Annotated in this window: 45 protein-coding genes (2 of these 45 cut by a window edge); 20 read left to right on the forward strand and 25 right to left on the reverse strand. The window is 43.1% G+C overall.

The annotated features are described in order from the left end of the window. From gspG to OS173_RS01820, 13 genes are all read right to left on the reverse strand, one after another. Window positions 1-226, reverse strand: the 5' portion of a protein-coding gene (gene gspG / locus OS173_RS01760) for a type II secretion system major pseudopilin GspG (protein WP_267182555.1). Its footprint begins 185 nt before the window's first position; 226 of the gene's 411 nt are visible here — the first part of the coding sequence; its start codon is at window positions 224-226; the stop codon falls past the left edge of the window. A 13-nt stretch (window positions 227-239) separates the two neighbouring features. Beyond that, window positions 240-1,451, reverse strand: a complete 1,212-nt coding sequence (locus tag OS173_RS01765) for a type II secretion system F family protein (protein ID WP_267182556.1) — start codon at window positions 1,449-1,451, stop codon at window positions 240-242. Continuing rightward, complete coding sequence (gene gspE / locus OS173_RS01770) at window positions 1,451-3,184, reverse strand: type II secretion system ATPase GspE (protein WP_267182557.1); 1,734 nt, start codon at window positions 3,182-3,184, stop codon at window positions 1,451-1,453. Before gspE ends, OS173_RS01765 begins: the two co-directional genes overlap by 1 nt. Before the next feature lie 193 nt (window positions 3,185-3,377). After that, complete coding sequence (locus tag OS173_RS01775) at window positions 3,378-3,983, reverse strand: exosortase H-associated membrane protein (protein WP_267182558.1); 606 nt, start codon at window positions 3,981-3,983, stop codon at window positions 3,378-3,380. 15 nt (window positions 3,984-3,998) lie between these two features. After that, window positions 3,999-7,838, reverse strand: coding sequence for a phosphoribosylformylglycinamidine synthase (gene purL, locus OS173_RS01780; RefSeq protein ID WP_267182559.1), 3,840 nt, complete (start codon window positions 7,836-7,838; stop codon window positions 3,999-4,001). 112 nt (window positions 7,839-7,950) lie between these two features. Beyond that, window positions 7,951-8,685, reverse strand: coding sequence for a thioredoxin fold domain-containing protein (locus tag OS173_RS01785; protein ID WP_267182560.1), 735 nt, complete (start codon window positions 8,683-8,685; stop codon window positions 7,951-7,953). A gap of 273 nt (window positions 8,686-8,958) precedes the next feature. Then, window positions 8,959-9,849, reverse strand: a complete 891-nt coding sequence (xerD, locus tag OS173_RS01790; protein ID WP_267182561.1) for a site-specific tyrosine recombinase XerD — start codon at window positions 9,847-9,849, stop codon at window positions 8,959-8,961. A 3-nt stretch (window positions 9,850-9,852) separates the two neighbouring features. After that, the gene (locus OS173_RS01795; protein WP_267182562.1) at window positions 9,853-11,121 is read right to left on the reverse strand and encodes a tetratricopeptide repeat protein; all 1,269 of its coding nucleotides are present in this window, start codon (window positions 11,119-11,121) and stop codon (window positions 9,853-9,855) included. A gap of 15 nt (window positions 11,122-11,136) precedes the next feature. Beyond that, window positions 11,137-11,766, reverse strand: a complete 630-nt coding sequence (locus OS173_RS01800; protein ID WP_267182563.1) for an energy transducer TonB — start codon at window positions 11,764-11,766, stop codon at window positions 11,137-11,139. A gap of 7 nt (window positions 11,767-11,773) precedes the next feature. Next, a complete protein-coding gene (locus OS173_RS01805) occupies window positions 11,774-12,178 on the reverse strand; it encodes an ExbD/TolR family protein (protein ID WP_267182564.1) in 405 nt (134 codons plus the stop codon). A 60-nt stretch (window positions 12,179-12,238) separates the two neighbouring features. Beyond that, complete coding sequence (locus tag OS173_RS01810; RefSeq protein ID WP_267182565.1) at window positions 12,239-12,763, reverse strand: MotA/TolQ/ExbB proton channel family protein; 525 nt, start codon at window positions 12,761-12,763, stop codon at window positions 12,239-12,241. A 2-nt stretch (window positions 12,764-12,765) separates the two neighbouring features. After that, window positions 12,766-14,130, reverse strand: a complete 1,365-nt coding sequence (locus OS173_RS01815) for a MotA/TolQ/ExbB proton channel family protein (protein ID WP_267182566.1) — start codon at window positions 14,128-14,130, stop codon at window positions 12,766-12,768. A gap of 3 nt (window positions 14,131-14,133) precedes the next feature. Next, on the reverse strand, window positions 14,134-14,907 hold the full coding sequence (locus tag OS173_RS01820; RefSeq protein WP_267182567.1) for a DUF3450 domain-containing protein: 774 nt from the start codon (window positions 14,905-14,907) through the stop codon (window positions 14,134-14,136). 251 nt (window positions 14,908-15,158) lie between these two features. Here OS173_RS01820 and OS173_RS01825 point away from each other — a divergent pair, with 251 nt between their 5' ends. After that, the gene (locus tag OS173_RS01825) at window positions 15,159-15,581 is read left to right on the forward strand and encodes an RDD family protein (RefSeq protein ID WP_267182568.1); all 423 of its coding nucleotides are present in this window, start codon (window positions 15,159-15,161) and stop codon (window positions 15,579-15,581) included. Between the two features lie 13 nt (window positions 15,582-15,594). Here OS173_RS01825 and lptG read toward each other — a convergent pair whose 3' ends face one another. Continuing rightward, window positions 15,595-16,677, reverse strand: coding sequence for an LPS export ABC transporter permease LptG (gene lptG, locus OS173_RS01830; RefSeq protein ID WP_267182569.1), 1,083 nt, complete (start codon window positions 16,675-16,677; stop codon window positions 15,595-15,597). Beyond that, complete coding sequence (gene lptF / locus OS173_RS01835; protein ID WP_267182570.1) at window positions 16,677-17,768, reverse strand: LPS export ABC transporter permease LptF; 1,092 nt, start codon at window positions 17,766-17,768, stop codon at window positions 16,677-16,679. Before lptF ends, lptG begins: the two co-directional genes overlap by 1 nt. A 278-nt stretch (window positions 17,769-18,046) precedes the next feature. On the opposite strand from lptF, the gene OS173_RS01840 reads away from it, so the two are divergent. From OS173_RS01840 to OS173_RS01880, 9 genes are all read left to right on the forward strand, one after another. After that, window positions 18,047-19,513, forward strand: a complete 1,467-nt coding sequence (locus OS173_RS01840; protein ID WP_267182571.1) for a leucyl aminopeptidase — start codon at window positions 18,047-18,049, stop codon at window positions 19,511-19,513. A gap of 5 nt (window positions 19,514-19,518) precedes the next feature. Further along, on the forward strand, window positions 19,519-22,290 hold the full coding sequence (locus OS173_RS01845) for a valine--tRNA ligase (protein ID WP_267182572.1): 2,772 nt from the start codon (window positions 19,519-19,521) through the stop codon (window positions 22,288-22,290). A gap of 134 nt (window positions 22,291-22,424) precedes the next feature. Beyond that, the gene (locus tag OS173_RS01850) at window positions 22,425-23,009 is read left to right on the forward strand and encodes a peptidylprolyl isomerase (RefSeq protein ID WP_267182573.1); all 585 of its coding nucleotides are present in this window, start codon (window positions 22,425-22,427) and stop codon (window positions 23,007-23,009) included. Beyond that, the gene (locus OS173_RS01855; RefSeq protein WP_267182574.1) at window positions 23,009-23,320 is read left to right on the forward strand and encodes an STAS domain-containing protein; all 312 of its coding nucleotides are present in this window, start codon (window positions 23,009-23,011) and stop codon (window positions 23,318-23,320) included. Before OS173_RS01850 ends, OS173_RS01855 begins: the two co-directional genes overlap by 1 nt. After that, window positions 23,313-24,110, forward strand: coding sequence for an MlaE family ABC transporter permease (locus OS173_RS01860; protein WP_267182575.1), 798 nt, complete (start codon window positions 23,313-23,315; stop codon window positions 24,108-24,110). Before OS173_RS01855 ends, OS173_RS01860 begins: the two co-directional genes overlap by 8 nt. Further along, window positions 24,107-24,931: an ABC transporter ATP-binding protein gene (locus tag OS173_RS01865; RefSeq protein WP_267182576.1), complete on the forward strand. Its 825-nt coding sequence runs from the start codon at window positions 24,107-24,109 to the stop codon at window positions 24,929-24,931. Before OS173_RS01860 ends, OS173_RS01865 begins: the two co-directional genes overlap by 4 nt. Next, a complete protein-coding gene (locus OS173_RS01870; RefSeq protein WP_267182577.1) occupies window positions 24,928-25,872 on the forward strand; it encodes an MlaD family protein in 945 nt (314 codons plus the stop codon). The genes OS173_RS01865 and OS173_RS01870 overlap by 4 nt, the downstream gene beginning before the upstream one ends. Next, a complete protein-coding gene (locus tag OS173_RS01875) occupies window positions 25,869-26,432 on the forward strand; it encodes an ABC-type transport auxiliary lipoprotein family protein (RefSeq protein ID WP_267182578.1) in 564 nt (187 codons plus the stop codon). Before OS173_RS01870 ends, OS173_RS01875 begins: the two co-directional genes overlap by 4 nt. Further along, window positions 26,429-26,812, forward strand: a complete 384-nt coding sequence (locus OS173_RS01880) for a hypothetical protein (RefSeq protein ID WP_267182579.1) — start codon at window positions 26,429-26,431, stop codon at window positions 26,810-26,812. Before OS173_RS01875 ends, OS173_RS01880 begins: the two co-directional genes overlap by 4 nt. Before the next feature lie 509 nt (window positions 26,813-27,321). Here the strand turns inward: OS173_RS01880 and OS173_RS01885 are convergent. Beyond that, window positions 27,322-31,032 (reverse strand): S8 family serine peptidase, encoded by a 3,711-nt coding sequence (locus tag OS173_RS01885; RefSeq protein ID WP_323373164.1) that lies wholly within the window; start codon window positions 31,030-31,032, stop codon window positions 27,322-27,324. A gap of 406 nt (window positions 31,033-31,438) precedes the next feature. On the opposite strand from OS173_RS01885, the gene OS173_RS01895 reads away from it, so the two are divergent. Next, complete coding sequence (locus tag OS173_RS01895; RefSeq protein ID WP_267182580.1) at window positions 31,439-32,014, forward strand: outer membrane beta-barrel protein; 576 nt, start codon at window positions 31,439-31,441, stop codon at window positions 32,012-32,014. Window positions 32,015-32,086: 72 nt separating this feature from the next. Next, window positions 32,087-32,959: a YicC/YloC family endoribonuclease gene (locus OS173_RS01900; protein WP_267182581.1), complete on the forward strand. Its 873-nt coding sequence runs from the start codon at window positions 32,087-32,089 to the stop codon at window positions 32,957-32,959. 15 nt (window positions 32,960-32,974) lie between these two features. On the opposite strand, the gene OS173_RS01905 is transcribed toward OS173_RS01900, so the two are convergent. Next, window positions 32,975-33,883 carry a LysR family transcriptional regulator gene (locus OS173_RS01905; RefSeq protein ID WP_267182582.1) on the reverse strand — a complete coding sequence of 303 codons (909 nt, stop codon included), beginning with the start codon at window positions 33,881-33,883 and terminating at the stop codon, window positions 32,975-32,977. Between the two features lie 109 nt (window positions 33,884-33,992). Between OS173_RS01905 and OS173_RS01910 the strand changes: the two genes are divergently transcribed. The 3 genes from OS173_RS01910 (at window position 33,993) to gmk (ending at window position 35,368) form a co-directional block, all read left to right on the forward strand. After that, the gene (locus tag OS173_RS01910) at window positions 33,993-34,331 is read left to right on the forward strand and encodes a DMT family transporter (RefSeq protein WP_267182583.1); all 339 of its coding nucleotides are present in this window, start codon (window positions 33,993-33,995) and stop codon (window positions 34,329-34,331) included. Beyond that, window positions 34,328-34,654 carry an SMR family transporter gene (locus tag OS173_RS01915; RefSeq protein ID WP_267182584.1) on the forward strand — a complete coding sequence of 109 codons (327 nt, stop codon included), beginning with the start codon at window positions 34,328-34,330 and terminating at the stop codon, window positions 34,652-34,654. The genes OS173_RS01910 and OS173_RS01915 overlap by 4 nt, the downstream gene beginning before the upstream one ends. A gap of 87 nt (window positions 34,655-34,741) precedes the next feature. Further along, window positions 34,742-35,368: a guanylate kinase gene (gene gmk / locus OS173_RS01920; protein WP_267182585.1), complete on the forward strand. Its 627-nt coding sequence runs from the start codon at window positions 34,742-34,744 to the stop codon at window positions 35,366-35,368. A 103-nt stretch (window positions 35,369-35,471) separates the two neighbouring features. Here the strand turns inward: gmk and OS173_RS01925 are convergent, their stop codons facing one another. From OS173_RS01925 to OS173_RS01935, 3 genes are all read right to left on the reverse strand, one after another. Beyond that, a complete protein-coding gene (locus OS173_RS01925; RefSeq protein WP_267182586.1) occupies window positions 35,472-36,392 on the reverse strand; it encodes a class I SAM-dependent methyltransferase in 921 nt (306 codons plus the stop codon). A gap of 24 nt (window positions 36,393-36,416) precedes the next feature. Then, entirely contained in the window at window positions 36,417-38,954 is a 2,538-nt protein-coding gene (locus OS173_RS01930) for a B12-binding domain-containing radical SAM protein (protein WP_267182587.1), read from the reverse strand. Window positions 38,955-39,089: 135 nt separating this feature from the next. Continuing rightward, window positions 39,090-41,708, reverse strand: a complete 2,619-nt coding sequence (locus OS173_RS01935; protein WP_267182588.1) for a TonB-dependent receptor plug domain-containing protein — start codon at window positions 41,706-41,708, stop codon at window positions 39,090-39,092. A 485-nt stretch (window positions 41,709-42,193) separates the two neighbouring features. On the opposite strand from OS173_RS01935, the gene rarD reads away from it, so the two are divergent. Continuing rightward, window positions 42,194-43,102, forward strand: a complete 909-nt coding sequence (rarD, locus tag OS173_RS01940; protein ID WP_267182589.1) for an EamA family transporter RarD — start codon at window positions 42,194-42,196, stop codon at window positions 43,100-43,102. A gap of 41 nt (window positions 43,103-43,143) precedes the next feature. Further along, a complete protein-coding gene (locus OS173_RS01945) occupies window positions 43,144-44,379 on the forward strand; it encodes a bifunctional alpha/beta hydrolase/OsmC family protein (RefSeq protein ID WP_267182590.1) in 1,236 nt (411 codons plus the stop codon). Between the two features lie 193 nt (window positions 44,380-44,572). Here OS173_RS01945 and dtd read toward each other — a convergent pair whose 3' ends face one another. Genes dtd through mutL form a run of 3 tightly spaced genes read right to left on the reverse strand, consistent with a single transcriptional unit; the run spans window position 44,573 to window position 47,776 of the window. Beyond that, window positions 44,573-45,010 carry a D-aminoacyl-tRNA deacylase gene (gene dtd, locus OS173_RS01950; RefSeq protein ID WP_267182591.1) on the reverse strand — a complete coding sequence of 146 codons (438 nt, stop codon included), beginning with the start codon at window positions 45,008-45,010 and terminating at the stop codon, window positions 44,573-44,575. Next, entirely contained in the window at window positions 45,007-45,948 is a 942-nt protein-coding gene (gene miaA / locus OS173_RS01955) for a tRNA (adenosine(37)-N6)-dimethylallyltransferase MiaA (protein WP_267182592.1), read from the reverse strand. The genes dtd and miaA overlap by 4 nt, the downstream gene beginning before the upstream one ends. Window positions 45,949-45,952: 4 nt before the next feature. Then, window positions 45,953-47,776, reverse strand: coding sequence for a DNA mismatch repair endonuclease MutL (gene mutL, locus OS173_RS01960; RefSeq protein WP_267182593.1), 1,824 nt, complete (start codon window positions 47,774-47,776; stop codon window positions 45,953-45,955). A 332-nt stretch (window positions 47,777-48,108) separates the two neighbouring features. Between mutL and argS the strand changes: the two genes are divergently transcribed. Genes argS through OS173_RS01975 form a run of 3 tightly spaced genes read left to right on the forward strand, consistent with a single transcriptional unit; the run spans window position 48,109 to window position 53,859 of the window. After that, window positions 48,109-49,893 carry an arginine--tRNA ligase gene (argS, locus tag OS173_RS01965; protein ID WP_267182594.1) on the forward strand — a complete coding sequence of 595 codons (1,785 nt, stop codon included), beginning with the start codon at window positions 48,109-48,111 and terminating at the stop codon, window positions 49,891-49,893. Next, on the forward strand, window positions 49,886-50,458 hold the full coding sequence (locus OS173_RS01970; RefSeq protein ID WP_267182595.1) for an SPOR domain-containing protein: 573 nt from the start codon (window positions 49,886-49,888) through the stop codon (window positions 50,456-50,458). Before argS ends, OS173_RS01970 begins: the two co-directional genes overlap by 8 nt. A 2-nt stretch (window positions 50,459-50,460) precedes the next feature. After that, window positions 50,461-53,859, forward strand: a complete 3,399-nt coding sequence (locus OS173_RS01975; RefSeq protein WP_267182596.1) for a PKD domain-containing protein — start codon at window positions 50,461-50,463, stop codon at window positions 53,857-53,859. Window positions 53,860-54,053: 194 nt separating this feature from the next. Here the strand turns inward: OS173_RS01975 and OS173_RS01980 are convergent, their stop codons facing one another. Both OS173_RS01980 and clpB read right to left on the reverse strand, forming a co-directional pair. Next, window positions 54,054-54,932 carry a lysophospholipid acyltransferase family protein gene (locus OS173_RS01980; RefSeq protein WP_267182597.1) on the reverse strand — a complete coding sequence of 293 codons (879 nt, stop codon included), beginning with the start codon at window positions 54,930-54,932 and terminating at the stop codon, window positions 54,054-54,056. A gap of 455 nt (window positions 54,933-55,387) precedes the next feature. Then, window positions 55,388-57,671: the 3' portion of an ATP-dependent chaperone ClpB gene (clpB, locus tag OS173_RS01985; RefSeq protein WP_267182598.1), read on the reverse strand. It continues 287 nt past the right edge of the window; only the last 2,284 of its 2,571 coding nucleotides appear in the window; the start codon falls outside the window, past its right edge; its stop codon occupies window positions 55,388-55,390.

Genomic DNA, 57,671 nt, shown 5'->3' on the forward strand with positions numbered 1-57,671 from the left:
CGTTGACCAATTGCTCTAAGCTGTTAGGTAAATTTCCGGTGTCTAAATAAAACTCTTGTACCGCAGCAGTGAGTTTCTGTACTTCTAATTGGGCCTGTTTATATTTGGCTTTATCTTGACCGCCGGTAACATTGCGCACCACCAAACCAAAAATAACCGCTAAGATGGTCATCACCACCAGAACCTCAATTAAACTAAAACCTTGTTGTCTTCTTTTACTGTTCATATTTATTCCTCGTTTATCCAACTAATTCACTCATGTTCATCATCGGCATTAAGATGGCAAACACAATGGTAAAAATCATCGCCGCCAATACCAGCACCAAAGCTGGCACCAATACGGACAACATTCGGTCGATGGTGTTTTTTACTTCACCATCATAGGCATCGGAAGTGCGTACCAGCATGGCGTCTAAATGGCCGGTTTCTTCTCCCACACCTAATAGCTGTTGCGCCAGTTTCGGAAAAGACGCTTCTTTGGCCAATGCCTCTGCCAAAGGTGAACCATGCTTTACTTTTTCTGTGGCATTGGCTATGGCTTGGGCAATCACCGTATTGGCCACCACTTTTTTTGCCACCATTAAACCCGATAACAGCGGCACACCGCTGTCCACCAAAGTACCCAGAGTTCGCGTAAATTTAGCGGTTTCAACACGGGTAATCAATTCCCCGAATAACGGCAGTTTCAACTTTCGCTGATCCCAGCGGTAACGAAAATCAGGTTCTTTTAGTTTTTGTCGCAATAACAACACAACCACCACGACCACCAATACAATCAACCACCAAAAACTCTGCACCAAAGCAGCACCGGCAAAAACCACTTGCGTCAACATCGGCAATTCCACATTGGCATCGGCAAACAGCGGTTCAAATTTTGGCACCACTTTTGCCAGTAATATAAATAAAGAACCCACCGACAGCACCAATAATATGGCCGGATAAATCATGGCAGAAACCACAGAATCCCGTAATTCCTTGGCGCTTTGCAAATATGTGTTTAAGCGTTCTAATGACGTTTCCAGGGTGCCACCCATTTCTCCGGCACGAACCATGTTGGTGTACATATTTGAGAACACACCATGTTGATCTTCCAGGGCGTCAGACAGAGTACCACCGCCACGCACTTTATCACGCACTTGTTCAATCATCGGGCGTAAGCGTTCATCATCATTGAGATCAATCATGACTGAAAGTGAGCGATCCAACGGCATCCCGGAAGACAGCAAAGTGGCCAATTGTTCGGTAAAATGGTTCACTTGTTTGGCGCTCACTTTACTGCGTCTGGCGAGAAGGTTTTCCAATGAAAAACCGGGTTTGAGCTCTTTGGCCGAAATGGGCATATTACCCGCATCTTGAATTTTAGCAATCACTTCGGCTTTTGACAGTGCTTCAATCTGACCTTCCAAAGGCTCACCGGCAGGGGTGATGGCTTTATAAATAAACTGCGCCATTATGCGTGCGACACCCGGATGACTTCTTCAAAACTGGTGTCACCATCCAAACATTTCAGCAGGCCGTCCTCGTACATGGTAAGCATGCCTTCACGCTGTGCCTGAACCTGTATCTCACCGGCAGTGGCGCCTTTCATCACCATTCTTTTGAGTTCTTCGGTCATCACCAAGCATTCCAAAATAGACATTCGGCCGGCATAACCTGTGGGATTTTCTTTGGATGGTTGCGGCCGATAAAAATGATAGTCATCTTGTTCTTTAAGCTGTCTTAAACCCAGTTCTTCCACCATTTCCGGCATGACTTGATAGCGTTCCATACTGGATTTGTCTAATCGCCGCACCAAACGTTGTGCCAATAAGCCATTAACCGTCGAAGTTAATAAATAATCCTCAACCCCCATATCAATCATTCGCGTGATACCACCGGCAGCTGAATTGGTGTGAATGGTGGATAATACTAAGTGACCGGTTAAAGCCGATTGAATGGCTATTTTAGCGGTCTCTAAATCCCGCATCTCACCAATCATAATAATGTCAGGGTCTTGACGAACAATGGCTCTTAAAGCACTGGAAAAGTCCAACCCAATGGATGATTTGGCCTGAATCTGATTAATGCCGGTGAGCTGATACTCCACCGGATCTTCCACTGTGATAATTTTACGGTCTTCCGTGTTTAAACGCTGTAATGCGGTATAAAGGGTGGTGGTTTTACCACTACCTGTGGGGCCGGTGACCAACAAAATCCCATGGGGCATGCCCAACACTTTTAAAAAAGGTTTTAGGGTGTGATCGCGAAAACCCAATTTATTAAAATCAAAAACAATGCTTTCTCGATCCAAAATACGCATCACCACCGATTCACCATAGGACGTTGGCACCGTGGATACCCGTAAATCCAATTCTTTACCCTGCACCCGCAGCATAATACGACCATCTTGTGGCAATCGCCGTTCAGCGATATTCAATTTGGCCATAATTTTAATCCGAGAAATCACTGCCGCCGTGGAGCGTGCCGGTGGCGATTCCACTTCATGTAAAACGCCATCCAAACGATAACGGACCTTGAGACGGTTCTCAAAAGGTTCGATATGGATGTCCGATGCCCGAGATTCTACCGCCCGTTGCATGATCATATTGACCAAGCGAATAACCGGCGCCTCCGAGGCCAAGTCTTTTAAATGCTCAACATCCTCTTCTTCACCACTGTCATCACCCAAACCTTCGACGATTTGCCCCATCGCTGACTTCCCGCCACCGTAAAGTTTTTCAATGGTATTCTCTACTTCAGATGGCATACCTATTTTAATGATAATGTCTTTATCAGCCACCATCTGAATCGACTTTAACAGATAATCCAGATAAGGATAAACCATGACCACGGTAATGGATTTCTCATCTTCGGCAATCGGCACAAATTGAGATTCTCGCATAAAGCGAATAGGAAACTCCGCATTAACATTGGTGGTATCGGGAATATCATCTTCATTAATCAGCGGCAAATCCATCATTTCATGCAAACTCAATGCCACATCGCGCTCTGAAGCCAAGCCCAGCCGCACCAAAAGGGGTACCAATGAAACACTGAAGCTTTCTTTGTTTAAGCGAATACCGCGTTGCAGATCATCTTCTTTTAATCGACCTTTTTCCACCAAATATCCACTGAGACGGGTTTCAAAATCCGGCTCCGGTAATTTAATTTCGGCTTGTTCTTTTGTTAATACGTTTTCTGACATAATATTTTCTTACTTCATCCACCCTGTAGGTGGTTTAAGACAGCTGTTAACAGTCAAAGTTCTTTTGGCCTGTTCTGTGAAAACCCAACAGCCGTTTAAAATTGATAATTACGGGCTGTATCATATTGTCTTAGAAGGTTAAACCTCATAAAGACCCCATTAAAAGTCGTTAAAGCTTCAAACCTAATATTTTCTATGAATGCTCAGCTTGACGCCACTCGATTAATTTTTCAATGAATTTATGATTTAACACAATCCATAAAATAATCGGCACCACCGGCGTTAAAATCAAATACGACAATTGATACATGGCAGCCACTAAATTATGACTCACGCCGGTGGCATTGATGGCCTGAAAAGCGGCACCACCGGAAAACAATAAGGTTTTACAAGTCTCCCATATAACACCATTGGTCTGCACCAAACAAACCACCAGATAAGCCACCAAAACATGAAGAATTTTTTTCTTATACGTTAAATCAGGAACAGATATGGTTAAACCAGTAAACACCGCCAAACCATAACCATAAATCATTGGGTTAACGGTTACATCTAATACCGCCAGATTTTCTTCTTGACCGGCAAATTGTTGTTCAGGAAATATCAAAGTTTCCACTGTTAATAAGTACTGATTCTGGCTAATACCATTAAATAAATCCGGTTGCCAAAATGTCAGTATCCATTCTGCTAAATAGTGAACCGGCAAAACCAATAAGGTGGCCGCTGTGAACCATATAAAAAAGCACAGCGGCAAATAAAGCACCGAACTGATTAATAATTCTTTAATGGGTGATTTCATTTAGCAGTTCATTCATTAATTCAGAAACATACGTGCATTATAAAACATACGTTGCCACGGTGATGAATCCTGCCAGTCTGATGGAGACCAAGACATTTGTACACCTCGAAAAACCCGCTCGGGATGCGGCATCATAGCCAAAACCCGACCGTCATCATTACTGACAGCAGCCACCGAAGACTCAGAGCCATTGGGATTAAACGGATAGCGCATGGTCTTTTTGCCCTGATTATCGGCATAATGAGCAGCGCTTATACTGTTGTTAACATCACCATCAAAAACAGCCCGGCCTTCACCGTGGGCGATGGCCACAGGAATAACAGCACCGGCCATATCTTTAAAGAACATATTATGACTATCAGCAATGCGTAAAGAAGAAAAACGGGCTTCAAATTGGCCACTGTGATTGGCCACAAAATCAGGCCAGTCCGAGGTTCCCGGAATAATCTCTCGCAACCCTGAAAACATTTGGCAACCATTGCAAACACCTAAGGCAAATCGATTGTTGTCTTGAAAAAAATCACTGAACATTGTTCGTAGTGCCTGGTTAAACAAAATACTTTTGGCCCAACCTTGCCCGGCACCCAAAACATCACCGTAAGAAAAGCCACCACAGGCCACAATGCCCTGATAGCCTGACAAGTGTTTAGTGCCACTAATTAACAATGACATGGGCACATCATCACAATCAAAACCCGCGCGCATAAAAGCAGCAGCCATTTCATTTTGACCATTGACACCTTGTTCTCTCAAAATGGCAACCTTTGGCCTTGTGGAGTTGATATAGGGCGCCATTATTTTTTCACTAAAATCAAAATCCACTTGTGGTGATATGCCGGGGTTAATTTCACTGATCAGCGCAAATTCGCTTTCACAATCAGACGAGTGATCTCGGCGAGTTGCCATTTCATGGCTGGTTTGTGACCATATCTTTTGTAACTCGCCACGAGATTGTCTGTACTCTCCCTGATCATGTTTAATAAGCAATTCGTCGCGGTCATTAGGTTGTCCCAGTTGAACGGTGAATTGTGATAAATTGTGGGTATCCAGCAATGACTCAACATCCGCCAAGGCCTCTGCCTTGACTTCAACCACCACACCGGGCTCTTCATTAAACAAGCTCGCCCAGACATCACCTGAGATATTAATGTCCATACCACAATGACCGGCAAAACACATTTCTGCCAAAGTCGTTATCAAGCCGCCATCTGAGCGATCATGACAGGCTGATAGCAACGAACCCTCAATGGCATCTGCCATAAAAGCAAATAACTGTTTTAATAATTCCGGCTGATCTAAATCAGGGCTGTTCTCTCCGAGTTGGTTCTGAATTTGATATAAAACAGAACCACCCAAGCGCTGCTGTCCAGCAGCCAAGTCAATCAAAAGTATCGTCGATTTTTTATCACCGCTGAGTTGCGGTGTGAGGTGGTGTCGCACATCATTGAGAGGCGCAAAAGCCGATATCACTAATGACAAAGGCGAGGTAACGGCACAATCTTGTCCAAAATCGTTACGCCAGCTGGTGTGCATTGACATGGAATCCTTGCCCACCGGAATACCGATGTCCAACTGTGGGCATAAGGCCATCCCAATGGCCTCAACTGCTTCATAGAGTGCCTGGAACTCACCATCCTCACTGCTGGCAACCATCCAATTGGCTGATAATTTAACCTGACTTAAATCACGTAAACCGGTTCCGGCTAGATTGGTCAGTGCCTCAGTGACGGCCATACGCGCTGATGCCGCCGGGTTTAACAGTGCCAGTGGTGTCCGTTCACCAATCGCCATCGCCTCACCGGCAAAACCATCATAATCCCGTAACGTTATGCCACAATTGGCCACCGGAATTTGCCAAGGACCAACCATTTGGTCACGGTGCACCAAACCAGTGACGGTGCGATCACCGATGGTGATTAAATATTGTTTGCTGGCTACTGTTGGAAATGACAACACCTGGTTAATGGCCTCCCACAAATCAGTAATTTGGGTTTTAAATGGCTCTACCAATGGCTTTCGGGTGGTAATATTGATATCAGTTTGCGGGGTGTTGCCAAACAACAAGTCCATCGGAATATTCACCGCATCTTGTTTTAATAACGCATCACTCACTCGCAAAGTTTGTTCAGCCGTGGCTTGTCCCATGACTGCCACCGGGCAACGTTCTTGTTCACAGAGCGCTTTAAAGTCATGCAACAGTTCAGGTTTGATTGACAAGACATAACGTTCCTGCGACTCATTACACCAAATCTCCATGGGTGACATGGAAACATGATCAATCTGCAAACGTCTGAGCTCAATATCGCCGCCCAACTGAGCATCATCCAAAATTTCAGGAATGGCATTTGATAAACCACCGGCACCGACATCATGTATGGAACGAATCGGACTGTTATCACCTCGATACCAACAACGGTTGATGACCTCTTGGCAACGCCGCTGCATTTCCGGATTACCGCGTTGTACTGAAGCAAAATCTAATTCCTCTTGGCCATCTGCACTACTAACGGAACTAGCTGCACCACCACCTAAGCCAATCAGCATAGCTGGTCCACCCAAAACGATTATGTAATCACCGGCTTGGGTGTCTTGTTTGCGGGTATGAATGTCATTAATACTACCCATACCACCTGCTAACATAATCGGTTTATGGTAACCGCGCCAACGGTCATCGGCAGGATTTTTAATTTCAAAACTTCGAAAGTAACCAACGATATTCGGACGGCCAAACTCATTGTTAAAGGCCGCGGCACCGATGGGGCCTTTTTGCATGATATCAAAGGCTGATGCCATGCGATTTGGTTTACCCGGTAATTGTTGTTCCCAAGGTTGAGCGTTGCCCGGAATATTCAAATGGCTCACCGAAAAACCTGTTAACCCGGCTTTCGTCATGGCACCTTGGCCGGTGGCAGCCTCATCCCTGATTTCCCCACCTGAACCGGTGGCGGCTCCGGCAAACGGTTCAATGGCTGTGGGGTGATTGTGGGTTTCAACTTTAATTAGAACATTAATGAGCTGCTCTTGTTTTTGATACTGTCCTTGTTTATCTATAATCAAACGCTGTCCATGACCACCGGAAAACACTGCGGCATTGTCTTTATAGGCGGATAAAGCCGGTTCAGAAGTACGGGCTTCTGTGTTCTTAATCATCTTAAACAATGACATGGCTTGCGCTTCACTGTCAATGGTCCAGTCGGCATTGAATATTTTATGTCGACAATGCTCGGAATTGGCTTGCGCAAACATCATTAACTCAACATCTGTTGGGTTTTTTCCCAAGGCTTGATAATGCTGACTTAAATAACTAATTTCCTCGTTACTTAACGCCAAGCCCAAAGACTTGTTTAAATCATGGAGTGCTGAATCACCGTCACGATCCAATGGCACTTCAGTTAATTCTTTGGGTGATTGATGATCAAACATTTGATGCAAGGCAGAATGGCTCTGATATAGTGCCTCTGTCATGCGGTCATAAAAGATTTTAGAATTGTGCTGCTTATTTGGATTTTCTGCGAACGTAATCAATCGACCGGCTTCAACTCGGCGTACCTGATGCAAACCACAATGATGAAAAATGTCGGTGGCTTTACTTGACCAAGGAGAGATGGTGCCAGGTCTAGGGAACACTGTCAGTGTATTTTGTGAAAACGGCAATGACGCTGTTTGGGCATTCAATAAACGTACGATTTTGTCACGATCTGCAGGCACCAGCGTTTGACTAACTTCTAATACATAAACTGATTTTATATCGACAATTTCAGGCCAATTATTCTCCTGAGCAATTTCGTTCAACTTGGCTTTTTTGAAGGTTGAAAAAGCATCACCGCCCAGTAATGTAACCCATGTTAGCGACATAATAATTCCACAAAAACGACAAAGCCGATATTTTAACGCAAAACAGCTTTAGTTTTCCCACAAAAAAGCCCACCATTGAGGCAGGCTTCATTTAAAACTAATCTGAAATATTTTATTGGGATGCTTTTAACGCATCCAACTGTTGTTTTAACCGTTGCGGCGGGACATAGCCCGGCATCATGGTGCCATCTTTTAATACCAAAGCAGGGGTTCCGGTTACACCGGTGGCAATGCCGGCTTTATACTGTTCAGCTACCGGATTATCACATTGCTTTTGCGCCACTTGTGATCCGGCCTTGGCTTCATCCATGGCTTTGTGTTGATCAGCCGCGCACCATACACTAACCGCTTTATCGTAAGACGCTGTTTTTAAACCAGAACGTGGGAAAAATAAATATGAAATTCCGATACCTAAATCATTATACGCCTGCATTTCACTGTGTAATTGTCGGCAATAGCCACAGTCAATGTCCGTAAAAACAGTCACTTCGTAGTCCATTTGTTCCGGAAAATAGTTAATTCGAGAGGCTTCACCAAATTCAGACAAGGTCTCAATTCTAAGTTTAGCTTTCTTTTGGTCGGTAATATCAACTCGTCGGTTAATGTCAAAAATTGAACCTTGAATTAAGTAATCACCATCTGTTGACATATAGACAATATCAGTGCCATTGCCGGTACTTACCATCAGCTCTTTAATGTCACTAATGGGGGTATCAAACACAGCGGTCACTTTTACATTCGGCGCTGTAATTTTTGCCAGTGCTTGTTGATAATGCGCAACATCATTAGTGGCCGAAGCTGAGAACACGGCAAATAAACCGGCAATACATATTGATTTAATTTTCATAAACTTTCCAATTGTGGGTTAATGTCACCAGCCCAATTTAAGATTAATGCAATGATTAAAACTCAATAACTGGTTTTTTAATTAGTCTGAAGACTTTTAAGTATGCTTATTCAATATAAAATGATAACACAAAAAAGCATTATAAAACTTCACACGCAAAAATGTCACAGGCTATTTATGACATTGTTATTACTTTCTCACTTTAAGCACAGAGAAACCATGGTTTAAAATTTAGACCAGAGGTTTTGCTGTTTGTTCATAGCATTACAAAAACTATCCACGAGGGTGATGTTTGGCATGAATGGTTTTCAGTTTTTCTTTAGCAACCAATGTATATATCTGCGTGGTCGATAAATCGCTGTGGCCTAATAGTAGCTGAATAACACGTAGATCAGCGTCATGATTGAGTAAATGAGTCGCAAAAGAATGTCGTAACACATGTGGCGACGGTGCTGAAGTAATGCCGGCAGTTTCTGCGTATTTTTTTATCCGGTACCAGCAGGCTTGACGACTGAGAACCGAACCTTTTTGGTTTTTAAATACAAAACGTTCAGGGTTGTTTTTAATAAATAAGGGATTGCTACTGACATGTTTATCAAGCCAAAATAACGCTTCTTCACCCAAAGGCACCAATCGCTCTTTGTTACCTTTTCCAATAATTCGCACAACACCTTGGTTAATGTTAATTTGGTTGGCCTGTAGATTGACCGCCTCACTGACCCGCACACCGGTGGCATACATGAGCTCTAACAAACATTTATCTCGTAAACCAATATCTGTTAACACGTCAGGTTGATCCAATAACCTTTCAATATCATCTTCGGATAAAGGTTTAGGAACTGCAACCGCTTGTTTCGGCATCACGATTTGTTTGAAAGGATTTACGGATAGGTGCTGATTAATTTGCAAAAAACGAAAAAAATGTCGCAAGGCAGAAATTTTCCGAGCCTTACTGGTGGCGCTTAATTGTCTTTCATTTAGATGGCTTATATATTGACCGGCTTGCTCTTCATTCAGTGAGGAGATAGATTGTGATGTTTTTTGCAGATAACGTAACAACTGACTGATGTCAGTTTGGTAGGCTTGAATGGAATGCTTGGAAAGTCCTTTTTCCAAGTGTAGATAACTTAAAAACTGCTGAACAAATTCAACATCTGCCGACATGAATTAGGCATTATCAGCCGCTTCACGCTCAGCTCTTTGTTCTAAAGTTTTCAGATGATTCAGCCATTGCTGCGCATTATTTCTGGCCTTTTTATAATCACTGGCTTTATTAAAGGCATTACGGGCTTGTGAGTAGTTTTTCATACTCGCCTGTGACATGCCAAGCATCAGCCATGCATTGCCGGTTTTATCATCGTCTAAGCCACCTTTTTGTAAGGCACTTTGAATTGATTCTATGGCTTTTGGCCATTTTTCCATATCCACATAAAGATAAGCGCGGGTGATATCAATGTCACCATCTTTAGCGTATTCACTGGCTTTATCATAGGCAGCTAAGGCCTTATCGAGTTCCCGGGCATTGTACCAAGTTTGACCCAATTGCTTCCAATTATCAAAGCTGGGTTCAACTTTGCCATTATCCAATGCATCCTGTAAGACTTTGCCGGCTTTATAAGGAATGTCGTTAAAGGAATACATTTTAAATAACTGCATATAATCAGTTTCTTTATCCAGCAAGTTATTTTCATAAGCCAACACCAAAGCCGCTAATGCATTTTTGTCTTCTTTTAATGTGAAATACACAGAAGACAGCTGCATGTAGTAAGTTTTCTTACCGGGGCTCATTGTTATTAATGTTTTCAATACGTCTGCCATTTCACGGTATTCTGACAATTCTGAATGCGCGGCTAATAATAACTGATACCAACTTTCTTGCGGCTTATCTGATAAAGAAATGGCTTGTTTAATGGCCTTTTTCACTTCTCTAAACTCTTCAAGATTAGCGTGGGCATGAGCTTTTAATTTGAATGCCGTGTCAGGAATCTCATCGACAACATTAAAATAATCATCCAAAGCCCTTAAACCTTCACGGTTTTTACCTTCAATCATGAGTAGCTGAGCCCGTTGCAACATCATATTAAAATGTGTTGAATTCGGCATGGCATCGGTATCAATGGACTTTTTAAAATAATCTGCCGCTTTCAGATAGTTGCCGGCGGTAGATTCCAAATGTCCTAACAATTGGTAAACAATGGCTAGCACGTAGGCATCGCGTTGATTGAGTTTAGCCAACATATTGGTTAAGCCACTGCGCGCTTCACTGTACTTTTCATCAGCAATAAACTCACTGTAACGCTCAATTTGTTTACCTTGTGATTCGGTCATAACCCCGACTGAACCGGAAGGCTCACGAACGGGGTTATCAGTTTTTAATGTACCCGCCGAAACAGAACCAACACATAAAAAACCCAATAAAATGATAATTTTTTTCATGGTTTAACTCCTGCTTTATTCTTTAGGTAATTCAAATTCAATAACCTGAGTTGCCACTTGTTCGACGCCTTGGCCATTGACAATTTTAGGTTTAAATTTGAATTTAAGAATGGCGCGAATCGCTTCACGGTCGAATATACGTCGTGGCTTAGCATCCACCACTTCAGGATTAGTAACGGTTCCTGATGGAGATATGGTGAACTTAACCTTCACCCAACCTTCAATTTTCGCCATTAAAGCCTTACGAGGATACTGGGGGGCAATTCGAACAATCGGAATCACTCCGCCTTCTTCAGACATATTAACCTGACCGACAGCGCCTAAAAACGGACCATCACCACCCACACCCAAATCAAGATTAGGTACATTCAACGTGGGCATATTATTAACCACTTGCTGATTTTGCTGTACGTTCATCTTTGGTGGTGGTGGCGGCTCTTTGGGTGGTGGTGGCTTCTTAGGCACAACACGCTTACGTTGCTGCACGTCATCAGGCACCTTGACCTTGGTAAAATCAATTGTAATGTTGTCGCTATCGGTGTTGACATTGGAACTTTGACTGATCATTAAATGCATCAGCAAGTACAGCACAACCGTGATAAATGCGGCAACAAAAGCAACCGCGAGGAAACGTGGAAGACTCATTGCTTTATCACCTCTCGCCTTTTTCAGCAGCGATCGATATACCCGGTACGCCGGCGGATTTAATTTGGTCCATAACTTCAACCAAATCACCGGTACGCGAACCACGGTCAGCAATAATCACAGCATTAGCCTCTGGATTTTCTGCGTGCATCTTCTCAACACGAGAACGTACAGCACGTAAATCGACCTGTTGCTTGTTAATCCAAATAGCGCCATCTTCTTTAATGGCGACCAAAATATTACCTTTTTTCACTTCTTTGGCTTGGGAACTGGAAGGACGGGAAATTTCCACGCCGGTTTCTTTGACAAAGGAAGTGGTCACAATGAAGAAAATAAGCATAATAAAAACCACGTCCAACATGGGCGTAATGTTAATTTCTGCTTCGTCTTCGTGGTGATGTCTTTTTTTCATATCAATTCTCGTTCATCAGTAAATTGGACTGGTATTTATTCAAAATAGTTCCAATTATCATTAATGGGACTGCATACGGTCTTCCAGTTTTTCTCTTTCTACCACAGCTTTTCGTTTGAAGTAAGTGGTAAAGAAAACACCGGATAAAGCGGCAACCATACCGGCCATTGTCGGAATGGTGGCTTTGGAGACACCACCCGCCATGGCGCGTGCATTAGAGGTGCCAGCTATGGCCATAATATCAAATACATTTAACATGCCGTAAACGGTACCAAACAACCCAAACAATGGGCTAATGGCCACCAAAGATTCTAAAAAACCTAATCCGGAACGTAATTTGATTGCTGCTTCAGACACTTTGGCTGCTTTAACTTGCTTGGCATACCAACTGGTGGTATCGTCACGTTTATCCCAATCTGCAATGATTTGTTTACGTACGCCTGGATACGTTATGGAGTAATACCACATGCGTTCCAGAATCATTAGCCACATCACAAAAAGTAGGATAAAGATGGCCCAGAGTACCGGGCCACCCATGTCGATAAATGCCAATATGTCATACCATTTATCTCTAAGCCAAAACATGCTTATTTCTCCGCCATATTAGCAACGATGCCCGCACTCTGCTCTTCGAGAATGTGGGTTTGTTTTCTGGCCATAGAGTGCAGAATTGAATGCAATACAGTTAATGGTATAGCAACCACCAGACCTAATACCGTGGTCACCAATGCCATGGAAATACCACCGGCCATAGATTTAGGATCACCGGTACCCATTAAGGTAATCATCTGGAAGGTTTGAATCATACCAACAACAGTACCCAACAGACCCAATAAAGGCGCAATAACGTACAAGACCTTAATAAACGACAGACCTGATTCTAATGGTCCGGTTTCACGAATAATGGCCTCGTCCAACTTCAGCTCCATGGTTTCAACATCAACATCAGGATTATCAGTATAAACTGTCATGATGCGTCCCAAAGCGTTATTTTGGTTGGGTTGTTTTTTCTTCAATTGTGATTTTATTTTGCTACCCGAAGACAACAACATAAAGAATTTAATCAACGCCAATATCAAGCCCAAAGCACCGAGTGCTAAAATGACATAACCAACTACGCCACCCTGCTTAACTTTCTCTTTGACACTGGGCGTTTGTACCACTAATTGCAAAATGGTACCGCGGGTGTAATCAACCGGAGTTTGTACCAATTCGCCTTCGCCAGCATTCACAAAGTTTTTAGCCATTGACGAGAATTTACTGCTGGGTTGTTTCAGCAAGCGCTGCAACTCACCTTCACCGGTACCGGTTTCATCTGCAGATCGCCATACCAAGAAGTTTCCTTGGTCATCAAAGGCATTGAAAACACCGACCCGGGTAACCGGAACATTGGTTTCAATTTCACCGGATTCGTTACGAACTCTGGCATTGAATTTTGAAATTTTACCTTCTTCAACAATTTCATGTTGCAAGGCATACCACAATTCACGCAAATCTTTAATGTTAGGCATTTTGCTTTGTGAAGCCAAGGTGTTTAAGAACTCCAAGCGGGCACTGTCAAGTTCTGCCGATGTTAACGACTCTAAAATAGCACTTCGTAAATCACTGGCCAATACTTTAACAGTACCTTGCATTTCACCTAAGTTACCTGAACGTTCAGCTAAAGTGGTTTCCAAGTCCGCCAACATAATTTCATTTTCATCAAATTCTGTTTTTAACTCTTCTGTACGGGCTTCTAAAGCCTGTAACTGAGCGCGTGCTTGAGACAACAACTGACTCTGTTGGTTACGTTGCTGCTTAAATTCATTAATACGCTGTTGATTTTCTTTTGAGCTTTCAGAAGCTGCCTGGCGAACTTCTTTTAACAGCTGATCCAACGAGGCGGTATTTTGCGCCTGTGCACCGGTCGCCATAAGACCAAGTGTCAATAAACTAAAAATTAATTTTTTCATGGTTTACTCTCCTGATACCTGGTGCAAAATTGGCAAGCCCACTAAATCAGGTGCAGCTTGCTTAGCAGCAATGCGGATACCTTCTTTAATGGCGGTATTGAAACGATTGTCCAATACTTCAAAATTGTCCGATTTCGGGTTATACCAGCCAGACTGTTTTTCATCCAGGGTTTGGTATAACAACGCAGTGCGGCCAATCTGTAAGAAACTGACTTTAACGCCACTTTCTAACTCGCCTTCGTAGGTAGAAACCGAACGACCATGATCTAATTCGATTTGGTACGCTTCAGTAATTTTACGGTATTTTTCCGAGGTGGTGACATTAGAATCATTCAGAATGTTTTCTAACTCAACAACACGATTGGTACGTTCTTTAATCTTAAAGGGAATATCCGCTTCAATCATACGTCCCAACATATCAACCATCTCAATCACCAATGGCACGATGGCTCGGTTAGTTGATTCCAACTCGGCCATTTGATCATTCATAGATTGAATGGATAAGTTTTGATCATTAACAACGGCTTCTAACTGTTGATTGTAAACCGTTAAACTTTCAATTTCAGACAATACCGTGCGGTATTGAACGACCAGTTCTTCAGTTTGATCATTCAGGCGATTGACCTGATCCTGTGCTTGTTGTGCTTGTGCATTGGTTTCATTAACCACTTGTACAGCAGTTTGTAGCTGTGCTGCGCCAACCACTGAGGTCAGCAACAAAGCCAGCATAACCACGGATTTGGTTAAACCAACTTTAGAAATTTGAGATATCAACATACCTTCCCTTCCAGTTCAAAGATTTAAGAAATAATGTGTGGAATATTGGCGTTAAATTTGTAATGACCTGAAAAAGCATCATCATAAATCGGACAAACCAATCCACACTCGACTTAGTGGTGACCAAGAATAACTTTCTTTTTTGGAAAATTAAAGAACTAATTAAATAATTTACAAAATATTTATCTGTTTTTAACCCTTAAATTATTTAAAATCGGAACCCATTCAAATTATTTCAATGTGTGGTACTTATGCCCATCAGCACAACCTGGCGCCACTTGGCTGCTTTTATCTATGACCTGTTTCCCATCATTGGTCTTTGGCTCATCACCTCAGTGGTGATTGTTTTAATCCGCGGTGGTGATGAAGTCCCGCCCGGTACTTTATGGTTTCAATTATTACTGACTGCAGAATTGGTGTTTTATTTTGTTTTTTCTTGGCTTAAAGGCGGTCAAACACTGGGTATGCGCGCTTGGAAAATAGGTATTGAAGATTTTCAGACCATGACTTTGTGGCAATCTTTGGCACGTTTTCTCGTGGGTCTGGTGTCTACTGCTTTATTGGGTGCCGGATTATGGTATAAAAAAATTAATGCCGCCGGACTGAGCTGGATGGACATGATCAGCGGTCATCGTACAGTGAATGTCAGCCATCTTTCAAAAACCAATCCATGATGCCACTGTATGGTTAAAAACGCTTGATGCCACCGCGTAAAGCCAATAATGCGATACCGCAAATAATGGCCGGTGGCACAATCGTCATTAAAGGTGGTGACAAATGATACACTTCGCCGACATTGAGCAGTGTTTTATTCATTAGATAAATAACAATGCCAATGACCATGCCAATCACTAAGCGCTGTGAAAAGCCGGCATTTCTGACGTTACCAAACAACACCACCATACCACACAATGCTGTGGTCATTACCAATAACGGAAAAGCCAGCTTAGCCCACCAGGCCATTTGATAAGCGCTTTGCAAACCACCCGACTGGGTATTAAATTGTTGTAACTGCTTTAAGTCGCGCAGGCTTAAATATTTGGCGCGGGTGGTGGATAAGTTGAGGATTTTTGGCTCAATACGTGATTGCCATCGTTGAGATTCAAGGTGCTTAAACTCAACCCCTTGCTCACTAAACACTGAAACCTTTAAATTCTCTAACGTCCATTGTTTATTCGCGTACAACGCCTTTTCAGCTTCCGACACTTGCACCAATTGTTGCTTTTCAAGCTCAAAAACTGTGACTCCTGACAATAGGTATTCTCCGGTTTCCGGCTGTTTCGTCATTTTATTGCTGCGAAACACCACATCACCATCCTTAATCCATACCGCATGCGTCACCGAAGTGGCCTGACCGGCAGATATTTTTTGATTACGGAACTGTTGCGCCATTTGCTCTGCTTTCGGGGACATATATTCGCCCATCAAAGTCACCGGCACCAACCAAACCAGTAAAGCCATCAACATCATTCCGGCAATTCTTAGTTGGCTGATACCTGCGGCACGCATCACCACCAATTCGGATCCGGCGGCCAAAGCCCCCAGCGACACCACCACCGCCATTACTGCACTCACCGGAAACAGTTCATAAATTTTACTGGGGATGGTTAAAATCACAAAAAAGAACACATCGCCTAAGCTGTAATGAGGTGATATGTCATTGAGCTCCTTGATTAAACCAAATAAAACATCAATGGACAGTAACAAAGCCACTGCCAAAGCCAAGCCAAAGCTCATGGTTCTAAAAATATAGCGGGTTAATATCATCATCAAGTTACACCCTTCTTAGCTAACACCGGCTGTCGCAGTACACGCCCGTCCAGTCGTCGCAATCGCCACCAGCCGTAACCGATAAATAACAGATAAACCCACCATAAGCCAAAAATCATGGGAAGTGTGCCTTGTGCCAGCAATGATTGGCCAATCGTCAAAAGATTAATGAGCAACACATAGGCCGCCAAACCGGTGACTAAATTGATGTATTTTGCTTCACGATGAGATGTTTTACTTAAAGAGACCGCCAATAAGAACAGCACCCATACAGAAATTGGTGGTACCAATCGGTAATGTAACTGAGCCCGATCAATGAGGTTATCACTGCGCCAAAGATCCAAGGTGGTTTTTGACTGCTCGTCCAACGCCGCAATCTCGCGTTTTAAATCCGGCAGTTTAATGTCGTTACGCTTAAACTGCATCATTTGATAACGGTTACTGCCCGGAACGCCTTCATTGCGATAGCCATCAAACAAGGCCACATATTTATGTCCATTTTCCTCAAATTCATAACCATAAGCAGCGGTAATGGTATCAATGCGATCGGGGTGATGAATGTTGGCAAAAATGTTTTCTACGCGCTTGGTCTCGGCATCAATGCGTTCCACATAGATCACGCCATCATCAGAAAAAAAACTTTGGAACTTACCTTCTGATAAGCCCATCAATGAAATGTCTTCACTGGCTCGCGTGGTTAACTCCTTAGACAATTGCGCAGCCATTGGCCCAATCCATAAAGCCAACAATGTGGTTATCAAAAACACCACCACAGCCAGCGGCACCAAGGCCTTTAAAATATCACGCAATGACCACCCAAAAGAATGCATCATCACCGCTTCCTGGTTACGATATAAACCACTTAAAGCGGTCAACAATCCCAGGAAAAATGACAACGGAATCAAAATATTGAGTACATCGACCGACCGCAAGCTGAGTTCAATAAACAATAAGTCCGGTGCCAACACGCCGCGTGCAATGGCGCGCAATGTCGATGTAAACAAAGTTCCCACCATCAACAAAAACAACAGCATCAATACCACCAAGGATGTTTGGGTGCATTGTTTGCGCACATATTGCGTCAGTATCATGGCAAGTAAAAGTAAGAAAGCCGGTTATTTTAACAGCTTAACCCAGTCTGTGTATCAACGACATGCGTTTCAAAAAACATTTTTGCCGTTTTTATTTAATTATCAGAGACCTTTGAATTAATCTGGGTCGATGGAAAAAACCCAACATTAGGGCTTTAACTTGATTCACGATTAATTCAAAGGTCTCCATTAAGGTAAACATTCAATGGGTTTTTCACTGGTTAAAGCTTGAGATGTTGATTAAAATCCCCAATTCGTTCAATTTAGGAGAAATTCTGATGTCATTACACGCAACCGAACAAACACCTCACCAAAATAAAGCCGATCAAATTATTATCGGCCTATTTCAAGATCAAAAAAGCAACAAACTCACCGAACAACTGAGCGATGTAAGCCAGAAACAGCTGGCTGACCGCATTAAGCACAAAGATTTCAGCGGACAATCAGGTCAACAAGTCACCCTATATAATGACAACGGTCAACAAGTGTTGTTGGTTGGCTTAGGTAAAAATGACGATTTCTCTGCCGACGACTTATATGACACCACCCACAAAGTAATTAGCACCACAGCCGGCTCGCGTTGTACATCTGTGGCAGTGTATTTACAGGCCGTCGATTTTAAACATATCGACAAGCAACAAGCCACTAAATTGGTGACGCTGGCAGCATCTCACGCCACTTACCGTTATGAAGACACCAAGTCCTTTAAAGATGACAATAAACATGCCTTAGATCGCATTGAGATATTCACCGATAAAGACAATGCAGAAGCCTTTCGTTTAGCGGCAGGTATAAGCAAAGGTATTAATGCCACGCGACATTTAGGTAACTATCCGCCTAACCTGTGTACCCCTAAATACATTGCCAAATACGCCACCGACATTGCCCATGGTCATGACAAATGTGACATTGATATTTTAGACAAAAAACAAATGAAAAAAATGGGCATGGGCGCCTTACTGGCTGTGGCACAAGGCAGCCACAATAAACCACGTATGGTGGTACTTACCTACAATGGTGCCGACAACAACAAAGACCCCATTGCACTAGTGGGCAAAGGCATCACCTTTGATACCGGCGGAATTTCCTTAAAACCAGGTGCCAACATGGACGAAATGAAATACGACATGTGTGGCGCTGCCAGTGTTATTGGTGCTTTTGTGGCTGCGGTGGAATTAAACTTGCCGATTAACTTAAAAGTATTTGTACCGGCTGTGGAAAACATGCCTGATGGTAAAGCTTACCGCCCCGGCGATGTCATTACCTCTTACTCCGGCCAGACCATTGAAGTGTTAAACACCGATGCTGAAGGACGCATGATTTTATGTGACACCCTAACCTATGCTCAGGAATTTAACCCGGAAGTGATTGTTGATTTAGCCACTTTAACCGGTGCTTGTGTGGTGGCTTTGGGCCACAATGCCGCTGCCGTGATGACCAAAACTGACGGTATGGCAGAAGAATTTAAACAAGCCGGAGAACAAATTCACGACCGTGTGTGGGAATTACCCTTATGGGATGTGTACCAAAAACAACTGGACACCAGCTTTGCTGATATGAAAAACATTGGTGGTATGCCTGCAGGCACCATCACTGCCGGTTGTTTCCTATCACGCTTTACCAAAGACCAAAAGTGGGCACACATTGATATCGCCGGCGTTGCTTGGAAAGACAAAAAAGAAGGTGCCACCGGCCGTCCTGTGGCCATGTTGGTACAATATTTAATTAACAAAAGCCGCGCGTAAAACCCATGATTGAAAAATACGACCCAACCGCCATTGAAAGCAAATGGTACGAAACCTGGGAACAGAAGGGCTACTTTAAACCCAACGGTGAGAATAGAGAATCGTATTGTATTATGATTCCGCCGCCCAATGTGACCGGAACTTTGCATATGGGCCATGCCTTTCAAGACACCATCATGGACACCTTAATTCGTTATCAACGGATGCAAGGTAAAAACACCCTATGGCAACCCGGCACCGATCACGCCGGAATCGCCACACAAATGGTGGTCGAAAGACAGCTCAACGCGCAAGGTACATCACGAACTGAGTTGGGTCGTGACGCTTTTATGGAAAAAGTTTGGCAATGGAAACAACAATCAGGCGACACCATTACCAATCAATTGCGGCGTTTAGGTGCTTCTCCCGATTGGTCTCGGGAGCGCTTCACCATGGACAAAGGCATGTCCAATGCGGTATTAAAAGTGTTTGTTGATCTTTATAACGAAGGTTTGATTTACCGTGGTCAGAGATTGGTCAATTGGGACCCGACATTGAACACAGCTTTAAGTGATTTAGAGGTAGAATCTCACGAAGAAAAAGGTCATATGTGGCACTTTAGCTATCCGGTTGCCGATAAAGACGGCCAGGCCACTGAAAAGACACTAACCATTGCCACAACACGTCCCGAAACCTTACTGGGAGATACTGCAGTCGCGGTCAACCCATCCGATGAACGCTTTAATCATCTGATTGGCCAACATGTACTATTGCCGATTTGTAACCGCCTTATACCGATCGTCGGTGACGAGCATGCCGACCCTGACAAAGGCACCGGCTGTGTGAAAATTACGCCAGCTCATGACTTCAATGATTATGAAGTGGGTCAGCGTCATCATTTACCGATGATTAATATTTTAAACAAAGACGGCACCCTCAATAATGAAGTGCCGAACGACTATCGTGGCATGACCAGACAACAAGCCCGTCAAGCCGTGGTCGACAAGATGCGTGAACTGGGTTTGTTAAAAACCATTAAAGACCATGTGTTGATGGTGCCCCGTGGTGATCGCTCCGGTGATGTGATTGAACCCTTACTCACCGACCAATGGTATGTCGATGCCAAAACCCTGGCCAAACCGGCCATCAAAGCGGTAGAAAACGGTGATATTAAATTTGTTCCGGATAATTGGAAAAACACCTATTACGCCTGGATGCGCGATATTCAAGACTGGTGTATTTCTCGGCAACTATGGTGGGGACACCGTATTCCCGCTTGGTATGATGAAAACAACACCATTTATGTGGGTTTATCAGAATCGGATGTTCGCAACAAACACGACCTTGATGACGATGTGAAGTTACGTCAGGAATCCGATGTTTTAGACACTTGGTTCTCATCGGCTTTATGGCCTTTTGCGACATTAGACTGGCCGCAAAACAGTGATGCCTTAAAAGATTTTTATCCCGGCAATGTGTTGGTCACAGGTTTTGACATCATCTTCTTCTGGGTGGCACGGATGATTATGATGGGCATTAAGTTTATGGACGAAGTGCCTTTTAAAGAAGTGTATATCCACGGACTTGTTCGCGATTCCCATGGTCAAAAAATGTCTAAATCTAAAGGCAATGTACTAGACCCCCTGGATTTAATAGATGGCATCAGCCTGGAAGAACTAATCGCCAAACGCACCCGCGGCTTAATGCAAGATCAGCCGGACAAAGTTAATCACATCAAAAAGCAGACCATAGAAGATTTCCCAGATGGCATCAAAGCTTATGGCTGTGACGCTCTGCGCTTTACCTTTGCATCATTGGCCAGCACCGGACGTGACATTAACTTTGATATGGGTCGCGTTGAAGGTTATCGAAATTTTTGTAACAAAATATTCAATGCCGCCCGTTTTGTGCTGATGAATTGTGAAGATTTTGATATCTCTGTTAAAAAATCCTATGCACCAAGCACCGCCGAACGCTGGATAATATCAAGATTACAACACTGTATTGCCGATTACCGCAAACATCTGGATAGCTACCGTTTGGATTTAGCCAGCCAAGTGATTTACGATTTTTTCTGGAACGAATACTGTGATTGGTTTCTGGAAATGGCGAAGCCATTATTAAAAACAGAACAAAAACCCCATGTTCAGTACACATTATTAACAGTGCTGGATCAGGCGTTGCGTTTATTGCATCCGATTATGCCGTTTTTAACCGAGGAAATCTGGCAAGCAGTCGCTGAAAAACTGACACTGGGCAGTCAGTCCATTATGATTTCGGCATTCCCATCAGCCAACGCAAAAAAAATAGACACCGAAGCCGATAGTGAGATTCAATGGCTTAAACAATTAACACTAAGCGTGCGACAAATCCGTTCAGAGATGAACATTGCACCGGGCAAGAAACTAACGGTGTTACTCAGTGACTATAACGACAAAGATGCACATAATGTGGATCGACACCAAGAACTCATCAACACCATGGCGCGCCTGGATGGTATTGAGCTGTTGCCCAAAAACAGCCAAGAGCCGCCTTCGGCCACCGGCTTAATCGGTACCACCAAAGTACTGATACCTTTGGCCGGCTTAATTGATAAAAATGAAGAAATGCAGCGCATTGCTAAAAACATGGCAAAAGTGGAACAAGAAATCAAACGTGCTGAGGGTAAATTAAATAACGAAAAATTCACCGCCAAAGCCCCCGATTCAGTGGTTAAAGCAGAACGCGAAAAATTGCAACAAAACCAAACTGCACTCAAGGAACTGGAAGAGCAACGCACTAAGCTCGAACAGCTGTAAATTGATTAACGGTCATCGGCTTAGACCGGTGACCGTTCTGTCAGAACATCATCAACACAGGTCATTTATTCGTGACGCTATTAAATACCTCACATATTAGGTAAAATGATAAATCAATTAAATTGTTTTTTATCATGCCGAAATACTTAGCTTGCCTATTCCTTGCACTATCATCTTTAACGCAGGCCGCCTGCCCTGAGGATAAGGCCTACCCGAATAATATGTTCCCTGAACTTGTCTTTGAAACCACCATGGGTACCATCACCGTGGAATTAGACCGCTTAAAAGCACCCATGACAACAAACCATATTTTACATTTGGTCAAAAACAAAACCTACGATGATACGCTGATCCATAGGATTGTGCCGGGCTTTGTTATCCAAGCCGGTGCCTTTGCCGCTGATTTATCGGAAGTGGAGGCTTGTGATACAGTTATTAATGAATCAGGCAATGGCCTTAAAAATAGCCGTGGTAGTTTATCCATGGCGCGCTATAATGATCCACATTCGGCCACTGCCAGTTTCTTTATTAATCTGGGTGACAATGACAACTTAAACCCAAGCTCAGATGGCTGGGGTTATGCTGTATTTGGCTATGTCACTGCCGGCATGGATGTGGTTGATAAAATGGCTGCTGTCAAAACCCAATACAGCAACGAACTAGACGCCAAGGATGTTCCTGTAGAAACCATTAAAATCTTATCCGCACAGGTGAAATAATGAAATCAGACCTGATTAACTTCGAAAAAGACGATCACCATTGCACCCTATTTGTTCAAGGTGATGTGGATTTATCCAATTCTTCTGAACTACGCAAAACCATCCTCAGTGCTCTAAAGACTTCGCCGCTGGTGGAAGTGGATTTGGCCGATGTCACTTATATTGACTCATCAGGAATCGCCGCCTTGGTCGAAGGTTTGCAGTATGCCAATAACCATGACAAATCATTCCACTTAAAACGATTAAGCGCTCATGTGAAGTCCATAATAGAACTGGCACGACTGGATCAGGTATTTACCATTGATGACTAAGCTTACACAAAAAGTTGAAAATCTCGGACAAATGACCGTACAAGCATTGGAACGACTGGGCTTTGCCATGCGCTTATTTTGGGACAGTTTTTATTGGCTGATTGCGGGTCGAAAATATAAGCAAAGACTGCGCTTTAGCCAGGTTGTTAAATACATTAAGTCCGAAGGCGTTGATGCACTACCCATTGTGTTGATGTTGGCTCTGGTGGTTGGTATGATGCTCGCGATTCAACTTATTTATGCACTAGAGGCATTTGGCGCTGAATCACAGGTTTTGCTCGCCATTGCCAAATCTGTCACCCGTGAATTTTCACCCTTGATAACCGGTATCATTGTCGCCGGTCGCTCCGGTGCGGCCATTGCCGCGCGAATTGGCTCACAAACCGTGTCCCAAGAAATTGATGCCTTAAATGTCATGGGCGTGGTGCCGGTTCGTTATTTAGTGTTACCGCCTTTGTTGGCTTTAATTATCTCCATGCCCTTGCTTATTATTGCCGCCGATATTGTCGCCATTTTTGGGGGCGCACTGTTCAGTGTCACCAAACTGGATATGAGTATATCTGCCTATATGGTTGATTCTTTTAATGTTTTGGTTGTCGGTGATATTATGCAAGGCCTGATTAAAAGTGTGGTGTTTGGTATTATTATTGTTTTAGTGGGTGCCACCACCGGATTTTATGTCACCAACGGTGCTGAAGGCGTGGGTAAAGCCACCACCACGGCGGTGGTGGTTTCTATTTCATTTATTGTTTTCGCCGATATGATAGCCAGTTTTTTCTTAACAAAATGACAAGCCAAAACCACAAAACACCGGACAAAGTGATTGAGGTCACTGATTTAGTGACCCATTACGGTACCCGTAAAATACTTGATGGCATGAACTTTGAGGTAGAACGCGGTGAAATACGCGTTATTATGGGCGGCTCCGGCTCCGGCAAATCCACCTTACTTTGGTATATTCTGGGGTTATATAAACCCACAGAAGGTCGTATTAAAGTGCTGGGTGAAGACATCAATCAAATCAGCTTTAATGAGCATTTAAAACTAAAACAAAACATCGGCGTGTCTTTCCAAAGCGGCGCGCTATTTTCATCCATGTCAGTGGGGGAAAATGTGGCCTTCCCATTAAGAGAATTTACCGATTTGGACGAAAACACCATCCGCATCATTACCCGCATGAAGCTTGAAGTGGTGAATTTGGGTGGTTTTCATAAACTGATGCCATCGCAACTATCAGGGGGCATGATTAAACGCGCCGCCTTAGCCAGAGCCATTGTTATGGACCCTAAGTTGTTGTTTTTTGATGAACCATCAGCCGGCTTAGATCCGGTGGTGGCCTCAGAGATTGATGATTTGATTTTGTCTTTACGCGATAATATGGGCATGAGCATGGTGGTGGTCACCCATGAACTGGAAAGTGCTTTTAAAATTGCCGATCGCATCACCGTATTAGATCAAGGTAAAAACTTACTGACGGCTTCGGTTGAAGAAGTGAAAAAATCGAAAAACAAACGCATCATGGATTTATTACAGCGTCGCTCGCGTCATGATAAACTTGACCCGGAAGAATATTTGCGACGGCTCACACAGGAAAACTACACATTATCATGAAACAAAAAGTCAGTCATTATTTTTGGGTCGGTCTGTTTACCTTAGGTATCGGTATCCTGACTTTGGCATTACTGGTTGTGATGACCAACCAACAAGCCGACAGTGTCGAATACCATAGTTATTATGACAATGTTAACGGCCTCAGCTTTGGTAAACCAGTTTACTTCGAAGGCTACCGTGTCGGTCAGATTGAGACCATTACCCCTGAATTTGATAGTCGGAAAGTGCGTTTTAAGGTCACATATTCTGTTTATAAGGACTGGCGCATACCCAGTAATTCTACGGCACAAATTAATGCCGGTGGTTTAATTGCGGATATGACCATTAATATTAACGGCGGTGATGCAGACACCTACTTTACACCCGGTGATAACATTCCCGGCGAACAACCGGCTGATTTGTTCGCCGAATTGGCCAAAACAACCGATAAAATCAACAACCTGACTGATGAAAAAATCTCCCCAATGTTAGATTTACTGAGTGAACGCTTAGACCGCATCACCGGTGAAATCGATGGTGCTTTACCGGGAATCATAGGCAATATCAATACCGCCAGTGAGGATTTAGCCGAGGTGTTGAAAAACAGTAAAGCCATCGTCAGCGGCGAAAACCAACAAAAAATCACCACCACCTTATCTAATCTGACTGATTTAACTGAACAAATCAAACAATCCGTCAACACCTTGGATAATGGCTTAAATAATATTGACGGATTAGTCACTGATGCCCGTGATTTATTAACCGGTGAAGACTCTGATATGTCACGTATTTTAAAAGCCGGTGCGCATGTTATGCACAGCTTATCCGGTCGTTTTGAAATCATTATGAACGACATGGAATCTGCCGGCCGAAACTTAAACGAAGCCACCAACGAAATCCGTAAAGATCCGTCTAAATTAATTTTCTCAGGCAAATCTGAAATTAAGGATGATGAATTATGAAAGCATTAATCAGTACACTTTTTATTGTTTTAATGGTAGGTGCCTGTAGTAACAAAGCACCCAGTATCAAACAATACTATCGCCTGAGTCCGGATTACGCCATTGCCACCCCCGAAAGCAAACGATCATCGGTGGTGATTCCTCGGCCCAAAACATTGGGTATTTTAGCGGGCCGTCCAATGGTTGCCACTAAACAGGATGGTGCACTGGTACAACTCAACAACCATTATTGGTTAGAATCGCCCACTGTTTTATTACATACCACGTTAAAAGACTGGGCGCAGCAGCATTGGCAACAGATCCAAATATCTGCCGCCTTTGACGAACGTCACGAGCGTCTTGACAGCAAAATCCTCGCCTTTGAAAAAAACGGTAATCAGGCCAATGTTAGCTTACAGTTTATCTTGAGAAATGCCAACGGTGAGCTATTATTTGATAAGACTTTTCAACAAAACCAAACCATTCAAGGGGATGGCTATGCTCATTTTGTGACAGCCATTAATCTGGCCGTCAGTGCCATTCTCAATAAACTAAGCCAAGATCTCGACAATTTGCAATGAAACAATTAGCGGACGAATTAGGTATTTTGCCACTCAGACATAAACACTCGGTTTTAACTCAAAAGCCCAGCACCAAACAGCCAGAAACCGCCACCCAAGCAAAACCCGATAAACCGCATAAAAAAGACGTCTTAAATAAAGAAGAATTACGCTTACTGGTAAAAATACTCAAAGCCATTGGTCATACCTGTGAACACCAAAATATTAAAATTATAGATGGTATCACCCGCTATCAGTTGAATGACATCACCTTGATTTTTGATGACGTTAACACAGCCGATACCAGCACAGAACGCCACCTATCCCCTTTAAGTCATATGCTCAAAGACCCTGAACAAAAACGCCCAACCTGGGAGAAGCTGAAGAATTTAAAAGACTAAAACCACCTGTAACCCAAAAATACCCGACGTCCTCGGACTTGTAAAATCCGCGTGCCCTTATGGGCCCTACTTTTGTTGACCCGTGGCTCCAGTATGCGAAACATACAAAAGCGAAGCTTTTCAAAACTGCGAACTAACCGGAAGCAGATGCCGGATTATAATCAACCTACCCAACCCAACCATGGGTCTCCGGGTCGCGGCTCGAAGACGTCGCAATTTGGTTTGGCGATTGTGATAACATCATCCTTTTCGCATCAATTTGCAAGGATACAAGCAATGCAGAGATTGCCGGATCACCAACAGAAGGGCCCTTAGGGCAACGCCCGGACAGGTTGTACCCTGCGCAGCAACCCACAAGGATTGTTAACATGGATTTCAAACCACAAGCCGGCTGAGTCTGTCGAAGCCTCTGTTCAATATACATGTGTCTTTCCGGTATTTTATTCCACCCACAAAAAAACGCGGACCAGAAAGGCCCGCGTTTTTAAAGCAATCTGCTTTTATTTTACTTAGTTAACAGTCAAGGTTACCGGCACCACCATGTTTGGTTGTGAGGTATCGTTGCTGTTAATACATAAAGCTGCAGAATAATTACCAGCAGCTAAACCGGTGGTATCAACAGTTACTGAAACGGCATCATTACCACCAATTGGGACACCAACACCACTACTTGGCGAGGTTGATAACCAAGAAGCGCCACATGTGTAGTTGCTGGTTACACTAAAGGCAAGACCCGGATCAGTAGTTGGCTGCCAATTAGTCCCTTCGCCAAAGAAATCTGAAGGGTCTATGGAAAGTGAATTATCCACATCACCAGCAGCTGGCGTACCGCTATACCAATACCAAGTATCAAAATCAGCGGCAATAAAGTTGGCAAAACCACTGACCCAATAATTACCAGCAGGAACTGACCAACTGCTACCCAGGGCACCCAATATATCTACTGTGACTTCACCACCGGGTGTTAACACTAAATTAGGATCACCTACAGCTAAGGTTAATGAAAACAAAGCTGATCCAGTTGTTTCAGGATCACCATCAGGTTCACCGCCATTATCTGCATAAATTTCCACTGTAAAGGCATCAATCTGAGTGGTTATATCTGCAGCATTGGTAAAGCCATCAAAGTAAAATGTATCCAACTGGGCAGAGTTATTTAAGATAAAGTTATCTGCACTATAATAACCAAAGTTATTACCTTGATCTAAATAGTCACTCAATACACCATTTCCAGTTCCAGAGTTCAGTTGCTCAAACTGTTTAACAACAGCATTGCCTGCAGATTGAACACTCCAATCTAAAACAGCTGTCGCAGAACTTTCGTTTTCAATATAAACGTCTCTACTGCTAGTGCTGTTAGTCGACATTGTGTAACTCAATGAACCGGGCACAGCATTAACAATCGGAGAAGGCTCAACGGCTACAACAGTAATAGGCAAATAGCTGAGATTTGTTGCTGGTATTGGAGCAGAAACATTGACACCAACACTGTTTAAGATGCCAGGCTCCCAAACGCCCGCAGAACCAACACAGATTTCCCAAGTGCCATTAACATCGGTAGCTACTAAATCAGCAATGCTGTTGGGTGGTGCTGTAATGATCGTATCTGGCGCAGGTGCCAATAAGCAAACACCACTACTACAACCTGTACTATTTTCAGCTGATGTAGAGGCTGTATCATCAAAGCGCACAGTAGAACCAGAAACAAAATCAGCAGAACTGCCATAAGTAGATCCTGGGAAACCTGGACGATCCAACAGACCCAGAACTTCGCCATTTGGGTTTTCAGCAGTCATTACCAAGTCACCAATCCAAGTATAATTCATATCATAATCAATGGTTACTTTAGCACCTGCAGTTAACGGATATGTAACTCCAGATACTTCCACTTGACCACAAGCTTGATCACCTGGATAACCACCATCTGTTATTACTGCATTTGGATTTTGAGTAAATGTATCGGTATTAAACGCATTAACTTTTAATTCCAACTGTCCAAAGCTAAAGACACCGTAAGGTAATGAAGATGCATCTACTTCAACGGTGACTGTTTGGAAACCATTTTTTGGCACTGTGAATGTACTTGGGGTCACTGTTCCAGGTACATCGATTAAAGAGGCTTCGTATGTAATCGCTTCATCTGCCACACTTCGGAAAGTACGGGTAAAGGTACATGTTCCCTGACAATTATAATCAGTCAGGCTGGCCACATTTAGGTTTTTCAAATCACCACCGTTGGCAGGATTAGCAGCCGCAAATTGAGTAGCTGTCTCATCAAGCACTAACGTAGCTGTCGCCGCATTGTCCACTTGGATGCGACCGGCACCCATATCTAATGGGTCAGCTGGTGTTGTACCATCTTCTTTCATAACTCCGGCCGTTACGGCTTTCATCATTAAAGCAGATTTAACTTCAGCCACAGACCAGTCGCGATTGCGTTCTATCAATAGAGCTGCTGCACCGGCATTATGAGGTGCCGCCATAGAGGTTCCGGAAATAACTGCATAATCAGGCTCAGTCCCACCGCTATTGGTATAAGCAGCCAGGATATTTACGCCTGGTGCAGCCACATCGGGTTTATTGTATTCAAAAGGACTCGGACCACGTGAGCTGAAATCAGCCATCATATCGGCTTGACCATCAGTTTTTATTTCAGGTGGATTCATTTCAGAATTCAATGTTCCACCGGCTAAAGCAGTTTTAATGGCTGTACCATCTGACTGTAAGACAGCACCGGCTGGAATATTGGTCGCTTCCAATCCTGCCATGCTTATCCTTCCAGTTGTGTTATTAACAACGATAACAGCTAATGCACCGGCTAATTCAGCATTATTAACTTTAGTAGCGAAAGCACAAGAGCCGCGATCTATAAGGGCGATTTCGCCAGCAAATGGTGTACCTGTGAAAGCTGTACAACCTTCATTATTAGCTGCATCAACATCACCGGCAAATCGCATGTCGGCTGTAATAGTTGTTGACGCTGATGGACCCGTACCTGGCGTGTAATCATAATCATCAGCATCCACGGTGAGTATTGCACTGAAATAACGACCATGTGTAGTCGCACCCACTGAAGCTGTCCAAGGTTCATTATGACCTAAAGTGCCTGGTCCGGGACCTGAGTTACCGGCTGAAGCCGACACAAAGATTCCTGCTTGAGTTGCACTTAAAAATGCCATTGATACCGGATCATTCCAAGGTGATGTGCCACCACCAATTGAGTAGTTAATCACATCAACGATACCATCTTCAATCGCCTGCTCAACAGACGCTAAAGTAGAGACACCGGGACATAATCCGCGGCCGTCAGTTGCCGTATAACAAGAATCATACATAATCACATTGGCTTTAGGTGCAACACCACTAATGGTGATATTACTAACGCCCAAATAGCTTGCAGAGTTTAAGGTATTACCGGCAGCAGTGGCAGCAGTGTGGCTACCATGACCATTTTCATCTTCCGGTCCCGGAACATCTTCACCAGAACCTTGTAAACCATTCACAAAATCGTAACCGCCAATTAACTTATCATTACAAGTAAAGCTGGCAACAAATTGATCGGTGTTACTCGGATCACAAGCACCTAAATAATTACCGGAACCCAAAGGATTATTATGGGTATAACCACTTTCATCGGTTTCGGCAAAAGAAGGATGTGTGGAATTAATTCCACTATCAATAATTCCTACCACGACCCCTGTACCTTGCGGCATCGGACCATCAAAACCATCCATAAAAATAATATCTGGATCAGCAGCACCATGACCGGACCATAATTTATCGGCACCAATTAGAAATGGTCCGGTATCTGTAGTTAATAAGTAATCTTTATCCAAGAGAACTTGCTTTACATTTGGCTGGTTTTCAACCATAGCCACATCGCTGGGTTTAAGATATACAGCTATACCATTGTAAGATTTTTGGTATTGCTGAATAACACCATCAGGACCCAAAACACTTGAAATTGAACTAATTAAAGTATTTTGTTCTGTACCTATTTGGTCTGCATATTGATCAGGTGTTTGCCTGCTTGCAACAGCCCCAGGGTTTAAATGGTAGGGCGGTTTATCCATTTGAATAATATAACGTCTTGTACCATCTTTTCTGGCATCCGGAATAACATAATCCGTACCGCCTTTTTTGGCTGTTTGCTGCAGCGTTGATGTATTGACATCATATACTTCTGCCACTGCATGCGATGTCGTCGGAACACCTGCCATGTAAATGGCAGACATCACCGTTGCGGCAAGCAAGGGCTTAAACTTAATAGGGGACATGTAATTCTCCTCTTGTTTGTTTGTAAAAAAACCTCACCACTGGGTAAAGTGTGATGAAGTTCACATTTCATTGTTGTATTGCGGCTGAATGTGGAGTTTAGCCGAATCGCTGATTTATACTACACCTCTGATAATTTTTTATCAAGCAACAATGTTATCTATTGCATAAATAAAACTTATCCTAAAGTGTTTGCATAAATTTAAACATTTAAACGTTTTTATCCTTATCTTTTCTTGTGCCAATTTTTTGCTGAACTTGAATTTTTACGATGTGTTTTGTTTATAAACTTACTGAGCAAATATATCTTAGTCATTTATGTCTTTTTAAGGGTCATGCTACAATGCCGGCATGATGCGCACCTGTTTATTGTTTAGCTTAATACTTTCTTCAATTTGCTTGGATACACTGTGTGCGCAGACCAAAACCGGTCAAAATGGTTTATTCGATGGCGTTGATTATCGTTGGTACTGGAGCCCCAATGCCGGGGTGGTGATTCCCGATGATGATCTGCGATTAAATGAGGCCAATGTCTTTGATGTTCGTGTCGGTAAACATTTGAATGAACAATGGGGTATGGAGTTGGAATTAATGCGCGATGAATACGACTTTGACATGGATTTCGATCTTAAACATTACAGTGCCACCATGAATCTGATTTATACCAACCACGATCCTTTATGGAAGCCCTATTTTATGGTTGGACTCGGTGGAATTTATGCCGATGCCCGGTTCCCTGACACCCAGCGCACTGATTTTATTGTTAATTTGGCGGTAGGCGGTTCCTGGTATTTTGTTGGCAACGGCGCCCGAATCCGACTCGAAGCCCGTAGCCGTTTAGACACCAATAACTCAAAACTGCCCGGACAAGACGGTTTTGGTGATGCGCAATTCACCATCGGTCTCATCATTCCCATTGGTGATTAATTGCTGCAAATGGCGGGATTAATTATTAATTACATGCCATCTCTTTTATAATAAACCTTTTATAATAACGGAATGACTATGCAGTCAATGACGGCGTTTGCTGCTCAGGCAGTAGAGACAGATTTGGGTCGGCTAACTTGTGAGATAAAATCAGTTAATCAGCGGTTTTTGGATATCACCATTAAATGTCCTGACTTTTTACGGGCTGCCGAACATAATTTACGTAAATCCATCGAAAAAACCTTAGCCCGTGGCAAGGTGCTGGTATTTATTAACTTTTATCCCAGTGACCAGGTGGCTTTAACTGAACTAAAAGTCAATCATGCACTATTGGCACAACTGCAATCCTGTGTAACAGATATTAACCAGACTTTGGGCACCGCTGATTCTTTACAATTACCGCACTTTATGCGCTGGCCCGATGTCATCATTCAAGAACCTGCGGACACCTCGCAATTACAAACAGCCGCAGTATCCTTGATCGAGCAAACCATTGCCGACTTGGTTGATTCCCGTCAACGTGAAGGTGCTGCCATGCAGTCAGTATTGGCAGATAAATTAGCCCAATTGGCTGATATCACACACAACATCAGAAGTTACGTACCTGACATTAATCAACAGTTGGCCGATAAAATGCGAATCCGTCTGGCTGACTTGGACATCGACGCACAGCCGGAACGCTTTGAACAGGAACTGGCCTTGCATTTGCAAAAAATTGACATCACCGAAGAATTAGACCGCCTGGATGCTCATGTGGCTGAGTTTGAGCGGATTCTAACTTTACAGGAACCCACAGGTCGTCGCATGGATTTTCTGATGCAGGAACTTAACCGTGAAGCCAATACCATTGGATCAAAATCAGCCGCCATGACCACCTCTAATGCCAGCGTTGATTTAAAAGTAGTCATCGAACAGATGCGTGAGCAAATTCAAAATATTGAATAAATGGCTAACTCATTCTTATTCGGCATAGGTTTTTGGTGACTTTAAAAGGGTTTCCAGCTCGTGCCGAATTAGACCGCTTATATGACCCATAATCGAATCCGCATCCGTCAACGGTTCATGGCAATAAGCCACATAAGAATGCCAGGTTTCATTTAAACCGTGCTGTAACAAACTTAATTCAGGTGACACTGAAGCACTGACCAATGGCATCGGCACATAACCCCACCCCAAACCATCACACACGGCATCTCGCACCAATTCAAAACTACTTAATGAAATACGCTCGCCCATGACACTATCCAGTCCGTATGAATCATCTTCACCATTACCCAAATAAGCGATTTGTGGTACCGCACTGAGATCATCGTTGCTAACATAAGCCATGCGGCTCAATGGATGGCCGGTCGCGACCATCATTTGCATCGCCAGTTTGCCGATCACCTGGACGTGTAAATTTTGTTCCGTAACGCTTTGTTCGCGCAATAAACAACAGGCCATATCTACTTCGCCCTGTAAAACTTGCTCCCTTAGATAATCAGGACTGGCATAATTCATTTCTAATGCCAATCCAGGAAATTTACGGCGAATACGGCGAATAATGATTCGCCAAAATGATTCCGGCAAGGCATCATCCCGACCTAACCGTAAAGTCAGCATTTCGTCGAGCTGGTCAATGGTGACTTTTCGCTGTATACGCATGGTCAAATTAATGATACGTATGGCATCATCGAGTATTCGCTCACCTGCTGAAGACAGCTGCATACTGTTACCTTTTCTGACAAATAACTTTGCACCCAGATAATCCTCAAAAGAAGAGATCGCCATACTGATGGTGCTGCGATTACGTTCTAACTGCGCAGCTGCCTGTGATATGGAGCCGGTTTGCGCCACGGTGACGAAGTATTGTAAGTATTCAAGTTTCACGATTGGGTTCAGATAAAATTACAGCGTCAATTATTTTGATGCTGACAGGTTTTTTTATGATTAAAGTATACTTTATTATACGGGCATTCATTCATAACTCAGGATATTTATGCATTGGCTTTACTTAAGCTTAGCCGTGATTGGCGAAGTGATTGGCACCTCTTTAATGAAATTATTGGTATCAGGCGGTTTTTTATTATCAGGAATTCTCGTGGCTGTTTCCATGATTGGCATTTCTTATGTATTATTGAGCCAGGCCACCCGCACCATTCCTGTGGCACTGGCCAATGCCTTTTGGGAAGGCTTCGGTATGATTCTAATCGGCATGGTGTCTTTTATGATTTTGGGTGAAAAAATCTCAGCCATTCAAACAGCGGCCTTGCTGATGGCGGTCTTCGGCATTATTGTCATTAACTACGGCCACTATCTGCAAGAACAAAAATCATGAGTATCTATTTAGGCTATATTCTGGGATCAGCGGTGCTTGATATTATTGCTAATGTCATGCTGGAAATGTCAAACGGCTTTAAAAATAAACGCTGGGGCGTTGCTGCTGTGGTCTTTATCATGGCTGCTTTTGCGCTTTTGGCACTGGCCGTGGCGGGCATTAATTTATTTATTGCTTATGCAGTCTGGGGTGCGATTTCTATTATTGGTACGGCCATTGCCACCCGAATTTTATTTAATCATGCATTGAACTGGGTCAGCTGGCTGGGTTTATTTATCTTAATTGCTGCCATTATCTTGATGCATTCAGCCGGCTCACATTAATCCTAAACAAATCGATTAATACGCAGCAATGTCTGTGCTTATGGCCTTTTTGTTTTATAATAAGCCAAATCTTCGCTTGTTATCACCATGCAGAAAACTGAACTCACCGGAACTTTATACATTGTATCGGCGCCTTCTGGTACCGGTAAAACTTCTTTAGTCAATGCCTTAGTCCGTGACACTAATCACCTTAAACTATCCATATCACATACCACCAGGCCACCACGTTCTAAAGAAATAGATGGTTATAATTACCACTTTATCGACACCGCTAAATTTAAACAAATGCAAATGGCCGGTGTTTTTATGGAATCTGCTGAAGTATTTGGTAATCTCTATGGAACCTCTCAAGAAGCGGTACAAAAAATGCTGGATGAAGGTCACGATGTGGTACTTGAAATTGACTGGCAAGGTGCAGAACAAATCAAAAAACGCTTCCCCGAAGCCATCAGCATTTTTATCCTGCCACCCAGTATCGCCGCTTTAAAAGAACGCCTTAACGGTCGCGCACAAGACTCTGATGATATAATTAATCACCGCATGGATAAAGCCATTAGCGAGCTTAAACACCACCACAAAGCCGATTATCTGGTGGTCAATGATGATTTTGAAGAAGCCCTGAAATCCTTAAAAGCAATTGTCAAAGCCAATCGCATGACCACCGCCAAACAAAAAATTATTAATCAGGTTTTGATTAACAGATTGATTAAATAATCAATTTGCAATTCAACCCTTTACTTAACGTATTAACTCCATATTTGCCTATTGCACTTACAAATGGAATTCAGAAAGGATTAACAAGTCATTCGTTTCAGTTCTATTTAGTCAAACAAAATTGGTAACAATCACCCACTAATTGTTGTGAATCATAATAAAGTGGCTTTTTTTCCAGCAACTGAAAGCCGTAGTCTATTAATGGTGTAAACCAATTCTCGTTACTGACTTTTTCTGATACCTTAAGCATATCTCGACAACGTAAACGGGCAAAATCATGTTGCTCAACAAATGTTTTAATCTGTGTTTTATGTCTGGCTAATTCCGCCGTTGAACTGCTACGCACTTGAGCAATCATCTGAAGCCATTGAGTAAATAATGGCTCACCTCTGAATACCGGGTTGGGACGATGACTTTGTAAAATACTTAATACATTTTTTTTAAATTGCTGGCTGTTTAATTCTTCTTCAGCATACGATTGAAAAACACGCCATAACCCCACTTCTGCCAACCAGTCATATATCGCCTGTTCGTTTTTCATAAAACTAAATACGGCACTTTTCGGGCTGTGAGCTATAAACACCAACTGTCCGTTTGGTTTTAATGCCCGGGCTATGGATGACGCTGATTGATTCAAATCACTGTACTCTAGCCCATATTGACTGACGATTAAATCCTGAGGTTTATCGATATTTATTTCTTCTAGCGGAGTTTGACTGATAAAATCAATCATATCCGTTTGCGCTGGTGGATTATTTTTTAATATATAGCCAGTGTTTATTTCACTGATGTCATTAGCTGTAATGTTCAGCTGTTTACCTTCCCGCAATGCCATTTCTGCTATTAACAATGCAACCGCACCATTACCTGTACATACATCCAGTACGCTATCTCCTGATTTCAACTCAGCGACACGTTGCTGCCAAAAGTCGAAAATCTCACCATCATAATTTCCCGTAAAGTCATGAGGTAATGATGTTTGAGCACCGTTTTCCCAATAATTAGTCCAATGCTTATGATTCACAATATGCTCGTTAGTCGACTGTTATTATGCCTCAGCGGTTTCTTTTTCATACACAAATTCAGAAGAAGATTTGGGTCTTGAAACCGGAGAATGTAGTTCCCAAAAGTATTGGTGTGAATCATATTGTAAATAGTCCATATCAATACTAACCATATTGTTCGGGTCTGACACCTGAAAATTAGCCGCTGGATAAGCTGTTAATGGCGGGCATTTCGTTTCAGAATGTTGTCTTCTGGCACTAAAATAAGCTGTAAAGTCATGAGCCAGTTTAATTGTAACTGGATAATCCAGGGTATCATCCGGCATGCAATATTGTGAAACTGTTAAGACAGTCTTCAGGCCACTATCCAGAACAATATCATAATGTTCGTTAATGTATTGACCGATTTGCTGATAAAAACGATACCAGCCACCGGGCATGCTTTTGTCTGTGATAAAAAAACGAACTGCCCAGGTGATTTGTTGATATTTCGACGGATTATGGTTAACAAATTTAAGTAAATCACCCATAAAATCAACTGCCTGAATATTATGTTCCCATTGCAAATAGCGAATTACATAGCGTAAAAGCCCGTAACCGTCCGCAACTGTATACATATGATACATGGCTTTCATCCATTTAAGATCCTCTTCAGTGTATGAGAAACTGGCAATCAGAAAATCATTTTCATCGGTTTTTATTTGGTATTTCTCCAAGTACTCAGGATCTGCCATCGGGCTGTTGGGCAATAATTGGGTCGGGTAGGCTTTAATGGACACGTCCATGTCGATATATTTCTGTAGATCTTTATTAAACCCTGCGATCGTTATACCCGGTAAACCCATCATTAAATCAGTTGAGAGCGGTAAACGTAAATCATAAAATACTTTGGTCAGTTCATCGTATTTTTCAGTTTTGATGTTTTTTCGATTAATCACCTCAAGTGTTTTTTCATCTGTCGTTTGAATTGAAATAATACCCTGACTGATAATTCCACCTGCATTAAATACTTTAATTATTTCTACCAGTCGCCATGTTGAGTTCTTCGTATAGTTAACAACAACTTCCTCGGGGAAACCGGTTCTCTTTTTCGTTTCAACAATGTATTGCGCCAATTCAATATCGCGGTCATATAAGCCGTAGTTAGCATCCGCTATCCATAAAACACGAATTTGGTTTGATGCTATCCAGTCTATTTCATCTTTAACACGTTGCAAATCAAATTTTCGCACTTTTTGATTTGTGGCTGAGCCCCAATCACAAAAAGTACAACCAAATGGGCAACCGCGATTAGATTCAATAATGGCTGCTTCCACATCAACACCGTAGCCATCAAAACATCCGGTTAAATAAGGTGATGGAACTGAATCTGGTGTCGCTGTTCGACTTCGTTTGGGTGTTCTATGGAGTGTGCTATTGTCATTCTTGTTACGAAATGTGATGCCATGTACCAGTTCTAATCCTGCTTGTATTTGAGGTTGACCATTAGCGTCTGATTTAATATTGCTCAGGATTTCATTAATAGAAATTTCACCTTCACCATGTACAGAAATATCAACGCTGAGATTTTTGCTCATAAAGTCCTGGCTGGCTTGAGGATATTCCGGTGTACTCGGCCCGCCGTGTATGGTTATATTGGATGGATTATGCTTTTTTATAGCATTACAAATAACCATATTAACATCCAGTGACCACATATAATTTGAAAACAACCAGATACCTGTACCAAATTTTTTATAGGGCCCGTTAAATAAATCTTTGGGTTCTAAAAAATTAATTGGTACTAATTGATATTTATTGAGCAATTCACCATCGTTAAAATTCTTAATAGAACTAAACAAAACCCCTAAAGCTAAAGGGTAGTGATTTTTCATATGCGGTACAAAATAAATGGGTAACCGATTGTCATCCGGTTCGATATTTTGCCACCATTTGCTTTGATCGATTTGTTGAAGTTGTTCAGTATCAGTACATGAACAATCTTTCTTTTCCGGTAACCCGGAAACATCTATGAGTACACCGGTTTCAAAGAAACGAGTAAGCGTGTCTGTAATTAATTTTTGATTAAACTTTTCTGAGCATTTTTCTTTCAATCTCTGTATATTTTGGGTCTCAAGAAACTGGCTTAATATGATGAGTTGTTGGTAATTGCATGTAATATATTGGTTGAGCGGTGATGACCAAAAACACCAATCTGATTCATTTCGAAAAAATGACAAATGTTTAGATGTCGTTAGTTTTGCGGGTAAATTAAAAGATGAGATATTAGTTTGATTCAATGCCATTGTGTTATCGACAGAAATAGTACGACACTGATCAATCAGGATATTTCCTGACTTTAACTGCTGTAATCTGGATTGTATTTGCGATTCATTAATGCCTTTTGCCAACCGTTGAACCCATTTGTCATGAGCGATCGATTGAAATCCATTTAAATTGAATGCATTCTCTTTTAGTAATTCAAAAACAATTAGATCCAAGGTATGTAAATACATCGCCGAACCTTGCCCATCTATTTGGCTGGCTATTAATCTATTGTCTCTGAAAATAAGTTGAAAACGGTTATTAAATTGCAATGACAAAACCTGAATATAAAAGAATGATTAGTATTCTAACACAGCAAATTTCAATTTATTAATTACATACAGTCGGTTGAAATACAAACAAAAAAAGGGCGCAACATGTGCGCCCTTTTTAGCATTACACTTAGCTTTCGATTAGAAAGTTTGGGTGTATCTGGCATATGTAACACGACCGTATCCGTTATACAGATTGAAGTCGTAATCACGTGCGTCTTGAAAACCCTGATCGATGGGTGGGAATTTTTCACCGGCGTTACGTACACCAATGGTAAATTTACCGTCCCAAGGCGCAAAGTAGTTCAATTGAACATCATGCGTTACCCAAGTACCCACTGGAGCCCAATCATCATCACCATTTTGGTCTCCAATCATGTTGATATTGTAACCTATACTGAAATCACCATAAGCATACTGGGTCATTAATTGTGCACGCTGCTCAGGTAGACCCGGGGTTTTAACCAAATCATCAGATAAGGTACCGTCAATTAAACTAACTTTCTGATCTAACATGTGACTAACTTGTAGATTATGGGAAATCGAGCCACCCAATAAGTCATAGTTAAATCTGAAATTAAAGTCTAAGCCTGAAACTTGGTAAACACCTTGGTTAGCAAAACCACGAACACATTGAGTGATTAAACCTTGTGAATCACGCTCACAGCCTAAACCGACAGGTGCGCGATCTGGGTAGTTAACTAAATCCTGACTTGAAAAAGATCGAATACGATCCTCAATTTCGATGTCATAGTAATCAACAGACATATTAAACCAATCAACCGGCTCATAAGCTAAACCGACTGCGAATTGATCAGAGGTCTCAGCAGTTAAGTTTTGGTTAGCAACGACCAAGGCATTAATCTGACAAGGTTCATCAGGATCGCCAATTTGAACAGTACAAGTGGCCGCATCACGAACCGAATCAGCTGAGAAAGCTGGTTTAGATGTTAATATATCTAAAGTTGGTGCACGGAAACCCTGACCGTATGAAGCACGCACAGTCAATGTATCCAATGGCTGCCATCTTAGTGAGGCTTTAGGTGAGAACTCTGAACCAAAGTCAGAATAGTCATCGTAACGACCGGCTAAGTTCAATTCTAAGTTATCCAAAACTGGGAACAATACTTCGGCAAACAGTGAAGTCACATCACGGTTACCACCAGCACTGTTACCGGCTGAACCACCAATTAATCCGGCTTCAGATAATGGGTCATATTGATCCAAGTACTTTTCTTCACGATACTCAGCACCAATAACCATTGACGCAGGGCCATTGGCCATATCAAAGATATCAAATGCAACGTTACCGAAGATTTCACTTTGGTCATATTTTGATTCACGGAAAATAGTGATTCTCATCTCATTAAGAGCCGCCTGGCTTTGAGGGCTGAACGGATCCCATAACTGGTACTCACCAGATTCAATCAATCTCAGAGCAGCAGGTTTGTAAAGGTAATTTCTACCGGTATCAGTACGAACGTTGTTGGTATTTCTAATACCAAACTCAACTTCGGCATTACCAATTGTACCCAAAGTGCCAAGAACAACATCAGTTAACGACGTTCCAACTGTACTGTCACGAGGACCTACCGCATCAAAACGATGCCACCAATCCACTGGCTGAGGAGCCAAACCCAAGTCCGGGTTATAAAGTGGGCTGTTAGGGTTGGTAGGATTGTTAGGACTGGTTGGTGTTATTGATTCGAAAATCGGATTTAAAGGGTTGTTTAAATAACGACCTTCAGGAACCGGCGCATAACGTCCAAATGATTCTGTTTTCGCATAAGAAGCATCCGCATACAATTCCCAATCGTCATTGATTTCATAAGACGAACGGGTGAATAAAGATCTGTTGCTAATAGAGGCTTCATCGGCACTGACTGTGGTGAAGTCATAACGACATAAGCCACCACCCGCTGTGAAAAATCCGGTACCTTCAAAATTACAAGCATCTTCATTAACAGGAAGGAAACTAAATGTCAATTCACCGGTATCAGGATCAACGAGTGAAAAGTTATTACCAAATAAAGAAGCACCTGTGCCAGCACTCCAGGGTAAATCACGTGCAAAAATAATTTCACGGTCATTCCAGGACATACCAACTGTGATGTTAGAACGATCACCGGCAGCACCAAACAAAATGGAACCCATTTCACTGTCACCACCGTTTTCAGGAATAGAAACTTCTTCGCCGCCGATCATAATTTCAGCGCCTTCATAGTCGTCTCGTGTGATAATGTTAACAACACCACCAATAGCGTCAGAACCATAAACAGCAGACGCACCGTCTGATAAGACTTCGATACGCTCAACAGCACCCATAGGAATGGTATTCAAGTCCTGAGTCGATCCTGTACCAGGTGCTTTAGCCATTCTACGGCCGTCGATTAAGACCAATGTACGAGAAGCACCGATACCGCGCAAGTTCAAGGAAGCTTCAGCCTGAGCTGAGCTACCAGAGGCAGGTCGCAACGAACCGGCACTGTTAAAGGTCATATTTCTTAAGAAGTCAGCCGCTGTAGATTCGCCGCTTAATTCAATTTGTTCACGCGTGATGACGGTAACCGGCAAAGCGCCTTCTACGTCAGAACGTTTAATACGTGAACCTGTTACAGTAATTTTGCCTTGCTCTTCAACGCCTTGATCTTCGTCATTGTCCTGTGCTAAAGCAACAGTACCTAAAGCGGAAGAAGCGACAAAACCTGTCATTAATGCTTTATACACAGCATTAGTAATAGGATTACGTTTCATTTTCATCTAATTGTTCTCCAAATAGTTATCCATGAGTTAACTCAAAAAAATTGCATCTATATAGATTCCCTACGTTGCACATACTAACACTTTAATTTTGTAAAAAAAAGACACATTTTATCTTTTTTTACAAAATCTTAACAAAAGTATGACGCATAAATAAGGTCCACTATATGGTCATCAGTACCTTTGAGCACTAATTCTTGACTATTTTCGTGTTAACTTTTCATAAAGTCAAAGCATTTATTTCTTATCTCATAAAAATGAATGCTTTAGGTTGGTTTTTTCGTACCCTTTAAGCACATGTACATTTAAATCAATTTACCCGCATTTAAACGTGACCAGTGTCACACTATTAATTATCCTTGCTTCATGCTTGCAGAACTATTATTGATAAAAACAATACCCTTTTATTTTTTTTTCGGACAGGTAACTAATTATGCTTAAATGTCTCGATTAAACCATTTAATTTATTCTCCTTGTAACCTGACATGACTGACCAGCAAAAAGGCTTTGCCGCCGCCATATTTTGTTTTACCTTTTGGGGCTTCGTGCCGATATTTTTTAAATATATTCAACATGTGCCGGCGCTGACCATTATTGCCCATCGGGTGGTCTGGGGCGGTTTGTTTTTATTGTTGTTTCTGGCGATTCGTGAACACCGCTTATGGCAGGTTTTGAAATTGTCGCGCCAACAAATGCTGGGCTTGTTGCTCAGTGGCGCATTGGTGGTTGGCAACTGGTTAATTTTTGTTTGGGCGGTGACCCATGATCAAATTCTGGCCACTTCCTTGGGTTATTTTATTAATCCTCTGGTGAATGTCTTTTTGGGCTTGTTGTTCTTAGGTGAGCGGCTAAACAAATGGCAAACCATGAGTTTAATTTTAGCTTGTGCTTCGACGATATTTTTAGGCATTTATTTAGGCCAGGCACCTTGGATTTCTTTGGCGTTGGCTTTGAGCTTTGGTTTTTATGGCTTGGTCAGAAAACAATTGGATGTGAGGCCGTTAATCGGCCTATTCTGGGAGACCGCGATTTGGGCGTTGCCCTCACTTGTTTATCTACTGGTGGCGCATCAAAATTTGGATCATTCTTTTAGCAACTCGACCTGGCTGTTTTTGGTTTTAGCCGGTTTAGTCACTGTCTTGCCTTTAATTGGCTTTAACTATGCCGCTAAAAAGCTGACCTTGGTGATTATCGGCTTTATGCAATATATTGCACCCAGCATTAGTTTCCTGATTGCCGTACTGTTATATGGTGAGGATTTTACTTTTGGCCACCGCATTGCTTTTACCGGGATTTGGTTGGCTTTAATTCTTATCAGTTGGCGACCCTTGTATCAGTTTATACAACAACGTTCTAGAACACGAGCACTGGCAAAGCGTCACCATATTCAATAGAATAGCCTTTTAGTAAAACGGTCATACTTTAAGGAGTTACCATGTCTGAACAACGTAAAAAAGTCACTTTTCAAGGCAGCCAGGGTGAGCTGGTGGGCTTACTATCAACACCTGAAAACCCCAAAGCCTATGTTTTGTTTGCCCATTGCTTCACCTGTGGCAAAGACGTCAAAGCCGCCTCTTATATTTCTCGCGCTCTGGCAAAATTAGGTTTTGCTGTATTGCGTTTTGATTTCACAGGCTTAGGTGGCTCTGACGGTGATTTTGCCAACACCAATTTCAGCTCCAATGTGGAGGATCTGATTGCGGCCGCTAATTTTTTACGGGATGAATATCAGGCACCACAAGTGGTGATTGGCCATTCTTTTGGCGGCACCGCGGTGTTGAGTGCCGCTGAGCATTTACCGGAAGCCGAAGCGTTGGTCACCATTGCCGCGCCCGCGGAAGCCGATCACATTGCGCATTTAATTGAAAACAAAATCCCCGAGATTGAAGCTCAGGGTTCAGCTCAGGTTAAAATCAGTGGTCGGCCTTTTAATATTAAAAAGCAATTTATCGAAGACTGGCAAAAACATGGTACCGAACATATTGGTCGACTTAAAAAAGCCTTACTGGTGATGCACTCACCCACTGATACGGTGGTATCGATTGATGAAGCGGGTAAAATTTTTACCGCCGCCATGCACCCGAAAAGTTTCTTTAGCTTAGATGGTGCCGATCATTTATTATCGAGACTTGAAGATGCTGAATATGCAGCCGGTATCATCAGTGGTTTTGTGGCTAAATTTATCGGAGAAACAGCCGCTAAACCCAAACCGACCACTGCTGAGCAAGGCAACAGTGACTTATCGTCGGGTCAGGTTGAGGTTCGGGAAGACAATCACAAATTCACCTGCCGGGTGTCCACTGACAGCCACAGTTGGTTGGCGGATGAGCCGAAAAAAGTCGGCGGTGATGACCGCGGCCCGGATCCTTATGCGCATTTATTGGCAGCTTTGGGCGCTTGTACCGTGATGACCATGCGTATGTATGCCAATCGAAAAAAATGGCCGCTTGAAGACAGTATCGTGACCTTACAGCACAGCCGTGAGCATGCCGAAGACTGTAAAGATTGTGATAACAAAACCGCTCAAATCGATGTCATTAAGCGGCAGATTAAAATCATCGGCGATGAATTAGATGACGAGCAACGTGCGCGACTGATGGAAATCGCCGATCGTTGCCCGGTGCACCGGACATTGCATAATAAAATTGATATTCGATCTGAGGCGGTTTAGATAGATAAGTCTTAATTACGAAAAGCTTCGCTTTTATATGCTGCGCATATTAGGTCTCCGGGTCGGTGCCCGAAGACGTCTCGAATTTTTAAATTTAAATCATTTACCGCGACGTATTCGGGCTTGACCCGGATACCCAGTTCACACAGTGAACAAAAGCGAAGCTTTTCTTCAAACCTCAAATAAACTTAACTCAACTCTGCAACCAAAAAGTTACCGGACCGTCATTGACTAAAGACACCTGCATATCAGCGGCAAATTGACCGGTGGCGATGGTGAGTTCGGTTTTTTTGGCTTGTTGACATAAATAATTAAACAATCGCTCACCTTCCGCCGGTGATGCACCGGATGAAAAACTTGGTCTGAGGCCTTTTTGGGTGTTGGCCACCAGGGTAAACTGCGATACCAGCAATAACTCACCCCCGATATCTTGTAAGGATAAATTCATTTTGCCATTAAAATCATTGAAAATCCGATAGCTGATGATTTTTCGCAATAAGGCATCGGCTTGTTGTTTGTTGTCGTCTTTTTCAACGCCAATAAAAGCCAAGATACCCTGACCAATTTGGCCAACCATTTCGCCGTTGACATCGACCCGGGCTTGTTTAACCCGTTGAATTAAAGCAATCATACCAGGTATTCCTCCACCAACGAATCCAGCGTATCGAGATAATCAGGTTCCGTGGGATCTAACCAAACAGCGTTGTCTTCTTTTCGTAACCAGGTGAGCTGTCTTTTCGCCAGTTGGCGGGTGGCAACGATACCTTTATAAACGAACTCTTCATAATCGGTGCCACCGTTGAGATGCTCAATGGCCTGACGGTAACCCACCGAACGCATGGCCGGTAAATCAGTGTGATTACGTTTATCGGCCAGCAAAGCCTTCACCTCATCTAAAAAGCCCACATCCAGCATCTGCTTAAAACGCTGTTCAATGCGCGCATGCAACAAAGCGCGGTCAGCCGGCGAAATAATGATTTTTAACGGTTTTACGGCTAAACCTTGCTCACTGTCTTGCGCATAGAGCGCAGTCATGGTTTGGCCGGTGATTTCATAAACTTCCAGGGCACGGCTTAAGCGCTGGCTGTCATTGGCATGAATACGTTCGGCGCTTTCAGGGTCAATCTGCTGTAATCTCTCATGCAACATCGGCCATCCGTGTTGCGCCGCCTGTTGCGCAAGTTCTGCGCGAATGGTTTCATCGGCAGACGGTAATGACGACAAGCCCTGCTGTAAGGCCTTGTAATACAGCATGGTACCGCCGGCTAATAAGGGTATTCGTTGGTTATCCCAACTCTGCTGCATTAACTGACGTGCATCACGGCGAAAATCAGACGCCGAATAGGGCTGCCAGGGCTCACGAATATCGATCAGTGCATGGGGTGCGCGTTGAAGTGTTTTACTGTCGGGTTTCGCCGTACCAATATCCATGCCGCGATACACCAAGGCCGAATCCACTGAAATAATATCGGCCTGATGTTGCTCATGTAAACGAATGGCCGCGTCGGTTTTGCCGGCAGCGGTGGGGCCCATCAGGAATATGGCCGGTTGTTTGCGGTGGCCGATCATGGTTTTACTGTCCGCGTAAAAATAATTTATCCAATTGTTTCATATCCAATTGCGTCCAGGTTGGCCGGCCGTGATTACATTGGTCTGAACGCAAGGTGTTTTCCATATCACGTAACAAAGCATTCATTTCCATTAAGGTCAGTTGATGATTAGCTCGCACTGAACCATGACACGCCATGGTCGATAAAATCTCGTTGATGGCGGCTTCAATTTTTGTGCTAGAGCCCAGAGCCACCATTTCAGATAACACATCCTTTAATAACTCTTCGACATCGGCCTGCGCTAAAATCGCCGGCACTTTACGTACTGTTAAACTTTCCTCACCGGTAACACTGATCTCAAAACCCAACTGTACAAACCAATCGCCCTGCTCTTCCACCACCGCCACTTCACGGGCGCTGACATTGATTTGAATGGGCACCAGCAGTTTTTGGTTTTTAAGCTGATCATCGGCAAAACGCTGTTTCATGCGCTCATACAAAATACGCTCATGGGCGGCATGCATATCAACAATTATCAGCCCCTGTTTATTTTCCGCCAGAATAAATACGCCGTGAATTTGGGCCTTCGCATAACCCAATGGCGGAATGTCTTCAGCTTGCACTGATGATGACAAGCCTTGGTCACGATAAAAATCACCGGCTTCTGCCATTGCAACATTGCTACCCGCTGAGGCTAATTTCTGTAAATAACTCAGGCTGTTATGTGGGCTGGCTGCTGAATGTCCGCCATAACCCTGGCCATCAGAACCGCTGAAACCAAAAGTCATGCGATTTTGCACAGGGGCTTGTTCTGATTGTCTTGACTCAACCACCTGATTTTGATCATGCATTCGCGCCGGCGCCAAAGATTGATGAATGGCGCCAAAAATAAAATCATGTACCATTTTCGAATCCCGAAACCGCACTTCATGCTTGGTTGGGTGAACATTCACATCCACCAACTCAGGGTTCAGGTCAAAATACAACACAAATGCCGGATGGCGGCCATGAAATAACACATCTTGGTAAGCTTGACGGATGGCATGTGCCACCAATTTATCTTTAATCACCCGTTTATTGATAAAAAAGAATTGTCGATCGGGACGCGCTCGGTTCCAATTGGGCTTAGCCACCCAACCTGAAAGTGTTAAATCACCTCGTTGATGGTTAATCTTTAAGGCATTTTCAATAAAATCCTTGCCACATAATTGGCTGATACGCTGATTGACTAAAGTATCGGCTTCACCGGGCTGCGCATGACGTACAATTTGACCATTATGGGCTAAGCGAAACCCAACATCAAAGCGCGACAAACTCAGCTGTTTAATCAAGTCATCAATGCGCAAAAATTCGGTGCGGTCAGTTTTTAAAAAACGTCGACGCGCCGGGGTATTATAAAACAAGTCAGTCACTTCTACGGTGGTACCGGTTGGGTGTGAAGCCGGTTCGGGACCGCTGATTTGTCCACCATCGCTTTGAATGGCATAAGCCATTTCTGCCTGATGGTGTTTCGAGGTCAGTTTAAAACGACTCACTGAAGCAATGCTGGGCAAGGCTTCACCGCGAAAACCCAAAGAACCCAAATGCTCCAAATCGTACAGGGAATCAATTTTACTGGTGGCATGACGCTCAATCGCCAAAGGCAACTCAGCTGCTGGGATGCCTTGACCATTATCGGTAATTTTAATGTGCTTTTTACCGCCGGTTTGGACATCAATGGTAACTTGAGTGGCACCGGCGTCCAGCGCATTTTCCACCAACTCCTTAACCACCGAGGCCGGTCGCTCAACCACTTCACCGGCGGCAATTTGGTCAATCAATTGATTGGGTAATTTATGTATGTTCATCGGGCTTATTTTAGCGGTTTTATGAATCACTGACCAGCTAACGTCAATATAAAACGTCATCCTCGGACGAATATCCGAGGATCTCATCGAGTTTCGGTAATTTTAAAAAAATAATTGAACTAAAATATGTTTTTAAGTCATCACTACAAATGGCATATCGCCAGAACATTATGAGATTCTCGGATCAAGTCCGAGAATGACAATCTCTTATGGTCTAAGGTTACACTTTGAAACAAATCATGAAATCAACTTTATAGATCATACAATTAAATGGTGACATGCTTATCAATTTGCTAAAATGGTGCGTTTTTCAGCCCACCGGAACCTTGATAATGATTGGCCATATCCAAGAATTGATTGAAAATGCCTTAGAGCATTTAACTCAGCGCGATGAAATCCAAATAGACAGCATCCCTGATATTCAAGTCGAACGTGCCCGTAATCCTGAACATGGTGATTACGCCACTAACATCGCCATGGTATTGCAAAAGCAATTAAAGCAACCGCCTATTGCGATTGCTGAAATGATTGTGAACGCCATGAACCCCTCCAAGCATATTAAAAATGTGGAAGCGGTCAAACCCGGATTCATTAATTTCACCTTAACCGACAATTGTCGGCTGCAAGTGATTCGTAAGATTATTGAGAAAAAACAGGATTTTGGTGGTAACGACATCGGTAAAGACCAGCATGTGACGGTAGAGTTCGTTTCTGCCAATCCAACTGGCCCGTTACACGTGGGTCATGGTCGTGGTGCCGCTTATGGATCCAGTCTGGTTAATGTCTTAAAAAAATCAGGGTTTAAAGTACATGCCGAATATTACGTCAATGATAATGGCCGGCAAATGGACATTCTTGCGGTTTCAGTCTGGCTTCGCTATTTAGAATTATGTGGCGAGAGATTACGCTTTCCTGATAACGGCTACCAAGGCGATTACATTGTCGATATTGCCCGTCAGGTACGCTCTAAATTCGGTGATGATTTGCGGGTTGATGTCAAAAAAATATTTGACCAAGTGGCCAAAGATGAGTCCATGGGCGGAAACAAAGAAGACCATATTGACGACATTATTCAAAACAGCAAAAACCTGTTAGCTGACCGTTATCAACATGTGTTTTCAATGGCTTTGAAGCAAATCTTAGGTGGCATTGAAGACGATTTAGAGGACTTTAATGTTCATTACGATGAGTGGTTTTCTGAAAAGGGCTTACATGAATCGGACTGGATAGACCGCGCCATGCAACGACTTAAAGATGGCGACCATGTCTATAAGAAAGAAGGTGCATGGTGGTTCAATGCCAGTTATTTTGGCGACGATAAAGACCGTGTGGTGATGCGTGAAAATGGTCAAAAAACCTATTTCGCATCGGATGTGGCCTATTTAATGAATAAATTCGAACGCGGTTTTGATCGTGCCATTTATATTTTTGGGGCTGACCATCATGGTTACATCGCGCGTTTAAAAGCGGCTGCCAAGGCTTTGGGTTATGATGCTGATAAAGTGGATATTTTATTGGTGCAATTTGCAAATTTATTTAAAGGCAAAGAAAAATTAAAAATGAGCACCCGCTCGGGAAGCTTTATCACGTTAAAAACTTTGGTGGATGAAGTCGGCGCCGATGCGGCACGTTATTTCTACGTGATGCGTTCACATGATCAGCATCTGGATTTTGATTTGGAATTAGCCAAGAGCCAGACCAAAGACAATCCGGTATTTTATATCCAATATGCCCATGCCCGTATTTGCAGTATTTTCAGGCAATTGAATGCACAAAATATGCCCTATAATGAAGAGATAGGCAATGTTAACCTTAAGCTGTTAGACACGGATTACGAAAAAGCGCTGATTAGGCAATTATCCATGTATGCTGAAACCATAGCCAAAGCGGCTGTTAGTTATCAGGTCAACACCATTGCCAATTACCTCAAAGATCTGGCGCAAAGTTTTCATCAATTTTATGCACATTGCAAAATCCAGGGAAATAACGAAGATTTACGCAATGCTCGGTTAAACTTATGTTTAGCAACCCGTTATGTGTTAGCAGACGGACTGGCACTAATTGGTTCTTCAGCACCTACTGAAATGCATAGTGAGGATTTTGAACAACATGACTAAACGCAAAACCAGTCGCAAAAAAAGCAACCGCACTGCCGGACGCAAACGACCGGTACCTGGCTGGATTATTTTATTCAGCGGGGTCTTGTCGGGTTTACTTATTGCTGTCATTATTTATGCCAATGGCTGGGTACCCGAACCGGTAAAAAATGCTGATAAGCCGTCACCTGATCAAAGTACTGAGCGACCGGTAGAAGATGTCAGCAGCCATGTGGCTAAACGTGCTAATAATTACGATTTTTACACCGTATTGCCTGAAATGGAAGTGGTGATACCGAAAGAAGACATTGCCCAAGAAGCCGCTAAGAAGAATCAGAATTATCAATATATTTTACAAGTGGCTTCTTTTAAAAACAAAGCCGATGCCGAAACTTTAAAGGCTAAAATTGCCTTTAGCGGCCAAATTGCTTATATTCAAACCATCAATGTCAACAACACCCAATGGCATCGAGTTCGGGTTGGCCCATTTACTTCGGGTCGCGAAGCCGACAAACAAAAACGTGCCATAGAGCAAACAGGCGAACGCGTGTTGATGTTAAAAGAAACCATCGAGAATACGGAATAATTATGAAGTTAAAGACATTATTTATTTTCTTACTAATTTTGAGTTTTAAACTCAATGCGACTCAAACCTTTGAACTGCCAGCTATTGACGTACAGCAGCTTAAACAGTCCGAGATTAAAGCCGAAGGTCCCTTAAAATATGCGATCTCCACAGCAATCGAAACTATTTACACAACGAAACAAGGCCAATCCAAGGTGACTTGGCATAAAAACGCCAATGACAGAATGGAATATTCGATGCGCATTACTGCGGATAATGCCACCAGTTTAAACGTTGGTATGACTGACTTTTTCTTACCACCGTCAGCTGAACTATGGATTTCAGATGACAGCAAAACTGTTGTGCGAGGCCCATACACAGACCGCTATAACCCAACAACCGGGCATTTCTGGGTTGGCGATGTACCCGGTGATCATATCAATTTAAAATTCACAGTTAGTAAACAAGAACAAAAATACCTGTCTTTTAATATTAATCAAGTGTCACTCGGCTTTTATGAATACTGGAAAAGCCCGGCTGAAAATGGTTTAAAAAGCGGCAGTTGTAATATCGATGTGGCGTGTCCAGAAGGCGATGATTGGCGCCCAGAAATCAGCAGTGTCGGTCAATACAGTTTTCAGACAACTGAGGGCGGTTATGTTTGTACCGGGCAACTGATTAATAACACCGCTCAAAATGGTCAACCTTATTTTTTAACCGCTTCTCATTGCGGCTACACTAACAGTTCTTCCAGTGAACGTGATAGCGTGGCCGCTTCTATGAATATCATTTGGAACTACGAATCACAAACCTGTCGCACCCCGGGTTCCGGTGCCAGCGCTAGCCCCATAAGCAAAGGCACTTTTAATCAACGTCAAGCCGGAGCCACTTATGTGGCCAGTAATGCCACCAGTGATTTTGCTTTATTGTTACTCAACCAAACACCGCAAGCACAATTTGAGATTCAGTACACCGGCTGGGATCGCAGCGATACCGCTTTTGATGCCGGTATCGGTATTCACCACCCTTCCGGACATGCCAAACGCATTAGTTTTGAAAACGACCCCTTAAAAATTACCGGTTATTTAGAAGCATCCGGTGGTGGAAGTACACATTTACGAGTCGTTGATTGGGATTTAGGCACAACGGAAGGCGGCTCCTCAGGTTCGGGCTTATGGAACAGCGAATACCGACTAGTGGGTCAACTGCATGGTGGCTACGCTTCCTGTGGTAGCGACACTTCTGATTGGTACGGTCGAATTTATTATTCATGGGATAAAGGCAGCTCCCCACAATCCAGACTAAAAGATTGGCTCGATCCCATCGACAGCAAACAATTAACTTTAGATACCACCGGCCGTTGCGAAGCGCCCAATGTACAAATTAATATCCCTTCCTCGCTCGAAGTGGGCAAATCAGTCACTTATTCAGCCACCGTTTCAGGTGGTAGCGGTGGTTATCAATATGCCTGGGATATCAATGGTGACGGCCACATTAATGGCACCGGCAAAACCATGGAAAGCCGTTATCATCAAGGCTATATTGGCAATGTGACTTTAACAGTGACCGATGACAGTGGCTGTCAGGCGGTCGACTCACGGGCTGTTATCGTTAAATCTCCGGATATCCAAATACAAGGTGAGCCGGTATTAACCCAAGTGTGTGGCAATAACGACGGTGTTATTAATCCCGGCGAACGTTGGCGGGCCACTTTACGTCTAAAAAATGTTGGCAATATGACTGCTCAAAAAGCCTACGCCATTTTTGGTAAAAATCGTGGCCAGGGTAGTGACAGCAACCGCGACATTTATGGCAATGAATTCGCTGCTTGTGAAAAACAGTTTATTCACATTAATCAAAATGAAAATAAAGTGCCTTGGGTGAAACAATGGGCTGATTATGACGCCGATGATATGGGCAATGCCAAAGTTCAGTTAAACAAACCCTTTGATCATTATGGCCAGTCATTGTCGAGTTTGGTGGTATCCAGCAATGGTTATATAAGCACCAATCCAAATGCAGAAGGCGTTGATTACAGCAATGATTGCCCAATTCCAGCTGTGGCGGATTACGATTCAGGCGGGCGTATTGCTCCACTACATGATGATTTACAATTTTCGACGTTATACCATAAGTATTTCACGGATTGTCCAAGAGATGCCGAATCTGGTGCCGGTGCTTGTGAGGTTTTCACCTGGAAAGAAGCTGATTTTGTCGACACCTACGCAAAGGAAAAAACGGATATTCAAGCCATTTTATATCCTGAAACGTCGCAATGGGTATTCCAATACCGTGATAATTTCACCCAAACTGCTTATGCCTCCATTGGCCTGCAAAACCATTCCGCCGATGATGCTTTATTGGTGGGATGCAACCAATCAAGCTTGGTACCGGACAACCAAAGTATTTGTATTTACAATAAAAATCATGGCTTAACTTCAGATGATGTTGATGATTTTGAAATTTCATCACCGGCATTAAATCTTAATAACATGGCCATAAATCAAAGCCGTGAAGTACATGTTGATTTTGTTATAGATGATACTGCCGTCTGTGGCAAAAGTTATACCATTGATTATCAAGCAGGTATTTATGACCAAGGCTTCAACCAAGGCCAACAAAATGCGATTGCGTTTGAAATTGGTTCCGGTGGTCAGTGTCAAGCGGTAAGCCAATGCAGTATTGAAGACGATAATACCGTCACCCCTAAAACCGGTTTGTGGTGGAACCCTGAACGCTCAGGGAACGGTTTGGAAATGCACGTCATTGATAACGATCGCTTACTCTATTTAATGTACACCGGGCGACCGGACGGTTCACCGGTCTGGTACACAGCCGACAATGAAGACTCCGCTTTTAACAGCTATTACAACGAAATCTTTACAGTCGAATATCCCGGCGGTTTTGCTGCTGGCGATAAGCAATTTAGCCAGGTGGGTTGGTCTAATACTTACTTATTTGACTCTCAAAGCGCTTTGCAAGTCAGGCAAATCAATGGTCAATTAAGCGCTGAAAAGTTGGTTTATCAACAAATTGATAATCAAGCCACTGCCAAGCAACACACCGGTCACTATTACGCGCCCAGTGATTCAGGCTGGGGACAATCCGTTATTACAGAAGGGCGATTACGGGTAATCGTCAGTTATTTGTATGACAAAGCGGGCAAGCCCTATTGGACCTATGCCGGCGGTCAAAATGATAACTCTGCTTTACCCACAGGTCATTACGATACCTTCTGCCCACATTGCCCTTCGGTACCGGCCAAGATGCAGGAAGTGGGTGAGATAAAAATGCAATTTAATGGCCAAAAAGATGGCTTAATTAATTTCTATGACATTCAGTACACCGGTGATGCCCAACATCCAGATGTTAATTGGCAAGGTACACAACTACCGGTTATCAATCGTAACCCGCAACCCTGATTAAAAAGGGTAAGGTGTTATGCCTTGCCCTTTTATTCTCACAGCTAGCCTCTTTAACCCCCATATTACTTTTTGGTGCGTAGAGTCATAACCTAGCCGCACCCCTTGCGGGTGCCTGATTGGGTGAAATAGATTGCAAACTATGTTCTAACCATTTGGTTTATCGCCTGCATCGAATTCTAATGCGCATGTTATTACTTTGTTTGCAGATAGGGATTTGTGCCGTTTTTTTGAATACTAAAACGTTTGTAAGTCCACTGGTATTGCGCTGGGTTTAAGCTCACCAGTTTGGCGATATCTTGATTTAAAGCCATGACCGATTGCTGCATGTCACCATAAATTCCTTCATCGGCTTTTTTAAAGTGAATAATAAAACCATCTGCTTGCCGTTCAGCCACTGCCAACACCACAGGTGCATCCGTTTTATGCGCTATTTTAGACAACAGGGTCATGGTATAAGCCGATTGACCCATAAAATCCGCATAAACGCCCTGGCCTGATTTAGGTTGTTGATCCGGTAATATCGCCATAATTCCCTTGTGACTCAAATGTTTTAACATGGTTCTGACACCTTTAGCATCTGCGGTAATTTGTTTAGCACCACCCTGCCCTCGATATGTTAATAGTAACTCTTCAATTTTTTTATCACTTGGTGGTTTATACAGAAAAGCAAAATCGTCATATCGTGACAACCACAAATTAAGCACTTCCCAATTACCAAAATGTGGTGCCGCTAATAACACACCACGGCCTTGTGCCAGTGCATCATCCAAAATCTGTTGATCTTTAACCGCTTTAATCAACTCAGGAAATTGATTTGGATAACGCCGCCACACCACCCCCAGTTCACACACCGCTTTTAGGGTCTCGATTAAACTGTCTTTCGCCAGTTGTCGTTGCTCATCTAATGATTTATTCGGGTAACATAAACCAATATTGGTCAGGGTAATATGGCGTTGTTTGGCTGAAAATCGCCAAAAGATGTTAGCCAAAAAATGGGCTAACTTATGACTGCCGGATAAAGATAACAATCCATTAAGTTTGATAATTAAGTGAAATATAAAGGCTCGCATGACCGACATTATAAAAGATATTACCGGACTTCGGTGACCTAAGCGAATATGTAAGTCATAACTGACGTTTATACTTACAACAGCTTAATTTCAGAACAAAAAAAACCGCCGTCACCGAAGTGACAGCGGTCAATGTGCGAAGACCCCAAACACAAGGCCTTCTTCCATTACCCCGAGAGTGGACATCCATTTCCCGATTATGACTCCCTGTTCATAACCGCAGATCCTCCGTGGATCATTCCTAATGCTTCACTGCGCTTAACCGTCCTTTGTTGTTATCCATGGGTGCCATTATGGAGCATGGTTTTATTTAAATCTGTCCATAAATTCTTATTTAGATGTCAATAATTACCTACAAGCATCTTTCGTACCTTTAGGCATAAAAAAACCTGCCAATCAATGACAGGTTTTTTTAAGTGCTGGAGGTGCCTTACTGCGCACCTGAGTATTTGTCGTTATTGAACCTTAAAAACCAACTGTTTATCGACTAAATCCACCAGAACTTTTTGGCCGGGATTAATGCCTCCCGCCAATAGTTTCTGCGCCAGTGGGTTCTCCAATTCGTCTTGAATGGCGCGTTTCAGCGGTCTGGCACCATACACCGGATCGAATCCGACCCGACCTAAGAAATCCAACGCGGCGTCACTGACGTCAAGATGAATGTCTTTCACCAGTAAGCGATTTTTCACACGACCCACCTGAATCGCCGCAATCTGACGAATTTGTTCCTGTTTCAAGGGGTGGAACACCACAATATCATCGACGCGGTTAATAAACTCTGGTCTGAAATGCTGACCAACAATTTCCATCACCGAAGATTTGATGTCCTCATAATCGTCATTAATTTTCTGCTGAATGACATCAGAGCCCAGATTAGAAGTCATGATTATAATGGTGTTTTTAAAGTCCACGGTGCGACCCTGACCGTCGGTTAAGCGACCGTCATCTAAAACCTGCAATAAAATATTAAACACATCCGGATGGGCCTTTTCCACTTCATCTAAAAGAATCAATGAATAGGGCTTACGCCGCACGGCTTCGGTTAAATAACCACCTTGGTCATAACCCACATACCCCGGCGGCGCACCGATTAAACGGGCCACCGAATGTTTTTCCATAAATTCCGACATATCCAGACGAATAATGGCATCTTCGGTATCAAACATAAACTCAGCCAGGGCTTTGGTTAATTCAGTTTTACCGACACCGGTGGGGCCTAAAAACATAAAAGAGCCGGTGGGGCGATTGGGATCTGATAACCCGGCACGAGAACGGCGAATGGCATCAGAAACCGCTGAAACCGCTTCATCCTGACCAATCAGACGTTTATGGATGGCGTCTTCCATGTCCAATAGTTTTTGTTTTTCGCCGGCCATCATTTTGTTCACCGGAATTCCGGTCCACATGGATACGATTTCGGCAATTTCATTTTCCGTGACTTTATTACGCAGTAATTTAAACTGGCTCATATCAACGTCGGTGGCCTGCGCGATTTGCTTTTCTAAATTCGGCATGGTGCCATATTGTAGTTCCGACATTTTCGCCAAATCACCGGCTCGTTTTGCCGCTTCAAATTCTGCTTTAGCCTGCTCTAAAGATTCTTTTAGATGCGTGGTACCTTGCACCGCCGCTTTCTCAGCATTCCAGATCTCTTCTAAATCAGAATATTCACGCTCTAATTCAGCAATGTTTTCATCCAGTTCTTTGAGGTGTTTTTTGGAACCTTTGTCTTTTTCTCGCAGCAGGGTTTCGCGCTCCATTTTCATCTGAATTAGGCGTCGCTCAATACTGTCCAACTTATCCGGTTTGGAGTCGATTTCCATACGAATTCGACTGGCGGCTTCATCCATGAGATCAATGGCTTTATCGGGTAAATTCCGATCAGTGATATAACGGTGCGATAAGGTGGCAGCGGCAATAATCGCAGGATCTGTGATTTCCACCGCATGATGCACTTCATAACGTTCATTCAAGCCACGTAAAATGGCAATGGTGTCTTCCACCGAGGGCTCGTCCACAAATACTTTTTGGAATCGTCGCTCTAAAGCCTTGTCTTTTTCAATGTACTCACGGTACTCGTCAAGTGTGGTGGCACCGATACAATGCAGTTCACCGCGTGCTAATGCCGGTTTTAGCATATTGCCGGCATCCATGGAGCCTTCGGCTTTACCGGCACCCACCATGGTGTGGAGTTCATCGATAAACAAAATCACCTGACCTTCTTGTTTGCTTAAATCATTAAGCAATGCTTTTAAACGCTCTTCAAATTCTCCGCGGTATTTAGCGCCGGCGATCAAAGCCCCTAAATCAAGAGACAACAATCTTTTGCCTTTAACGCCTTCAGGCACTTCGTTATTGACAATACGTTGCGCCAGGCCTTCGACGATGGCGGTTTTACCCACCCCCGGCTCACCGATTATGACCGGGTTATTTTTGGTGCGACGCTGTAAAATCTGAATGGTGCGACGGATTTCAGCGTCTCGACCAATAATAGGATCGATTTTTGCAGCTTCGGCACGGGCGGTTAAGTCAATGGTGTATTTTTCCAAAGCACCTCGATTTTCTTCAGCGCTTTGTTCGTTGACCTTTTCGCCACCGCGAACGGCATCAATGGCACCGGCAATGGCCTCTCGATTGGCACCGGCTTTTTTCAATAATTGTGCGGTGGTATCAGACGAATCCATTAAAGCCAAGGCAAATAACTCACTGGCAATATATTGATCACCGCGTTTTTGTGCC

Source organism: Marinicella gelatinilytica, assembly GCF_026410405.1.
GTDB classification, from domain to species: domain Bacteria; phylum Pseudomonadota; class Gammaproteobacteria; order Xanthomonadales; family Marinicellaceae; genus Marinicella; species Marinicella gelatinilytica.

Coding starts and splice junctions, on each gene's coding strand:
- OS173_RS01765 (WP_267182556.1), bottom strand. CDS start 1,451: ATGGCGCAGTTTATTTATAAAGCCATCACCCCTGCCGGTGAGCCTTTG.
- gspE (WP_267182557.1), bottom strand. CDS start 3,184: ATGTCAGAAAACGTATTAACAAAAGAACAAGCCGAAATTAAATTACCG.
- OS173_RS01775 (WP_267182558.1), bottom strand. CDS start 3,983: ATGAAATCACCCATTAAAGAATTATTAATCAGTTCGGTGCTTTATTTG.
- purL (WP_267182559.1), bottom strand. CDS start 7,838: ATGTCGCTAACATGGGTTACATTACTGGGCGGTGATGCTTTTTCAACC.
- OS173_RS01785 (WP_267182560.1), bottom strand. CDS start 8,685: ATGAAAATTAAATCAATATGTATTGCCGGTTTATTTGCCGTGTTCTCA.
- xerD (WP_267182561.1), bottom strand. CDS start 9,849: ATGTCGGCAGATGTTGAATTTGTTCAGCAGTTTTTAAGTTATCTACAC.
- OS173_RS01795 (WP_267182562.1), bottom strand. CDS start 11,121: ATGAAAAAAATTATCATTTTATTGGGTTTTTTATGTGTTGGTTCTGTT.
- OS173_RS01800 (WP_267182563.1), bottom strand. CDS start 11,766: ATGAGTCTTCCACGTTTCCTCGCGGTTGCTTTTGTTGCCGCATTTATC.
- OS173_RS01805 (WP_267182564.1), bottom strand. CDS start 12,178: ATGAAAAAAAGACATCACCACGAAGACGAAGCAGAAATTAACATTACG.
- OS173_RS01810 (WP_267182565.1), bottom strand. CDS start 12,763: ATGTTTTGGCTTAGAGATAAATGGTATGACATATTGGCATTTATCGAC.
- OS173_RS01815 (WP_267182566.1), bottom strand. CDS start 14,130: ATGAAAAAATTAATTTTTAGTTTATTGACACTTGGTCTTATGGCGACC.
- OS173_RS01820 (WP_267182567.1), bottom strand. CDS start 14,907: ATGTTGATATCTCAAATTTCTAAAGTTGGTTTAACCAAATCCGTGGTT.
- OS173_RS01825 (WP_267182568.1), top strand. CDS start 15,159: ATGCCCATCAGCACAACCTGGCGCCACTTGGCTGCTTTTATCTATGAC.
- lptG (WP_267182569.1), bottom strand. CDS start 16,677: ATGATGATATTAACCCGCTATATTTTTAGAACCATGAGCTTTGGCTTG.
- lptF (WP_267182570.1), bottom strand. CDS start 17,768: ATGATACTGACGCAATATGTGCGCAAACAATGCACCCAAACATCCTTG.
- OS173_RS01840 (WP_267182571.1), top strand. CDS start 18,047: ATGTCATTACACGCAACCGAACAAACACCTCACCAAAATAAAGCCGAT.
- OS173_RS01845 (WP_267182572.1), top strand. CDS start 19,519: ATGATTGAAAAATACGACCCAACCGCCATTGAAAGCAAATGGTACGAA.
- OS173_RS01850 (WP_267182573.1), top strand. CDS start 22,425: ATGCCGAAATACTTAGCTTGCCTATTCCTTGCACTATCATCTTTAACG.
- OS173_RS01855 (WP_267182574.1), top strand. CDS start 23,009: ATGAAATCAGACCTGATTAACTTCGAAAAAGACGATCACCATTGCACC.
- OS173_RS01860 (WP_267182575.1), top strand. CDS start 23,313: ATGACTAAGCTTACACAAAAAGTTGAAAATCTCGGACAAATGACCGTA.
- OS173_RS01865 (WP_267182576.1), top strand. CDS start 24,107: ATGACAAGCCAAAACCACAAAACACCGGACAAAGTGATTGAGGTCACT.
- OS173_RS01870 (WP_267182577.1), top strand. CDS start 24,928: ATGAAACAAAAAGTCAGTCATTATTTTTGGGTCGGTCTGTTTACCTTA.
- OS173_RS01875 (WP_267182578.1), top strand. CDS start 25,869: ATGAAAGCATTAATCAGTACACTTTTTATTGTTTTAATGGTAGGTGCC.
- OS173_RS01880 (WP_267182579.1), top strand. CDS start 26,429: ATGAAACAATTAGCGGACGAATTAGGTATTTTGCCACTCAGACATAAA.
- OS173_RS01885 (WP_323373164.1), bottom strand. CDS start 31,032: ATGGCAGGTGTTCCGACGACATCGCATGCAGTGGCAGAAGTATATGAT.
- OS173_RS01895 (WP_267182580.1), top strand. CDS start 31,439: ATGATGCGCACCTGTTTATTGTTTAGCTTAATACTTTCTTCAATTTGC.
- OS173_RS01900 (WP_267182581.1), top strand. CDS start 32,087: ATGACTATGCAGTCAATGACGGCGTTTGCTGCTCAGGCAGTAGAGACA.
- OS173_RS01910 (WP_267182583.1), top strand. CDS start 33,993: ATGCATTGGCTTTACTTAAGCTTAGCCGTGATTGGCGAAGTGATTGGC.
- OS173_RS01915 (WP_267182584.1), top strand. CDS start 34,328: ATGAGTATCTATTTAGGCTATATTCTGGGATCAGCGGTGCTTGATATT.
- gmk (WP_267182585.1), top strand. CDS start 34,742: ATGCAGAAAACTGAACTCACCGGAACTTTATACATTGTATCGGCGCCT.
- OS173_RS01935 (WP_267182588.1), bottom strand. CDS start 41,708: ATGAAAATGAAACGTAATCCTATTACTAATGCTGTGTATAAAGCATTA.
- rarD (WP_267182589.1), top strand. CDS start 42,194: ATGACTGACCAGCAAAAAGGCTTTGCCGCCGCCATATTTTGTTTTACC.
- OS173_RS01945 (WP_267182590.1), top strand. CDS start 43,144: ATGTCTGAACAACGTAAAAAAGTCACTTTTCAAGGCAGCCAGGGTGAG.
- dtd (WP_267182591.1), bottom strand. CDS start 45,010: ATGATTGCTTTAATTCAACGGGTTAAACAAGCCCGGGTCGATGTCAAC.
- miaA (WP_267182592.1), bottom strand. CDS start 45,948: ATGATCGGCCACCGCAAACAACCGGCCATATTCCTGATGGGCCCCACC.
- mutL (WP_267182593.1), bottom strand. CDS start 47,776: ATGAACATACATAAATTACCCAATCAATTGATTGACCAAATTGCCGCC.
- argS (WP_267182594.1), top strand. CDS start 48,109: ATGATTGGCCATATCCAAGAATTGATTGAAAATGCCTTAGAGCATTTA.
- OS173_RS01970 (WP_267182595.1), top strand. CDS start 49,886: ATGACTAAACGCAAAACCAGTCGCAAAAAAAGCAACCGCACTGCCGGA.
- OS173_RS01975 (WP_267182596.1), top strand. CDS start 50,461: ATGAAGTTAAAGACATTATTTATTTTCTTACTAATTTTGAGTTTTAAA.
- OS173_RS01980 (WP_267182597.1), bottom strand. CDS start 54,932: ATGCGAGCCTTTATATTTCACTTAATTATCAAACTTAATGGATTGTTA.